General features: G+C 61.0%; 43 protein-coding genes, 1 tRNA gene and 1 pseudogene. 14 read left to right on the top strand and 31 right to left on the bottom strand.

Annotation, left to right across the window (positions count from 1 at the left end):
* The 3 genes from APH42_RS17875 to APH42_RS17885 form a co-directional block, all read left to right on the top strand.
* Positions 1–529 (top strand): HlyD family efflux transporter periplasmic adaptor subunit (locus APH42_RS17875; protein WP_156352819.1); only part of this gene is annotated, 529 nt, incomplete at its 5' end.
* 1 nt (position 530) lies between these two features.
* Positions 531–1,859, top strand: a complete 1,329-nt coding sequence (locus APH42_RS17880) for a TolC family outer membrane protein (RefSeq protein WP_012272977.1) — start codon at positions 531–533, stop codon at positions 1,857–1,859.
* Between the two features lie 73 nt (positions 1,860–1,932).
* On the top strand, positions 1,933–2,796 hold the full coding sequence (locus APH42_RS17885; protein WP_012272978.1) for a sensor domain-containing diguanylate cyclase: 864 nt from the start codon (positions 1,933–1,935) through the stop codon (positions 2,794–2,796).
* A gap of 33 nt (positions 2,797–2,829) precedes the next feature.
* Here the strand turns inward: APH42_RS17885 and APH42_RS17890 are convergent, their stop codons facing one another.
* The 3 genes from APH42_RS17890 to APH42_RS17900 all read right to left on the bottom strand — a co-directional run bounded on the left by APH42_RS17890 (position 2,830) and on the right by APH42_RS17900 (position 6,860).
* Positions 2,830–5,256 (bottom strand): TonB-dependent receptor, encoded by a 2,427-nt coding sequence (locus tag APH42_RS17890; protein ID WP_082421420.1) that lies wholly within the window; start codon positions 5,254–5,256, stop codon positions 2,830–2,832.
* A 107-nt stretch (positions 5,257–5,363) separates the two neighbouring features.
* Positions 5,364–6,347: a FecR domain-containing protein gene (locus tag APH42_RS17895; RefSeq protein WP_060493910.1), complete on the bottom strand. Its 984-nt coding sequence runs from the start codon at positions 6,345–6,347 to the stop codon at positions 5,364–5,366.
* Positions 6,348–6,860, bottom strand: coding sequence for a sigma-70 family RNA polymerase sigma factor (locus tag APH42_RS17900; protein ID WP_012272981.1), 513 nt, complete (start codon positions 6,858–6,860; stop codon positions 6,348–6,350). It abuts the gene before it with no gap.
* Between the two features lie 90 nt (positions 6,861–6,950).
* Between APH42_RS17900 and APH42_RS17905 the strand changes: the two genes are divergently transcribed.
* Complete coding sequence (locus tag APH42_RS17905; protein WP_060493911.1) at positions 6,951–7,619, top strand: bifunctional 2-polyprenyl-6-hydroxyphenol methylase/3-demethylubiquinol 3-O-methyltransferase UbiG; 669 nt, start codon at positions 6,951–6,953, stop codon at positions 7,617–7,619.
* Positions 7,620–7,755: 136 nt separating this feature from the next.
* Here APH42_RS17905 and quiC read toward each other — a convergent pair whose 3' ends face one another.
* The gene (quiC, locus tag APH42_RS17910; protein WP_012272983.1) at positions 7,756–9,663 is read right to left on the bottom strand and encodes a 3-dehydroshikimate dehydratase QuiC; all 1,908 of its coding nucleotides are present in this window, start codon (positions 9,661–9,663) and stop codon (positions 7,756–7,758) included.
* A 288-nt stretch (positions 9,664–9,951) separates the two neighbouring features.
* On the opposite strand from quiC, the gene APH42_RS17915 reads away from it, so the two are divergent.
* Positions 9,952–11,325, top strand: coding sequence for an MFS transporter (locus APH42_RS17915; RefSeq protein ID WP_012272984.1), 1,374 nt, complete (start codon positions 9,952–9,954; stop codon positions 11,323–11,325).
* A gap of 35 nt (positions 11,326–11,360) precedes the next feature.
* Here APH42_RS17915 and APH42_RS17920 read toward each other — a convergent pair whose 3' ends face one another.
* From APH42_RS17920 to APH42_RS17940, 5 genes are all read right to left on the bottom strand, one after another.
* Entirely contained in the window at positions 11,361–12,773 is a 1,413-nt protein-coding gene (locus tag APH42_RS17920) for a DOPA decarboxylase (protein WP_060493912.1), read from the bottom strand.
* 82 nt (positions 12,774–12,855) lie between these two features.
* Entirely contained in the window at positions 12,856–13,800 is a 945-nt protein-coding gene (locus APH42_RS17925) for a LysR family transcriptional regulator (protein ID WP_060493913.1), read from the bottom strand.
* Positions 13,801–13,938: 138 nt separating this feature from the next.
* The gene (locus APH42_RS17930) at positions 13,939–14,652 is read right to left on the bottom strand and encodes a YebC/PmpR family DNA-binding transcriptional regulator (RefSeq protein ID WP_012272987.1); all 714 of its coding nucleotides are present in this window, start codon (positions 14,650–14,652) and stop codon (positions 13,939–13,941) included.
* 97 nt (positions 14,653–14,749) lie between these two features.
* Entirely contained in the window at positions 14,750–16,141 is a 1,392-nt protein-coding gene (locus APH42_RS17935; protein WP_012272988.1) for an FAD-dependent oxidoreductase, read from the bottom strand.
* Positions 16,142–16,155: 14 nt separating this feature from the next.
* Positions 16,156–17,472 (bottom strand): MFS transporter, encoded by a 1,317-nt coding sequence (locus tag APH42_RS17940; RefSeq protein WP_060493914.1) that lies wholly within the window; start codon positions 17,470–17,472, stop codon positions 16,156–16,158.
* Between the two features lie 243 nt (positions 17,473–17,715).
* Between APH42_RS17940 and APH42_RS17945 the strand changes: the two genes are divergently transcribed.
* The gene (locus tag APH42_RS17945) at positions 17,716–18,612 is read left to right on the top strand and encodes a LysR substrate-binding domain-containing protein (RefSeq protein WP_012272990.1); all 897 of its coding nucleotides are present in this window, start codon (positions 17,716–17,718) and stop codon (positions 18,610–18,612) included.
* A gap of 23 nt (positions 18,613–18,635) precedes the next feature.
* The gene (locus tag APH42_RS17950; protein ID WP_060493915.1) at positions 18,636–19,007 is read left to right on the top strand and encodes a DUF2784 domain-containing protein; all 372 of its coding nucleotides are present in this window, start codon (positions 18,636–18,638) and stop codon (positions 19,005–19,007) included.
* On the opposite strand, the gene tam is transcribed toward APH42_RS17950, so the two are convergent.
* The 3 genes from tam to APH42_RS17965 form a co-directional block, all read right to left on the bottom strand.
* Entirely contained in the window at positions 18,997–19,773 is a 777-nt protein-coding gene (gene tam, locus APH42_RS17955; RefSeq protein WP_012272992.1) for a trans-aconitate 2-methyltransferase, read from the bottom strand. The two genes, APH42_RS17950 and tam, sit on opposite strands and share 11 nt — an antisense overlap.
* 136 nt (positions 19,774–19,909) lie before the next feature.
* Positions 19,910–21,301, bottom strand: coding sequence for an amino acid permease (locus APH42_RS17960; protein ID WP_012272993.1), 1,392 nt, complete (start codon positions 21,299–21,301; stop codon positions 19,910–19,912).
* A gap of 80 nt (positions 21,302–21,381) precedes the next feature.
* Positions 21,382–22,206 (bottom strand): phytanoyl-CoA dioxygenase family protein, encoded by an 825-nt coding sequence (locus APH42_RS17965; RefSeq protein ID WP_012272994.1) that lies wholly within the window; start codon positions 22,204–22,206, stop codon positions 21,382–21,384.
* Between the two features lie 135 nt (positions 22,207–22,341).
* Here APH42_RS17965 and APH42_RS17970 point away from each other — a divergent pair, with 135 nt between their 5' ends.
* Entirely contained in the window at positions 22,342–23,268 is a 927-nt protein-coding gene (locus APH42_RS17970; RefSeq protein WP_060493916.1) for a LysR family transcriptional regulator, read from the top strand.
* Between the two features lie 25 nt (positions 23,269–23,293).
* Here APH42_RS17970 and APH42_RS29290 read toward each other — a convergent pair whose 3' ends face one another.
* Positions 23,294–23,752 carry a GNAT family N-acetyltransferase gene (locus APH42_RS29290; RefSeq protein WP_082421421.1) on the bottom strand — a complete coding sequence of 153 codons (459 nt, stop codon included), beginning with the start codon at positions 23,750–23,752 and terminating at the stop codon, positions 23,294–23,296.
* Positions 23,753–23,890: 138 nt separating this feature from the next.
* Positions 23,891–24,295 (bottom strand): DUF3224 domain-containing protein, encoded by a 405-nt coding sequence (locus APH42_RS17975; RefSeq protein WP_041166743.1) that lies wholly within the window; start codon positions 24,293–24,295, stop codon positions 23,891–23,893.
* A gap of 480 nt (positions 24,296–24,775) precedes the next feature.
* Between APH42_RS17975 and APH42_RS17980 the strand changes: the two genes are divergently transcribed.
* Positions 24,776–25,606: a hypothetical protein gene (locus tag APH42_RS17980; RefSeq protein ID WP_060493917.1), complete on the top strand. Its 831-nt coding sequence runs from the start codon at positions 24,776–24,778 to the stop codon at positions 25,604–25,606.
* Between the two features lie 111 nt (positions 25,607–25,717).
* Here the strand turns inward: APH42_RS17980 and APH42_RS17985 are convergent, their stop codons facing one another.
* Positions 25,718–26,326, bottom strand: coding sequence for a hypothetical protein (locus APH42_RS17985; RefSeq protein ID WP_060493918.1), 609 nt, complete (start codon positions 26,324–26,326; stop codon positions 25,718–25,720).
* Positions 26,327–26,504: 178 nt separating this feature from the next.
* On the opposite strand from APH42_RS17985, the gene APH42_RS17990 reads away from it, so the two are divergent.
* Both APH42_RS17990 and APH42_RS30505 read left to right on the top strand, forming a co-directional pair.
* A complete protein-coding gene (locus APH42_RS17990; protein WP_060493919.1) occupies positions 26,505–27,044 on the top strand; it encodes a hypothetical protein in 540 nt (179 codons plus the stop codon).
* A 258-nt stretch (positions 27,045–27,302) separates the two neighbouring features.
* Positions 27,303–27,530 (top strand): annotated as a pseudogene (locus APH42_RS30505) (integrase); the annotation flags it as partial.
* Between the two features lie 79 nt (positions 27,531–27,609).
* Here the strand turns inward: APH42_RS30505 and APH42_RS17995 are convergent.
* The 9 genes from APH42_RS17995 to thrS form a co-directional block, all read right to left on the bottom strand.
* Positions 27,610–27,686 (bottom strand) — tRNA-Pro (locus APH42_RS17995).
* A 101-nt stretch (positions 27,687–27,787) separates the two neighbouring features.
* Positions 27,788–28,144 (bottom strand): MerR family transcriptional regulator, encoded by a 357-nt coding sequence (locus tag APH42_RS18000; RefSeq protein WP_003250681.1) that lies wholly within the window; start codon positions 28,142–28,144, stop codon positions 27,788–27,790.
* On the bottom strand, positions 28,125–28,427 hold the full coding sequence (gene ihfA, locus APH42_RS18005; protein WP_003250679.1) for an integration host factor subunit alpha: 303 nt from the start codon (positions 28,425–28,427) through the stop codon (positions 28,125–28,127). Before ihfA ends, APH42_RS18000 begins: the two co-directional genes overlap by 20 nt.
* Positions 28,428–28,431: 4 nt before the next feature.
* The gene (pheT, locus tag APH42_RS18010; protein ID WP_012273092.1) at positions 28,432–30,813 is read right to left on the bottom strand and encodes a phenylalanine--tRNA ligase subunit beta; all 2,382 of its coding nucleotides are present in this window, start codon (positions 30,811–30,813) and stop codon (positions 28,432–28,434) included.
* A 33-nt stretch (positions 30,814–30,846) separates the two neighbouring features.
* The gene (pheS, locus tag APH42_RS18015) at positions 30,847–31,863 is read right to left on the bottom strand and encodes a phenylalanine--tRNA ligase subunit alpha (protein ID WP_003250674.1); all 1,017 of its coding nucleotides are present in this window, start codon (positions 31,861–31,863) and stop codon (positions 30,847–30,849) included.
* A gap of 109 nt (positions 31,864–31,972) precedes the next feature.
* Entirely contained in the window at positions 31,973–32,329 is a 357-nt protein-coding gene (rplT, locus tag APH42_RS18020; protein ID WP_003250671.1) for a 50S ribosomal protein L20, read from the bottom strand.
* 27 nt (positions 32,330–32,356) lie between these two features.
* Entirely contained in the window at positions 32,357–32,551 is a 195-nt protein-coding gene (rpmI, locus tag APH42_RS18025) for a 50S ribosomal protein L35 (RefSeq protein WP_003250667.1), read from the bottom strand.
* A 60-nt stretch (positions 32,552–32,611) separates the two neighbouring features.
* A complete protein-coding gene (gene infC, locus APH42_RS18030) occupies positions 32,612–33,163 on the bottom strand; it encodes a translation initiation factor IF-3 (protein WP_012052879.1) in 552 nt (183 codons plus the stop codon).
* Entirely contained in the window at positions 33,163–35,085 is a 1,923-nt protein-coding gene (thrS, locus tag APH42_RS18035) for a threonine--tRNA ligase (RefSeq protein ID WP_012273093.1), read from the bottom strand. The genes infC and thrS overlap by 1 nt, the downstream gene beginning before the upstream one ends.
* A 337-nt stretch (positions 35,086–35,422) precedes the next feature.
* Here thrS and APH42_RS18040 point away from each other — a divergent pair, with 337 nt between their 5' ends.
* Complete coding sequence (locus APH42_RS18040) at positions 35,423–35,728, top strand: hypothetical protein (RefSeq protein ID WP_012273094.1); 306 nt, start codon at positions 35,423–35,425, stop codon at positions 35,726–35,728.
* A 163-nt stretch (positions 35,729–35,891) separates the two neighbouring features.
* Positions 35,892–36,104, top strand: coding sequence for a cold-shock protein (locus APH42_RS18045; protein ID WP_012273095.1), 213 nt, complete (start codon positions 35,892–35,894; stop codon positions 36,102–36,104).
* 124 nt (positions 36,105–36,228) lie between these two features.
* On the opposite strand, the gene APH42_RS18050 is transcribed toward APH42_RS18045, so the two are convergent.
* The gene (locus APH42_RS18050; RefSeq protein ID WP_060493920.1) at positions 36,229–36,549 is read right to left on the bottom strand and encodes an I78 family peptidase inhibitor; all 321 of its coding nucleotides are present in this window, start codon (positions 36,547–36,549) and stop codon (positions 36,229–36,231) included.
* 273 nt (positions 36,550–36,822) lie between these two features.
* Between APH42_RS18050 and APH42_RS18055 the strand changes: the two genes are divergently transcribed.
* The gene (locus APH42_RS18055) at positions 36,823–37,035 is read left to right on the top strand and encodes a hypothetical protein (protein ID WP_060493921.1); all 213 of its coding nucleotides are present in this window, start codon (positions 36,823–36,825) and stop codon (positions 37,033–37,035) included.
* On the opposite strand, the gene APH42_RS18060 is transcribed toward APH42_RS18055, so the two are convergent.
* From APH42_RS18060 to APH42_RS18085, 6 genes are all read right to left on the bottom strand, one after another.
* Positions 37,007–38,008, bottom strand: coding sequence for a nucleoside hydrolase (locus APH42_RS18060; RefSeq protein WP_060493922.1), 1,002 nt, complete (start codon positions 38,006–38,008; stop codon positions 37,007–37,009). The two genes, APH42_RS18055 and APH42_RS18060, sit on opposite strands and share 29 nt — an antisense overlap.
* Positions 38,009–38,064: 56 nt before the next feature.
* Complete coding sequence (rbsD, locus tag APH42_RS18065; protein ID WP_012273099.1) at positions 38,065–38,463, bottom strand: D-ribose pyranase; 399 nt, start codon at positions 38,461–38,463, stop codon at positions 38,065–38,067.
* A complete protein-coding gene (gene rbsK / locus APH42_RS18070; RefSeq protein ID WP_012273100.1) occupies positions 38,460–39,368 on the bottom strand; it encodes a ribokinase in 909 nt (302 codons plus the stop codon). Before rbsK ends, rbsD begins: the two co-directional genes overlap by 4 nt.
* A gap of 15 nt (positions 39,369–39,383) precedes the next feature.
* The gene (locus tag APH42_RS18075; RefSeq protein ID WP_060493923.1) at positions 39,384–40,406 is read right to left on the bottom strand and encodes a LacI family DNA-binding transcriptional regulator; all 1,023 of its coding nucleotides are present in this window, start codon (positions 40,404–40,406) and stop codon (positions 39,384–39,386) included.
* A gap of 4 nt (positions 40,407–40,410) precedes the next feature.
* Positions 40,411–41,406 carry an ABC transporter permease gene (locus tag APH42_RS18080; protein WP_060493924.1) on the bottom strand — a complete coding sequence of 332 codons (996 nt, stop codon included), beginning with the start codon at positions 41,404–41,406 and terminating at the stop codon, positions 40,411–40,413.
* Positions 41,403–41,970 (bottom strand): ATP-binding cassette domain-containing protein (locus APH42_RS18085; protein WP_156352822.1); only part of this gene is annotated, 568 nt, incomplete at its 5' end. The genes APH42_RS18080 and APH42_RS18085, both read right to left, overlap by 4 nt.

Below are 41,970 nucleotides of genomic sequence, written 5' to 3' on the forward strand. Positions count from 1 at the left end.
ACTGACCGACACCGCCAAGGAAAACACCACCCTGGCCGACCGGTTGCGCGCGCTGGACTATGAAGTGACCCACACGGTGATCCGCTCGCCCATCGACGGCATGGTCCAGGGCCTGAGCATCGCCACGGTCGGCGGCATTATCCAGCCAGGTGCCAAGATCATGGAAGTGGTGCCGCTCGACCAGCCGCTGCAGGTCGATGCGATGATCCCGGTACAGGCCATCGACAAGATGGTGCCAGGCCTGGCCGTAGACATCGCCTTCCCGGCCTTCAACCATGCTCAGACGCCGAACATTCCGGGGCGGGTGAAGACCATTTCCGCCGACCGCCTGCTCGACGAAGAAAGCAAGCAGCCGTTCTACCTGGCCCAGGTGGAAGTGACGCCAACCGGCATGGGGCTGCTGGGCAGCAACCATATTCGCCCCGGCATGCCCGCCACCGTCACCATCAAGACCGGCGAACGCAACCTGCTCAGCTACCTGCTCAAACCCATGCTCGAACGCGTAGACGCCGCGTTCAAGGAGCAATGACATGAAACGCCCATGCCTGCTGTTGTGCCTGTTGGGGGTGGCCGTTCAGGCCAGTGCCATGGACCTGAAGGAAGCCTGGGACCTGTTGCAATACCAGGGCCCGATCTACCGCGCCGCGGTGCATGAGAAACAAGCCGGCGGCGAGAACCGCGCCATCGGTGAGGCGGGCCTGCTGCCGCAGATCAACGCAGCGGCCTACTTCAACAGGGTCAATGGCAGCCAGCGCCAGAATGGCCAGGACAACGACCTGGACTACGACTCCAAAGGCGCCAACGTGCGCCTGCGCCAGCCGCTGTTCAACAAGCAGAAGATGGCCGAGTACCGCCAGGGTCAGCAACGGGCCGACTATAGCGTGGCGGTGTTCGATGCCAAGAGCCAGGACGCCGCCGTGCGCCTGGCCGACGCCTACTTCGATGTGCTGCTGGCCAGCGAAACCATCACCCTGGCCAAGGCCAAGTTGAACGCCTTCGAAGAGCAACTGGCCTCGGCAAAGCGGCGCAAGGAGCTGGGGGCCGGCACCATCACCGATGTCGACGAATCGGTGGCCCGCCGTGACCTCGCCGAAGCCGACCTGATCGAGGCCCAGGACAACCTGATCAACGCCCGGCGCAAGCTGGAGGAATACATTGGCGAAACCCCGCAGTCGCTGACCACTTTGCAGCCAGGCTTCGCCACGCCGCCGCTGATGCCGGGCAACCTGCAGGACTGGCTGGTGAAAGCCCAGGCCGACAGCCCGCTGATTCATGCGCGCCGGCACAACTACGAGCTGGCCGAAGAAGAAGTCAACCGCGCCCGCGCCGGGCACTACCCCACCCTGGATTTCGTGGCGGGCTATACCGCTGGCAGCAGCCAGTCGATATCCGAGTTGAACCAGCGCAACCACTACAGCTCGATCGGGCTGGAGCTGAACATTCCGCTGTACAGCGGCGGCAGTACGAGCGCCCTGACCCGTCAGGCCAGCGCCAACAGTTCCAAAGCCCTGGACGAACTCGACGCAACGCGCCAGGAGGTGATTTCCGACACCACCCGCGAGTACCGTGGCGTGCAGAGTGGCGCCTTGCGCGTTCATGCGCTGGAAAAGGCCGTGGCCTCCAACGAACGCTCGCTGACTTCGACCCGCAAGGGCTTCAAGGAAGGCGGCACCAGCACCAATTCGGACGTGCTCAACGCCGAGGAACTGCTGTATGACGCCCGCCATGATCTGTTCGAGGCCAAGTTGAACTACCTGATGTCACGGTTGCGCCTGGCCTCCTCGGTGGGCAGCCTCGGGGATGACGATATCGAACAGGTCAACAGCTACCTGGGGCCGGAACTCATGGTGAGCAACTGACGCTGACTTCCCATAGCTGCGACGCATTTCTTCGCGCTATGATCGGTCACCCTTGCCGCGGACGTCCTGAACCATGCCCGTAGACCTGCAAGCCTTGTACCCCAGGCTGATCCACCTGATGCTGGATACGGTGTTCGTGGTCGACAGGGACAACCAGATCGTCTTCGTCAGCGATGCCTGCGAAGTGTTGCTGGGCTACAAAGCCTGCGAACTGGTTGGCACACCGATCACCGACTACATGCACCCTGACGACCTTGCAGCCACGCGCGCCTCTATTGTGCGGGTGATGAACGGCCAGGCGCACTACGACTTCCGCAACCGCTATGTACGCAAGGACGGCGGCGTCGTGCACATCCTGTGGGCAGCCAGCTGGTCCGAAGAGGCTCAAGCGCGTATCGGTGTGGCGCGGGACGTGACCGCCTTGCGCCAGGCCGAAGATGAACTGCGCTTCCTCGCCCATCACGACCCGCTGACCCGGCTGGCCAACCGGGCCATGTTCAATGAACGCCTGGACACCGCCCTTGCCACGGCACGGCGACACGATCACACGCTGGCGTTGCTGTTTCTGGACATCAACGACTTCAAGGAAATCAACGATGTGCACGGGCATGCCGTGGGTGACCGGGTGCTGTGCACGCTTGCACGGCGGCTGGAAGGTTGCGTAAGTGAAACCGATACGGTGGCGCGCATGGGCGGTGACGAGTTCACCGTGCTGTTGACCGACTGCCCATCGCCAGAGGCCATCGCCGAGCAGGTAGCCCGTATTCTCGCAGCCATGGCCGAGCCACTCGGCATGGAGTTGTCCGGCATCGACGCGCCCTCCTGCAGCATCGGCGTGGCGTGCTTCCCTGAAGATGGCCACGATGCCGACATGCTGCTGCGCCATGCCGACGGGGATATGTACCGGGTCAAGCGAAAACACACAGCGACCGGGTAACGATACCCCCTGCGCTTTGGCACCGGGCCTGCATCAGAGGTCTACCGTGGCCGACAACTGCAACGCCCTCGGGTAACCCGGCGATATCGCGCCGTACGAAGCTACGCCCGACCAATACTCGCGGTCGAACACGTTCTGCACCGTTGCCCGGAATGTTGTAGGGCGGCCATCGATCCGGGTGGCATAGCGCGCCCCAACGTCGAACCGTGTCCAGGCATCGAGTGCCTGGGTATTGGCCTGGTCGATGTACTGGCTGTCGGTATAGATAGCACCACCGGTCAGCGTGACGCCCTCAGCCCAAGGTGTATCCCACTCCGCCCACAGGTTGGCCTGCACGTCCGGCACGCCGACCGCTTCGTTACCCTTGTTGGCGGGGGTTGCCGAATCCGTCAGCTTGCCGTCCAACACCGTCACGCCGCCCAGCAACCGGGTGCCCGGTGCAACCTCACCGAACATGCTCAGCTCGATACCGCGGTTACGTTGCTGGGCCTGGACCGAGAAGCGGCGGTCGGCGCCAAGCTCACCGCTAGGTTTTTCTATCTGGAACACCGAAACTGTGGTCATGAACGTGTTGTGTTCGTACTTCACACCCAGCTCGTGCTGTTTGGTCTTGTAGGGTGCAAAGGCATCACCGCCATTGGTTGCCGTGTCCGGTGCGATATCGCCTTTGCTCAAGCCTTCGACATAGTTGTAGTACAGCGCGACGTTTTCCCACGGCTTGACCACCACGCCTACGACGGGGGTAATTGCACTGTCGTTGTAGCGCGTGGTGAACACCCCCGCTGTGTAGTTGCGCGACTCGATTTCCTGCCGGCGCACCCCCAGCGTCAATTGCACGCGGTCGTCGAGTACCGACAAGGTGTCTGTCAGGGCAACGCCGGTCAGCTCGGACTCAGACACCCGGCTCACCTTCGGCGCAGCGATGTATTGCTTGGGCACATCCACCGGGTGATAGATGTTCGAAACGATCTCCTTGCCGAAGTTGATGCCGCGTGACAGCTCATCCTGGTAGCGGGTAGCCATCGCCGTTACCGTATGATTGACCGCTCCGGTTTCAAACAGCGCACGCAGCCCCACATCGGCGGTGGAACGATCGACGTTGAACTTGTAGTAACCGGGGGTGTTGCTGGTGTCGCCCGCCGCATTGAGAATTTTCGGTACTTGGTCGGACATCCGCGCCACATCTGCCCTGCCGCCACCGGCATGTGCAAACACCGTCAGTGAGTCACTGATGTCATATTCTCCACCCAGCAACGCTGATTGTTCGCGGGTATTCGACCAGCCCCAGTCCTGCGGCAGGTTGGTTCGACCACTGGCGGCAGAGGGCACACCGAAGCCAGGCGCTACGGTGAAGGGCCGCGAGGCGGCATCCCAACGCTCTTTCTGGCTGATGAAGTCCAGGTTCAGGCGCAAGCGCTCACCTTGATAGTCCAGGGCGATGGCGCCAATGTCCAAGGCACGCTGCTGGTCATCGATAGCCGTGTCGCCCTGGGCGAGGCTGCCGTTGAAACGCACGCCCCATTGCCGCTGGTCCCCGAAACGGCGGCTGATGTCGAGGTGGCCACCCACCTGGGTGTCAGAGCTGTAGCTGGCGGTGACACGCGTCAAATCCTCGGCGAGCGCGCGTTTGGGCACGATGTTGATCACGCCGCCAACGCCGCTGTTCGGGGAAATACCGTACATCAAAGCCCCCGGCCCCTTGAGCACTTCTACCCGCTCGGCATATTCGGTGAACACGCGGTAATTGGGTGCAACCCCGTACACACCATCGAACGCCAGTTCGCCCAGGTTGCCTTCACCCACCGGGAACCCGCGAATGAAGAACGAATCGACGATGCCACCCGTTTGCCCGGTAGAACGCACAGAAGGGTCACGCTCCAGGGCATCGGCCACGGTAACCGTCTGCAGGTCGGCGAGGGTTTTTGCGGTGTAGCTGGTAACGCTGAAAGGCGTATCCATCACGTCCTTGTTGCCAAGCATGCCTAGCCGCCCACCCCGCGCAACCTGCCCCCCGGCGTAGGCTTCAGGCAAGGTTTCGTGGCGTATGCCATTGGCTTCGATGGTGGTAGCGGCCAGCGTGAGGCTATCACCACTGCTTGGCTGGCGGATCAATTGATAGCTGCCGTTACTCAGCTCCACCAGCTCAAGGCCGCTGCCGGCAAGCAACTGGGCGATACCATCCCGCGCCGAATAGGCGCCGCTAAGCCCGGGGCTGTGCAGGCCATCGGTCAATGCCGGTTCAAACGAAAGCGCAACGCCGCAAGCCAGCGCGAAACTGGACAAGACCCGCCCTAGCGGGCCCGGGGCAATCTGGTAAGTGCGGATGGCCACCGCGTCCAGGGGCTGCGCGACAGCTGGCAGCAACTGGCCAACCCCTGCCACCAGAACTGCGCCAAAAAGGGAGCCGCGCACAGCAACAGCTAAAGCACGCTTACGGAATGGACGACTTGCAACAGGCATGAAAGGCGGGTCCTTCTGGCTGGGAATGGAAGTGTTCATTCCTGTTGCCAGCCGAGATTGAAAAAAGTATCACCCGGGTAGCCGTTTTTTTTGCTGTACCTTGCATTTCAGGGCTGCGCGGGAGAAAGCAGGGTCCAGTAGCCATTCATGTGCGCGGAGACCTGCAAGGCATAGGTCGACTCCAGCATGCTCAGGCTGCGCCTGGTATCGCTGACCGGAAAGGCCCCCGAAATGCGCAGGCCGGCAATACGAGGGTCGCAGCGAATGAAGCCCCGTTGGTAGCGCGCCAGCTCGGCCACAAATTCGTCCAGCCGCATGCTGTCTGCCAGCAGCATGCCTTGGGTCCAGGCCGTTGCAGTGAGGTCGACCGGCATGGGCCGGCCGACCTTGTGCGCATTGAAATCGACCCGCTCGCCGGCCTGGACAACGGCGCCTGCATTGGCGCCTCCACCGGCGGGTTCGATACGAACGGCCCCTTCGACAACGGCCAGCCAGGTGCGCCCATCCCGCTCTCGCACACTGAAGCGAGTACCCAAGGCTTGCATGCGCCCTTCCCGTGTTCCCACCCGTAGGGGCCGCGCCGGGACCACGATGTCGGGCGCAGTCTGCACCAGGATTTCACCGCGGCGCAGTTGAATGAAACGCTCGTTGCCATCGAAGCGGATGTCGATTGCAGAGTCGGTATTGAGGTAGACCTGCGTACCATCGGCCAGGGTGAGCTGGCGGCATTCGCCTACGCTCGAGCGATAGTCGGCGGCCCAACCATGTTGGTCGGTCAGCCTCCAGCTGGCCCAACCTGCCGGAAGCACGGCCAGCAGCAACGCCACCCGGCTGATCATCGCCCGACGGCCGGGGTCGGCCGGGCGGTCGAGTGCCGACATCGACAGCGCCGGCGGTAGACCTTCCAGCCTGCCCATCAGCCGCTCGGCACGCTGCCAGGCCTGCGCACGCGCCGGGCTGCTGCTGCGCCAGGCCAACCAGTCGGCCCGTTGCGCCTCGGTGACATCACCGGCACTCAGGGTCATCAACCACTCGGCCGCTTCTTCAAGCACTTCGGTATCCGCCGGGCCGGCACGCTGGACATCGACCATCTAGTCGACCAGCCTCAAGCACTGGAGAAACGCCTGTTTCATGTAACGCTTGATGGTGATGAGCGATACCCCCAGCTGCTCGGCAATGGCTGCGTACTTCATGCCGCCCAGCTGGGATAGCAGAAACGCGCGCCTGACCAACGGCGGCAAGGTGTCGAGCATGGCATCTATCTCGTGCAGGGTTTCCAGAATCAGCAAGCGGGCCTCGGGCGAAGGCACCTCGGGTTCCGGCAAGTGTTCAAGGGCCTTGAGGTAGGCACGCTCCAGCGATTTGCGCTGGCACCAGTTGGCTAGGATGCCGCCTGCGACACAGCTCAAGTAGGCGCGTGGCTCGTCAAACACCACGGTCTTCGAGGCCAGAATGCGCGCGAAGGTATCCTGCACCAGGTCGGCTGCATCCACCGCGTTGCCCAGGCGCCTGCGCAATCTGGCATGCAGCCAGCCTTGGTGGCCGTTGTAGAGTGCCTCTACATTGCGCAGGTGATTGTCGGAGCCAGGTAGCACGTCGCTCATGGGGGCGATTCTGTTTGCGCAAGTGAGAATTGTTTTCAATATTAAGGTAGCGTTTCAACACAACGCAAGTTCAACTACCGGGACACCACCATGTCTGACCCTGAAAGCACCCTGCTCGACAGTTGGCAGCACAACGCCCAGGCCTGGATCGATGCCGTGCGCAGCGGCGCCATCGAGAGCCGCCGGCAAGTCACTGACCAGGCCATTCTGCTGGCCATCCTCGGCCGTCAGCCCGAACGGGTACTTGACCTGGGCTGTGGCGAGGGCTGGCTGCTGCGCGCGCTGGACGACCGTGGAATCGAGGCTGTGGGCGTCGATGGTGACAGGGCTCTGGTGGATGCCGCACGTGCTGTGGGCGCCGCCGAGGTGCACCTGGCCAGCTACGCACAATTGGCCGAGGGCCAGGTTTACGTGGGCAAGGGCTATGACCTCGTTTGTGCCAACTTTGCGCTGCTGCACCAGGACATCATCCCGCTGCTGGCGGCAATGAATGACCTGCTGGTGCCGGGCGGCGCACTGGTGATCCAGACGTTGCACCCATGGAGCGTGGCCGGTGGGGATTATCAGGATGGCTGGCGGGAAGAATCATTTGCCGGTTTTGCAGGGGATTGGCAACCGATGCCGTGGTACTTCCGTACCCTGGCCAGCTGGCTGAATGCGCTGGACATGGCAGGGTTGAGGCTGGTCAGCCTGCAGGAGCCACAGCACCCGCAGAGTGCGGTTCCGCAGTCGTTGTTGCTGGTGGCTGAGCGCCGCTGATGCATACACGGTCGGTGTAGGAGCGGCCTTGTGTCGCGATGGGCCGCTAAGCGGCCCCAGGTTCTGTGTCGCGGCATCAATTTTTGGGGCCGCTTTGCGGCCCATCGCGACACAAGGCCGCTCCTACACGTTGGGGTCAGAGGACCGGCTTGCGCGCCGCGCCGCTACGGGCCTTGGCCATGGCCGCCAGGCGCACCGCGACGTTGGCCGCGCCGTAACCGGCATAGCCCCCCTTGCGCTGGATGATTTCGAAGAAGAAGCGCTCTTCGAACGGTTCGGTGTACACGTGGAACAGCTCGCCGCCCTGGGCGTCGCGGTCATACAGCACGTTGTAGTACGCCAGCTCGCTGAGGAACTCGTCGTCGAAATCGAAGCGCGCCGCGAGGTCATCGTAGTAGTTGAGCGGGATTTCCAGCAGCGGAACCCCGGCCAGCTTGGCCCGTGCCACCTCACGGAAGATGTCATCACAATCGAAGGCGATGTGGTGTACACCCGACCCCCGGTAGCTGGACAGCGCATGGGCAATAGCCGTGTTGCGGTTTTCCGAGATGTTCAGCGGCAGGCGCAGGGTGCCGCACTGGCTGCGCAGGGCGCGGCTCTTGACCAGGCCATACGGGTCGGGCAGCACCACTTCATCGTCGGCGGCAAAGTCGAACAGGCTCTTGTAGAACAGCACCCAGCTGTCCAGCGACTCGGCCGGCAGGGCCAGCGCCATATGGTCGATGCGGCGCAGGCCGCCAGTGGCAGTGGCGCTCTTGTCCAGGCTGAAATCGGTGTCGTACAAGGTGTGGCCAGCAGTGCCCTGCTCCACCAGGTACAGCAGGCTGCCGTCCGGTGCACGTACCGCGGGTACTTCGCACTCGTTGGGGCCGACCAGGCCACGGAACGGCTGGCCACGGAAGGCGGTGGCGCGTTTCAAGGCGGCTTGCGGATCCTTGACCCGCAACGCGGTGGCGCACAGCGACGGGCCGTGGGCCTCGAAGAAGTTGTGGCCGAAGGAATACGGTTCGGCGTTCAGGACAATGTTGATATCGCCCTGGCGCAACAGTTGAACGTCCTTGCTGCGGTGCTTGCCGGCTTCGGCAAAGCCCAGGCGCTTTAGCCAGTTGCTCAGGCGCGCGCCGACGGCTTCGTCGACCGCGAACTCGAGGAACTCCACCCCATCATAGGCGCTGGCCGCCGGCGGGGTGAACAGCACGCCAGGTTCGATCGGCGTGTGTTCCTGCTCCAAGCGCAAGCGGGTCTGTTCTTCGAGGTACAGCAGCGAACGCAAACCGTCGGCGGCATTCTGCCGGGTCGGCGCGGCGCGGAAGCCGTCGTTGAAAATTTCCAGCGACAGCGGCCCACGGTACCCCGTGGCAAGGATCGGCGCGAGGAAGCCGGCCATATCCATTTCGCCCTGCCCTGGGAAGCAGCGGAAATGGCGGCTCCACTCCAGCACATCCATGGCCAGGATCGGCGCGTCGGCCATTTGCACGAAGAAGATCTTGTCGCCTGGGATGTCGCGGATCGCGCTTGGGTCGCCCTTCAGCGACAAGGTGTGGAAGCTGTCAAGGATCACCCCGAGGGCCGGGTGGTCAGCCTGGCGCACCAGGTTCCAGACTTGCTGATAGGTGTTGACGTGGCGGCCCCACGCCAGGGCTTCGTAACCAATGCGCAGGCCGCGCTTGCCGGCATGCTCGGCCAACAGACGCAAGTCGTCGACCAGCAGTTGCTCATCACCCAGGGCATCGGCCTGGACGTTGCTGCACACCAGCACCAAGTCGGTACCCAGCTCCTGCATCAGGTCGAACTTGCGCTCGGCGCGGTCGAGGTTTTTCTGCAGGCGGTCGCGGCGGCAACCTTCAAAATCACGAAACGGCTGGAACAAGGTGATGGCAATGCCCAGGTCGGCACACATCTGACGCACCTGGCGCGGGCTGCCAGCGTAATAGAGCAAGTCGTTTTCGAAGATCTCGACGCCGTCAAAACCGGCGGCGGCGATGGCTTCGAGCTTTTCCGGCAGGGTGCCGCTCAAGGACACGGTAGCGATCGAACGCTGCATGGCGGGAGTTCCTTGTTGTTAGAAAATTACGGTGCCGGTCAGGTAGAAACCACGGGCACAGTTTATGGCACGATCGATTATTCGCAGGTAAAGTCCTCGCTTCAATTCATTTGTACGGAATGGTTAGTTTTGCGTTCGATTATCGCACAAAACCCGTTTTGGCGAATTGCTAGACCGCTGGCCCGTGGTCAACATGAACCACAGATGCAGGTACACCGACCGTTGCCTCCTGCCTTGGCATAACCTCTGGCGGAACCTGCGCAAACAACAATAACAACGGAGACAACGATGGCTCACTCCAGCTCGCAAGCAAAGAAAGCGACCGCCAGTGGATGGATAGGCTCGGCACTCGAGTACTACGACTTCTTCATCTATGCCCAGGCCGCTGCGTTGATTTTCCCGCAGATCTTCTTCCCCAATACCGACCCGAAAATGGCCATCATCGCCTCGTTGGCCACGTACGGCGTGGGCTACCTGGCGCGCCCGGTCGGCGCCTTCGTGTTGGGCCACTGGGGTGATACCCGCGGCCGCAAGAACGTCCTGCTGCTGTGCATGTTCCTGATGGGCCTGTCGACCATGGCCGTAGGCCTGCTGCCCACCTACCACGACATCGGTTACCTCGCACCGGCCTTGCTGGTGGTACTGCGCCTGATCCAGGGCTTTGCCGTGGCCGGGGAAATCTCCGGGGCCAGTTCCATGATCATGGAGCACGCGCCATTCGGCCGAAGAGGTTATTACGCCAGCTTCACCCTGCAGGGCGTGCAAGCGGGCCAAGTACTGGCGGCGGCGGTGTTCCTGCCACTGGCTTACTTCATGCCTAGCGAAGCCTTCACCGAATGGGGCTGGCGCATTCCGTTCCTGATGAGCGCCATCGTGCTGATTGCCGGCTTCATCATCCGTAAGGAAGTGCACGAAACCCCGGCGTTCGTGAAAGAAGAGAAACAGGACAAGGTTGCCAAGTCGCCAATCAGCGAAGCTTTCCGCCACAGCTGGAAGCACATGGTGCTGGTGATGTTCATGGCGCTGATGAACGTGATCCCGGTCGTGGCCACCATCTTCGGTGCCGCCTACGCGGTGCAGCCGGCGTATGGCATCGGTTTCGACAAGAGCGTGTACCTGTGGATCCCGGTAGTGGGCAACATCGTCGCGGTGCTGGTGATCCCGTTCGTGGGTAACTTGTCGGACAAGATCGGCCGTCGCCCGACCATGATCGCCGGCTGCCTGGGCTCTGGTCTGCTGGCCTTCGTCTACCTGTATGCAATCAGCATCCAGAACGTGCCAATGGCGTTCGCCGCCTCGATCGTGATGTGGGGCATGGTGTATCAGGGTTACAACGCGGTGTTCCCAAGCTTCTACCCAGAACTGTTCCACACCCGCTACCGCGTTTCGGCCATGGCCATCGCGCAGAACATCGGCACCATGCTGACTGCCATGCTGCCGGCGCTGTTCGCACTGGTTGCCCCGCCTGGCTCGGACAATATCCCGCTGGTAGTCGGTAGCCTGGCGTTCTTCATCACCTGCGTGTGCGCCTTGGCGGCCTACATTGCCCCGGAAACCCACCGCCTGGCGATGGAAGACCTGGGTAACCCAGCGGCCAAGCCGATGGAGAAGGAAGCGTATGAAGCTAGCCGTAAAGGCAGCTTTCAGGCAGTGAGCCACTGATAGACCGCCGGGGCCGCATTGCGGCCCCGGCATTGTCAGCCTTCAACCACTTCCTGCAAGCGCGCCCAGAGCCGCTCGACATCCCCCCGCTCAGTCGGCAACGCACCAACCGACACCCGCACCATCCACCGCCCATCCAGCGTCGCCGGCGTCACATACGCATCCCCAGACGCATTCAACCGCTCGGCCCAACCCTTGGTATGCGCATCCAGCGCTTCCCCTTCCAGCCCCGCCGGCCGATGGCGAATGCACAAGGTCTGCAATTGCACCGGCGCCAGCACTTCCCACTCTGCTTTAGCCCCCACCTGCCCTGCCAACCACTGGGCATTGTCCAGGTCACGCCGCAGCCGCGCCTGCAACGCGTCAACGCCCTCGCTGCGCAGCATGAACCACAGCTTCAGGGCGCGGAACCGACGGCCCAACGGGATCCCCCAGTCACGCAGGTTCTTCACCTCGCCGTCGACCGACGACTGCAGGTAGCTGGGGTTGGTGCTCATGACCCGGATCAGGTGCTGCGGGTCACGGACGTAATAGATCGAGCAATCGAAGGCCACACCCAGCCACTTGTGGGCATTGACCACCACCGAGTCGGCCAACTCGATGCCGTCCCACATCCAGCGGCACTCGGGCAGAATCATCGCCGAACCTGCCATGGCCGAGTCAACATGCAGCCACAGGCCATGGGCCTGGGCAATTTCGCCGATCGGGCGCAACGGGTCGAGGGCAGTGGTCGTCGTGGTGCCGGTGGTGGCAACTACGGCGCATGGCTGGTTACCGGCGGCCAGGTCTTGCTCGATCGCCGCCTGCAACGCCTCGGGGCGCAGCGCGTAACGCTCGTCAGTGGGGATAAGCCGGATGTTGTCGCGGCCAAAACCGGCCAGCAGCGCGGCCTTGTCCACCGAGCTGTGGGCATGGGCGCTGACATACACGATCAAAGGCTTGGCTTCAGCCTGCAGGCCACCGCGTACCAAGGCGTAATCGGTGGCGCGTTCACGGGCGCTGATAAGCGCTACCAGCGTGCTGGTCGAAGCGGTGTCCTGGATGACCCCGCTCCATTGTCCAGACAAGCCAAGCAGTTGGCGCAGCCAGTCGAGGGTGGTTTCTTCCAGTTCGCTCAGGGCCGGGCTGGATTGCCATGACAGGCCCAGCACACCCAGGCCGGTGCTGAGGAAGTCCCCCAGTACCGAGGACAGGGTGCCGTTGGAGGGAAAGTAACCGTAGAAATCCGGGTGCTGCCAATGAGACAGGCCAGGCATCACCAGCTGGTTGACGTCGTCGAGGATGGCCTCGAAGGGTTCGCCTTGCTGGGGCGCGGCTGCGGGCAAAGCGGCCTTGAGGTAGCCAGGTTCGACCTGGGCCATGACCGGGCGTTCGCCGACGGTTTGGCGATAGTCGGCGATCAGGTCGATCAGTTGGTGGCCGTATTGGCGGAATTGTTCGGGGGTCACGTGGGGGCTCCTTTGGGTGATCCACTGCCACCCAGTCTAGGCACCCGTGCCCAACCGAATAACCCCACGTTGTGCATACCTGCTATGGCGAACCCGCATGCCCGCCTTGCACGCCGAACTGCGACTGGCGCCACAGCTCGAACACGCGGTTGCGGAACCAGCGGTGCTCGGCCGAAGCCTGCAGCCTTTGGTGCCACACCACCCAGTAGCGCTGGCTGTGGTCGATGAAGCCAAGCGGCCGCCAGGCCAGGTCATGCAAACGGCATAACTGCCGGGCGATGTGCTCGGGAACCGTGGCCACGGCCTGGCTGTTGGCAATGACTTTAACGGTGGCGGAAAAGAACGGCACTTCCAGGCTGACCCGTCGCTGCACCCCCTGTGCACGCAGGTGGCGGTCGATGAAGCTGTCCTTGTCGCCACCGCCGGAAATGCGCACATGCTTGTGCGCCAGGTAGTCGGCCTGGCTGAGTGCAGCATGCGCTGCCAGCGGGTGGTCGTGGCGCATCAGGCACACGGCGCGGTCTTCACCCAGCAAGCGCCCATGCAGGTTGGGTGGCGACTCGTCGAACAAGGTGGTAGCCAGGTCGATTTCGCCACTGGCCAGCAAGGCATACTGGCCAGCCTGCCAAGTGCGGTACTCCAGCGATACGCCTGGTGCTTCACGCTCCAGCGCCGCCACCAGCAACGGCAGCATGTGTTCGGCTACATAGTCAGAGGCCGCCAGGCAGAAGCGCCGCTCGCAGCGTGCCGGGTCGAACACTGCGGGCTGGCGCAGAGCGTGAAGTTCTTCGAGGACCTGGCGCAGCGGTTCAACCAGCGCTTCGGCGTGTTCGCTGAGTACGTAGCCGCGGCCTTGGCGCACCAGTAACGGGTCGTCGAAGGCTTCGCGCAGGTGGGCTAGCTGCCGGCTCAGGGCCGACTGGCTGACACCCAGGCGCTCGGCAGCGTGGCTGAGGTTTTTCAGCTGCAGCAGGTGGTCGAGGGTACGCAGGTGGGCGAGGCTTAGGGAGGCGAAGGTGGGGTTCATCGAGGGTTCGGCTCCAGACCGCAGGCGAGGGCTTTGCCCTCGTTTCGCGACACAAGGCCGCCCCCACAGGGGAATGCATAACCTGTGTGGGAGCGGCCTTGTGTCGCGATGGGCCGTAAAGCGGCCCCGTTACGCAGATCAGTCAGTCAGACCAACGTACACGTTCTGCACGTCATCGTTCTCGTCGATCGCCTCGAGGAACGCTTCAACCTCAGCCAGTGCTTCAGCACTCAGGCTGGCTGCGCTTACCGGGTTTTTCGGGGTGTAGCCGATTTTTGCCGAGGTGACGGTGAAGCCCTGTTCCGGCAGCGCCTTCTGCACTGCGTCCAGGTCGGTGGTGTCGGTGATGAACAGGGTCGAGCCCTCTTCTTCACCTTCCTCGAAGTCCTGGGCACCGGCTTCGATGGCGGCCATTTCCGGATCAGCGTCAGCGCTTGCAGGGGTGGCTTCGATCAGGCCTACATGGTTGAAGTCCCACGCTACCGAACCGCTGGCGCCCAGTTGGCCCTTGCGGAACAGCACACGGATTTGCGCGACGGTACGGTTGATGTTGTCGGTCAGGCACTCGACGATCAGCGGTACCTGATGCGGTGCGAAGCCTTCATAGCTCACCGCATGGTACTGCACGGCATCGCCGTCCAGGCCAGCACCCTTGCGAATTGCCCGGTCCAGGGTCTCGCGGGTCATCGAAGCCTTCTTGGCTTGCACGATGGCCAGGCGCAGGCGCGGGTTCATGTCGGGATCGGCACCCGACTTGGCAGCGATCTGGATTTCCTTGGACAGCTTGCCCATGATCTTGCCTTTGGCATTGGCTGCTGTTTCTCTATGTTTGGCTTTCCACTGTGCGCCCATGTCGACTCTCTTGTTTCAGCGACCGGTTCAGGAAGCGACCGGCCAAAAGTGGGTGCATTTTATACGCCCTCAGGCATGGGATCGACAAGAAATCTCATCAGCCTTTATCGGCCTTGCCCGCCGCCGCCGCAAACCGCGCCAACCGCACATCCAACCGGCGCGGGCGCAAACCGCGATCTTCGGCGTGCTCCTTGCGGCGAATGGCATTGCGCACCAGCAGTGAGCCCAGGTAGCGGATCGGCTCGGGCGGGAACAGGCCCAGCGGCCCTTTGACCAGTGGCGAGCGGGTCCACGGGTTGTCCAGCCCCAGCGCCAGCGACGAAAGAATCTGCCCGCCCATATGGCACGGGCCAACGCCGCTGCCGGAGTAACCAAAGCCGTAGAACACGTTGCCCTGCCCGTCCAAGCGACCAAAGAACGGCAAACCGGTCACCGAGCGGTCCGACGGCCCGTTCCAGCTGGCCGCCAGTGGCACCTCGGCCAAGGCCGGGAAAAACCCGCCAAGGCTTTCGCGCAGCAAGGGGCGGTACGGCGACGGCTGGTCGAACACCGGCAACATGCGCCCGCCGTAGGCGAACGTGTTGCCGCCCTTGCCGAGCATCAGCCGGCCATCGGCGGTGTTGTGGTAGTAGTGCACGAAAATACGCGAGTCGAGCACGCTGATACCGCTGTCCAGGCCGATCTGGCTCAACAGCTCGGGGCACGGTTCGGTAATCACCATGTCGCTGGAGACAATCGCCACGCTGCGCTCGAACTGCGGGAAGGCCCGCGCCATCCAGGCATTGAGGCCCAACACCACGCGGTCGGCGCGCAGCGTGCCATGGGCCGTGCGCACCTGCACCGGGGCGCCATGCTCCAGGCCAGTCATGGCGGTACCCTCAAAGATACGCACGCCACGCTGCAAGGCCACCCGGCGCAAGCCACGCACCAGCTTGCCCGGCTGCACGGTGGCGGCGGCCGGCGAGAACCAGCCTTCCAGATGCCGCGCAGAACCTGCCAGGCGCTGCACCTGCTCCAGCGGCAGGCGGCGGAACGAGTTGATACCCTTTTGTTCCAGCGCGGCGATGACGGCATCGGTGGCACCCACCTGGGCTGCATTGGTGGCCGTGTACAGCGTGCCGTCCAGGCGGTAGTCGCAGTCGATGCCATTGGCTGCGCAGAACGCGCCAATGTCGCCGATGCTGCGCTCCGACTCACGCACCAGGCGTACCGCCTCGGCCACCCCGAACAAGCGTTCGAGGGTGAAGTACTTGGCCGACCAGGACAAGGCGCAACCACCATTGCGGCCACTGGCACCGGCGCCGCAGATGTCGGCCTCGATCAACACGATATCCAGGGCCGGCACCGCCTCCTTGAGCATCAGTGCCGTCCATAGGCCGGTGTAGCCGCCGCCCACGATGCACACATCGCAACGGGCATCGCCTTGCAGTGGCGGGCACACCGCCTCCTGCGTCGATTCCAGGGCCTGTTGCAGCCAGAAGGGTCTCATTCGCTCGCTTTCCTTTAGGTACGCAGTGGCTTGATTGCCATGCTGGTGTTCGGTGCCACGTCATTGCTTTGCGCGCTGGTGGCTGGGCGGCTGTTCCAATGCGGCAGCAACACCAGCGCGGAGAACAGTGCACAGCCGGCGAACACGATGAACACCGTGACGCCGTCGAAGTAACCCGGCAGCAGCCCGCCCAACACCGCCCCCACCGAACCGCAGCCATTGACGAAGCCGGCCGCGGTGGCGCCGGCCTTGGCGGTGCCGAAGTCGATGGCCGCCGCGCCGCTGATCATCGAGTCCGGCCCGTACAGGGTCAGGCCCATGACAAACAGCAAAGCCACCACCAGGATCACACTGCCGGTGTGCATGGCCGCCATGAACGCCGCCAGGGTCACGGTCAGCAGCACCAGGCTGATCACGCAGGCCGGCATGCGCCGGGCGCCGAACAGTTTGTCGGAGGCCAGGCCGATCATGATCGGGCCAAGCAGCCCGGCCAGCTCGAAGGCGGTCGGGATGATTGCCGCGCCCACCTTGCCCACCGAGGGCATCTGCTCGAAGACGATCACCGGGCCCCACAGCAGGATGGCGTAGCGCGCAGGCTTGAGCAGGAAGTACGCCAGGCCCAGGGTCAACACCGTGCGGTTGCGCATGATCTCCCTCAGTGGCGCCCACACACTGCACAGGTTGTCGGCGGGGGCCATGCTCTGCGGCTCGGGCTCCACCGCCGGCAGGCCGACGTCTTCAGGTTTGTTGCGCTGCAAGAAGAAGAACAGCACCGCCACCAGCGCCACCACGGCTGCGCTGGAGAAGAACGCCGCATGCCAGGTGCCGACCAGGGTATAGGCCCACCAGCCGGCGAATGGCGAGGCCACCAGGCCGCCGAAGGCATAGCAGGAACTCCACAGCCCCAGCACCCGCCCGCGCTGCGAGGCCGGGAAGAAGCTGCCGATGTTCTTGCATAACCCTGCCCAACCGGTGGACTGCGCCAGGCCCTGCACCAGCATGCAGGTGGCGAAGATCGGGAAGGTGGCGTAACTGCCCATCACCACCGCCGCCGCCGCAGAAATCAGCAACCCACCGAGTACCACCACGCGTGGGCCGAAGCGGTCGGCAAGCATGCCCCAGGTGAACTGGCCTACGGCATAGGCGGCCAGGTAGATGGCGTCGAGGTTGGCCATGGCGGCCTTGTCGAGCATGAAGCTTGGGTCTTCGGCGATGCCCAGCTTGGCCACCGAGAAGGCTTTGCGGGTGAAGTAGAAGGCGGCGTAGGCCAGCCAGGTGATAGCGAAAATCTGGATGCGCCAGCGTTTGAACGCGGCTAGGGATTGATTCATGTGAGTCTGACCTCTTGCTCAAGTGTGCCGGCAGAATGTGAAGAAACGCCTGTCTTGTTCTTGTGTTACGCACAGCGATGACAAAGCTGTCATCGGGTCAGATGGCACCGTGTGGGCACCATGGCCCTGGCGGCATTCGTGGTGCCAGCGTCGGGCTGACATGCATGGAAACAGTTGCGCTAAGATAAATAAAATCGATTTATCGTATTACACACATAAGCCCAGCTTGTTACTGAGGTCGTCATGTCGGTTTCCCACGCACAACTCAAGGCTTTCCACGCGGTGGCCGTACACGGCAGCTTTACCCGTGCAGCGGAAAAGCTGTTTCTTACCCAGCCTGCGGTATCGGACCAGGTGCGCAAACTGGAGGAGCGCTTCGGCGTTTTGCTGTTCCACCGCAACAAGCGCTCGGTACAGCTCACCGACCTGGGCGAGCGCCTGCTGGGCATCAGCCAGCGCCTGTTCGCCTGCGAGGCCGAAGCCCATGACCTGCTGCAGGACTCGCGCGCGCTGCACACCGGCAGCCTGGTGCTGGCGGTGGATGCGCCGGTGCACGTGCTGCCGCAGATCGCCCGGTTCTGCCAGCGTTACCCAGGTATTCAGGTGAAAATCGAGACCGGCAATACTGACGAATCGCTGGCCCGGTTGTTCAGCTACCAGGCCGACCTGGCCTTGCTGGGCCGGGATGTCGACGATGAGCGCCTGCATTGCCTACCGCTGCGCCGCGACCCGATGGTGGCGTTTGTTTCGCACAACCACCCATGGGCCAGCCGTGGGTCGATCAGCCTGGCTGACCTCGATGACATGCCACTTGTGCTGCGTGAGCCTGGTTCAGTGACGCGCCAGACACTGGAGGAAGAGATGCAACGGGCGGGGCTGCGGATTCGTCCGGCGATCCAGGTGGAGGGCCGGGAAGCGGCGCGTGAGGCGGTGGTGGTGGGGATTGGCGTGGGGGTGGTGTCGGCGGCGGAATTTGGCGCTGATGCGCGAGTGTGTGCGTTGCCGATTGTGGATTGTCAGCGGCATTTGACCGAGACGTTGGTGTGCTTGAGCGAGCAGCGCACACGACGCGTGGTGGCGACCTTCTTGCAGATGGTTGAAGAAGAGGCCAGTGCAGGCAACCCGACTATGCTGGGATAACCTCAGCCCACAAACCCACGCCCATGCTCTACCGCCTGGCCGCCGACACCCTGGTGCTGCTACACCTGGTCTTCATCCTGCTGGTGCTGTTCGGCGGTTTGCTGGTGCTCAGGTGGCGCCCTGCCCTGCTCATCCACCTGCCGGCCCTGGCCTGGGGCCTGGCGGTGGAATGCCTGCACCTGGGCTGCCCGCTCACCGGCTGGGAAAACCGCATGCGCAGTGCCGCCGGTGACGCAGGCTACCAAGGCGGTTTCGTCGAGCACTACATCTGGCCGCTGATCTACCCCACCGGGCTGACCCCGCACGTGCAACTGCTGTTGGGCAGCATCGTGCTGCTGCTCAACCTGTGCATCTACAGCTACGTGGCCTGGCGCTGGCGCCACCCTAGCGGGTAGCGATCACGAACAACCGCGGGAACGGCAACAGCACCTTGCCATCGGTGGCCGGCGGGTAGTCGCGCTGCAGGGCCTGCAGGTACATCTGCAGGAAGTCGACCTGCTCCTGCTCATCAAGCCTGGCCAGGTAAGGCCGCAATGCCGATCCCTTGAACCATTCCACCACCGCCTCGGCGCCGCCGGCCAACGGATGGTGATAGGTGGTACGCCACACGTCCACCCGCGCGCACAGCGGGCTCAGCAGGTCGTAGTAGAACGCCGCGCTGTGCCGTGGCGGCAGTTGGAAGTCAGCGAACTTGGCCGCCCAGGGGCCTTGGCTGGCGATTTCGCGCAACTGCCGGTGGGCCGGTTCGTCGAGATTATCTGGCGTCTGCACGGCCAGGCTGGCGCCTTCGCTCAACTGGCGCACCAGGTGCGGATACAGCGAGGCGTGGTCGGGCAGCCATTGCAGCGAGGCATTGGCCAGGATCAGGTCCTGCGGCTCGGGGGCCGTCCAGCCGGCAATGTCGGCGATGACCGTGCGTACCCGCGGGATGCACAGCCGCTTGCGCTCGCGAGCCTTGTCGATCATGTCTGGGTCGCTGTCCAGCGCTGTCACCTGAGCGTCGGGGTAACGCTGCAGCAGCACTTCGGTGGAGTTGCCAGGGCCGCAGCCCAGGTCGGTGGCGTGGCGCACCGGGCGTGACGGGATGGCGGCAAGCAGGTCGCGTACGGCGCGGGTGCGTTCGTCTTCGAACAGGGAATACTGGGTGGCGGACCAGGCCATGTGAAGCTCCTTGGGGCGGACAATGTGTTCAGCATATGCCATCTGTCGCCTGTGGCCACCCTCTAACGGTCCACACACTGCACCATCGCTCGCGGCATCTCGGCATTCCATTGCCGGGACGCAAGCGGTTCAACACCTAAGCGCTGGCAGACACCGGGCGTGGTGTACGCACGCCCCAAAGCCAATAGCCCAGGGATAGCAGGATCAACCAGCCTACCCCGACGTACATGGCCGTGCGGCTGGCTGGGAACCAACCAAGAACGCCAAAAATGAAGACCATGAAAGCAATCGCGCAAGCGGGCCCTACTGGCCACAGTGGCACTCGATAATCCAGTGCAGCAACCTCCTCCTTGCTCATGCCACGCCGCATGGCCACTTGCGACAGCAGAATCATCAACCAGACCCAGACAATGGAGAAGGTGACGACTGCGGCAAGCACCAGGAACAAGCCTTCTGGCACCAAGTAGTTCAATACCACGCCCAGTAGCAGTGCGACACCCATGACAGCAACCGTCATCCACGGCACGCCGAAACGCGACAGTGAGGCGAAGCCGGCAGGCGCCTGGCCGTTTTGCGCCATGCCGTACATCATGCGCCCGGCACTGAAAATGTCGCTATTGATCGCTGAAACAGCAGCGGAAATGACCACGATGTTCAACACGGTGGCCGCGGAACTGATGCCCAGGCCACTGAAGATCTGTACGAACGGGCTGCCGTGGCTGCCAATACCGGTCCAAGGGTAAATGGACATAAGTACCAACAGGGTGAGGATATAGAACAAGAGGATGCGCAACGGCACTGAATTGATCGCCTTTGGCAGCACGCGCTTTGGGTCCCTTGCTTCGCCTGCCGTGATGCCGATCATTTCGACCCCGCCAAAGGCGAACATGACGACAGTGAAGGAAGCAATCATCCCACCGATGCCATTGGGGAAGAACCCGCCGTGGCTCCACAGGTTCGAGATACCGGCAACCGTGCCCGCATCGTCATTCAACTGGATGCCCAGCAGCAGTACAGCCCCGCCTGCCACAATCATGGCAACGATAGCGGTCACCTTCAGCAACGACAGCCAAAACTCCATTTCGCCGAACACTTTCACGCTACACAGGTTCAGCGCCCCGATAAAGAAGACGATCCCGAGCACCCAGATCCAGGCGGGTGTTTCAGGGAACCACAGCCCCATGTAGACACCAAACGCGGTCACATCCGCCAGGCACACCACCAACATCGAGAACGCGTAGCTCCAACCCGTCAGAAAACCAAAGTAACGACCTAGATACTGGCTGGCATAGTGTCCGAACGAGCCAGATACCGGGTTATGAACCGCCATTTCGCCGAGGGCGCGCATCATCATGTAAATGGCTGCACCGCCTATGAGGTAGGCAAGTAAAACAGAAGGGCCTGCCAGTTTTATTGCCGATGCCGAACCGTAGAACAGCCCGGTGCCAATAGCGGAGCCTAACGCCATGAAACGAATATGTCGGGTAGACAGACCCCGCTTCAGCTGGTGTGAAGATTGAGCGTTCATAGATACCTTCTTGATTTTATTATCAGGTCCGCACAACGCACAGGTTGCGCGGTTTTATCAGGCACGCAGTATTTCAATCATCAAGCCCGTGGCCACAGCACCGGGAACAGTTCATGGTTCATCTTGGCGCCGCTGGCCAGTTGCGTTTCCAGCCCGGGAAACTGTGGCGACGTTTTCCACTGGCGCGGTGCATGAGTAATGTCGTCACCCAGGAAACGCACCGAGAAGGCACGACGCCGACGATTGCCCCCGACACCTCCAGAGGCATGCAAGGTCAGCATGTGGAAGAACACGGCATCGCCTGGGGAGAGTTCCCAGCCGAGAATGTTCCAGGCACTGCGATCGGCCTCGATGTCCGGCAAGTCAGCCAGGCTGCCTTCCGGGAACCATTGCGCCTGGCTGTCGAGAAAGCTGCGCGGCATCAGCCACGGCCCCAGGTGCGAGCCCCCCACGAATTCGAGGGTGGACTCCCTCGCAACAGGGTCGATTGGCATCCACATGCTGCAGTTCTGGCGCCCATCGATGTTGTAATAGGGCTGGTCCTGATGCCAGGGCGTCCGCTGGCGCGTATTAGGCTCCTTGACCAGCAGGTGATCGTGATAAAGCCGGGCTGTCTCGCTGTTCATGAGTTGAGCTGCAACACCCCCTACCCGGCTCTCGAAGATGAACTGACGATAGGCAGTGATATCGCCCCAATTACAGAAGTCTTCAAAGAACCAACCGGGGTCATCAGGACGACTCGCCACCTTGGCGCGCTCGCTTGGGGTTTTCAAGTTCTGTTCAATGCCGGATTCGAGCAGTGCAACTTCTTCCGGCGTAAACAAGTTACGCACGCAAACAGCACCGTCACGCTGAAAAGCCTCGATGGTTTCATCGCTCAGTTGGAATTCTGCGTATTGATTCATAAAGCACCCTTTAGTCTTTTTATTGGGGCAGGCGCACGCAAGTTTTCAAGAGAAATAAGCAAGGTGCACAGCGAGTATTGCTTTTTGGCACCAATAGGAAAAGAATATATTTCCTAATTTTGAGTATAGGAAAAAATGATAGGGTTCTCTTTAAGGCAGCTCGAGTACTTCGTGGCCGTGGCCGAACATGGCAGCATCAGCGCTGCAGCGAGAGCCCGGCACGTTTCACAGCCCTCGGTGTCGGTTGCCATTGCTCAGCTTGAAGAGGCGCTGAATGAGCGGCTGTTCCGGCGCCAGGTCAGCCGTGGGCTGGAGCTGACCTCAGCGGGCACGCGCTTGCTCGCCCAGGCACGCGATATCATTGGCATGGCCATCGCCATGAATCAAAAAGCGGATACGGTGCAAGGCTCACTTCGCGGCAACTTGTCGCTTATCTGCTTTCAAGACTTGGGCCCTTATTACGCGCCCAGGCTGCTGTCGAGCTTTCGCAAGCAGTATCCCGAAGTCGAGGTAACACTGTTCGAGACCGACCTGGCAGGCGTGCACCGCCATCTGAGCGCCGGTAAAGCCGAGCTTGCGCTTACCTATGACATAGGCCTCGATCCCTCGCTGCCGCGTCAGGTGTTGGCCGAATTGAAACCCTACGCGCTCATCGCCACTGACCATCGGCTCGCCCACCTGGCCGCGATACCGCTGCATGAACTGGCGCAAGAGTGTTTGATTCTTGAGGATATCGCGCAAACCCGCGAGTATTTCCTTTCACTGTTTTGGGCGCATAACCTGCAACCGCGTACACAGCAATATACCCAGACCTTCGAGATGCAACGTGGCCTGGTCGCCCATGGCTATGGGGTTGCGCTTTCATGCACCCGGCCTGCTGGGGATCACTGTTATGACGGCACACCGCTGTTGTGCCGGCCATTGCTGGAAGCCGTATCACCGCAAAAAGTGGTGCTGGCTCAATCAGGCATGATGCACCCCTCGCCGGTAGCGGAGGCGTTCAAAAGTTGGGTCGCTCGGGAAATAGCAGTCGGGGCCCCTGCGGGACCGAGCTCACCCTAAAGTTAGTTAAGCTATTGGGGCCGACTTAAATACGTGATCCTAGATTCAGGTCCATCGCCTGGGACATCAACATAGAACCTTCTCGCAAAGGCTCTGGTAAGCCGCTGTCACAAAATCCGCTTTTTCTGTACAAGCTCATCGCCGGGGAGTCTGCGATCGTCACACCTAACCTGACAGTTTGCGCCCCGCGACTTTCAGCCCAAGCAATAGCTTCTGCTAGCAGAGACCGGCCGACTCCGACCCCTCGCACGGCAGGTTCCACCCACATCTGGAAAATCTCGACGACTCCTGACGCCGCTTCTGAAGATTTACACCACACCAAACCACAAGGCTCTGCGTGCTGAAAAGCCAAAAACGCCTGTGCGTATTTCGAAGCTGCGACAGCCGAGATACGGGCCGCCCAATCGTCATCACTTCTGGTCACTTCAGAAGCGTAGGTACTTGCGAAGGCAGCGGGTGAGTCTTGCAGAGCCCTCAAGCGCATATCCCGATATAACGGCCAATCACGTGCAGCTATAGGGCGAACGAACACATTGCTAATTCCCACGTCTCTGCTCCTTTACCGGTCACGGCAAGCCGTGAAGCCAAAACTGCTTCATCGCAGAACGACTGCAAATGCAAATCAGCTTTGATCGGGTAGCATGTACTCAAACTTGTATGAGTGATGCCCGTCGGTGATCGTGATCACCATGCTACCTGTTAGCCCAGAAAGCGCGTCAGTGCCTGAGTCAGGTACGACGGTGATGGACTGAACGGGCGCCCCACGGCTCATGGTCGAACTGTGTTGAAGTACGAAACTACCGCTGCGACCGTGCAAGGTTCCCTGCACAGTTTCCATGGCAACGTAACCTGCAGAACCTGGAACGCTGCTGCGAAAGGACAACATCTCACCTTGACTGGTGGCGTCCAGGTCACCCTTGAACTGCTTGTCCAAAGACAATCGACCGAGGCCAGATTTCTCAGTAGCACGGCTCAAGGGTTGCGGATTCAGCGTGATGTCGAATGGCCCTACGGCGGTCTGTTGCATTGCAAATTCCTTTTTGACCCGGCTCCGTGCCGGTGCCTTGTAATACTCCATCCAAGCTCCAATTGCCATCATTCAGCCCTGTGTACGGCTGGATCTCATTATCCAAGCAACCATCAATTACCGTGGACAGGTCCAACGATGCGTGGCCGAAACGACACTCGCCCAGCTGGGCGAGCGGGATGCGCTGCTCGGTGAAGTTCTCGAGGCATTCCAAATTGGGGTATTCGGATTTCTGTGTGTAATCGGAGCCTATCCCTAAAGTAGTATTTCGAGTGGGAAGGCGCAGCAAGGCAAATCCACCCTATTGCGCAGGTGCTACGGAAACATTTGATTGGCATTTCGGGGTGGCGGCGGGGTTAGATGAATTCGCCCCTGAACAAAACGCTGAAGCCCAAAGCTGAAACGGCAAAAGTGTTATAAACCAATTTGCGGCGCTGCATCAGGCTCTTGTCAACCTGAGCTCACTCTCAAGGATGTGCTATGAACTACAACGAATTCACCAGTTACCTCGCAGACCGAATTGTGGCGATTCGCACCCGCGAGCTCGTACCTGGTACTCAAAGGCGGCGCGGGCGGTACTACGATGCAGCCTATGCCTCGGTGTTGGAGTGCCGGGCATTTTTCGACCGACTTTCTCTTGATGAAGGCCCTCATAACGACTACAACCCCACAAGCAAGGCCTCGGTCGAGGCCTATCGTGTGGCGTTGTACGCAGAATTGGCCGAAGAACTGGGTAATCGGGTGGCGGATGCTTGCGTGCAGGGCGACGTATCTTTCCTGGATTCTGTGCTCAGGTACCCGGTGCCTTACGGGGAGGGGGTGTCAGACCAGAGGTTTGCCCGAGTGGCTGCGGAGTATTTTTCCAATATTGTTTTTGAGCGCACCTGTGTCGGGTGTCGTGCAAAGTACAAGGTAGCGCTGAAGGCCCAGACCTACCGGATGGTTTCAAATCATCACCCGGAAACCTGCGCTGCCGTGCGAGTCGCTCCCGTACAAGCAGCTGAGCCAGAGGTCAAGGTGGCGGAAAAGAAGGGAACAGACCCTATCAAACGCTTGTTCGTCGATCTGAATCGACCTGTGATACCAGAAGAGATGCTCAAGCCAACACAAAAGCCCGCTTATAATTCCCCTGCGTATCGGGCCAATGCCAAAGCTGCCTTGCGGTTGTACGCAGAGTTTCTCAAGTTCTATGAGAACAACCCGTTCACGGAGAGTGATCCAGAGGAAAACCAGCGCCAAATGGAGCGCATGTATAACGTCGCTGTGCGCACGATATTCAACTTCGATCCAAACGCAAACAAGCAACAATGATCACGACATGAAAATAGTCACCGCGTCGGTGCGCAGTAATCGCGAGTTCGGCCAACCAGGCCGGTGGCAGTTCTTTTTGCCTGGGCATCTGATGGGCAGGCGTGGCAGAAACTACTGAACAGCAGGTGCCTGCCGCTTCCAATCCTTGGCCGCAGCGGCTACGTAACCCATCATCGATAGGGGCACTTTGAATACCGGATAGGCAAGCGTCTGCATCCTGATCATAGTGTCCAGCATCAGCGTGCCGCTGCCCTGCTCGCCAGCAGTGCCAGTCCAGGCCTGGTAAGTGGGGTGAGACGTCAGGCTGGTACTGATGAAAGTCCTGCCCAGCGCCAGTACCAACAGCACCACGGCTACAATGGCACATGCCTTGAACAAAGGGCTCCTGAAGCGCCAACCACTCTTCAACTGCACACCCAGCAACGCGCTCTTGGCGATATGCACCAGCGCCCCTAGCAACGACAAGGTCAGGGCGAACACCGGGGCAATCATGGCCTCGTAAGCCTCTTTTCCGTCGTCTGCCTGCGAACCTCCATCACGGTAGTCGTCGAGTTGATGGGTGTAATTGCGCAGGCCATCGTGTGTACGCCCGGCAAGCGCTCGATGGTAGAAACGCTGCTCGAACTGTTCGCGGGTAATTTCCGCCATCGGCAAATTGCCAATGTTGTCAGGGAACTCAAGCCCCTCGCGCCACAGCGCAAACCCCAGAAAGGAGCACATCCGTACTCCTACGCTGTAACCCCTCTCCCCTCTATCCACTGCCACGATATGGCGACCAAGTATGCTAAGCCCTGCCTACATGGGCGGGGTGGTCAAGCATTGAAAAAGGCCCCTCAGCAAGCAAAAATGGTAATAAGCCATCGCATTGATGCAGCCGCAAATAACAGGGGAAAATGGAATGACGTTGAAAGTTGCCATCGCGCTCAGCTGCCTCCTTGGCGTCTCGAGCACTGCTTTCGCCCGGCTGGATTTTCAGTATCAGGAGCTACCGCAGGATAGATCTAGCAGGGAATATGGCGCTCAAATTAAAGCCCTTGAGAAAGTGATGGAGGGTTACAAGTGGGCCGCTGACAATGGGGCTGGCTTCATTATTACTTCAATCCCGAACCCCATACCGAATGTCACCAGTGATCGAGCCGTCAACGGCTTGTACTTCGGAATGCAGCGATTTATTTATGACAAAGAGCAAGTTCGAGCTGCTCCATATGAGCTTTACGCGCGACAAAGCGGGCGCGTCGGGTACGTGGAGCTCTGGGACGATGAAAGCGCCGGGTCAATGCACGTGAAAATCATTGACGACAATACTCTTGAAGTTTTCAACGACGCAAAGGAGAGCGACGAAAAGGATCGCCTTATATACAAAAAAGTAGCGCGCTTTGAAAAGAACCCTCGAGAAGACAGGCTCGAAAGCGCAGAAGAGTCCGGCGTATTCCGCTAACGTCCCACTTTATTCGAGGCTACGCCTGTAGCCTCATCATTTCGAGCTCGGCGCAAACTATGTGCTGGCAGAACCTTCCTTTCATTTAAACATCTCCTCCTCCTTCAAAGTCAGCCGCTTTAGCGGCAAGGACGAAGTCATACTGAAGAAAAGTATCCGCTAGAGGTTCAGAGCGCTACCAGCGACACCTTCATCGCTATGAGCAAAGGCATCACGACCTTGCGGCGTTCATGGTCGAAGCCGGAAAGAAATACCCGGTTCGCTTCCATCAAGGTTCACGACCTGAAGCATACATTCGGACGTAGACTGAAAGCAGCAGCTGTGAGTTTGGAAGATCGGAAGTCGCTACTTGGCCACAAGAGCGGAAGCGTGACCCGTCATTACTCCGGAGCGGAGATTGGTCAGAAGATTGATGCAGCAAACAAGGTATTGGCCACCGACTCGCGCGGGCCGGTACTCACGATGCTGACCAGGAGGAAGGCATGAAAAACGGAGAAGTCACGCAAAAGTCACGCAAATGAAAAAGGCCAATGCTCGGAACATTGGCCTTTCCCATTGGGATTATTGGTCGGGACGGAGTGATTCGAACACTCGACCCCTTGCACCCCATGCAAGTGCGCTACCGGGCTGCGCTACGCCCCGACTCTATTCTCGATACTGCTGAGAACGATGAAGAATCTACCCTAACCTCCTGATAAATGAAAGCTTTTTCTCAAAGAATTTTCACTTACCAGCAAACAAGCTCATTTCTTCAACACTACCAACACATCCTCCAACTCAACAATCATCTGACGAATCAGTTGCTTGTATTGGCTGGATTCATCCTTAGCCTCATCACTGGAGAGCCTCAACCGGGCCCCGCCAATGGTGAACCCCTGGTCATAAAGCAGCGCACGAATCTGGCGGATCATCAGCACATCCTGGCGCTGGTAATACCGCCGGTTGCCCCGCCGCTTCACAGGGTTAAGCTGGTCGAACTCCTGCTCCCAATACCGCAGCACGTGCGGCTTAACCGCACAAAGCTCACTCACTTCACCAATGGTGAAGTAGCGCTTGCCCGGTATGGGGGGCAGTTCGTCGTTATGGCTTGGTTCCAGCATAGGCCTCAACCCGGGCCTTCAACTTCTGCCCTGGACGAAAGGTGACGACGCGCCGTGCAGTGATCGGGATCTCTTCCCCTGTCTTGGGGTTGCGGCCCGGCCGCTGGCGTTTGTCGCGAAGGTCGAAGTTGCCGAAACCGGACAGCTTCACCTGCTCGTTCTCTTCAAGTGCGTGCCGAATTTCTTCGAAAAACAGCTCGACCAATTCCTTGGCCTCACGCTTGTTAAGCCCCAGCTCCTCGTACAGCCTTTCGGCCATCTCAGCTTTCGTCAGAGCACCCATGCCGTTATTTCCTTAACGTGGTGTTCAACCTTTGTTCGAGCGAGGTGAGGATGTTTTGCAGGGTAGTGTTCACCTCATCGTCGTTAAGAGTGCGCGATGGATGCTGCCAGGTCAAGCCGACGGCAAGGCTTTTTCTATCAGGATCAATGCCTTTACCTTGGTAGACATCAAACAGCCTGAGGTCTGTGAGCCATTCGCCTGCATTGTCACGAATTAATTCAAGCACCGCGCTAGAAGCTACATCACGCCCTGCGATCAAGGCCAGGTCGCGACGGGTTTCCGGGAACTTGGACAGCTCGCTGAACTTCGGCAGGCGGCCTTCGACCACGTCGCCCAGCACCAGCTCGAACAGGAATACCGGGCGGTCCAGGTCCAGGGCCTTGGCCAGCTCTGGGTGGATGGCGCCGAGGTAGCCGACCAGTTTGCCGTCACGCTCGATGGCGGCGGTCTGGCCTGGGTGCAGGGCTGGGTGCTTGCCGGCGCTGAAGGTGAAGTCGCTCAGGGCACCGGAGTAGCCCAGCAGGGCTTCCACGTCGGCTTTGACGTCGAAGAAGTCGACGCCGTCGCGGCCGTTGGCCCAGCCTTCTGGCAGGCGGCTGCCAGTGATTACGCCGGCAATCATCGGCTGCTGCTGCAGGTCACCGAGCTGGCCGACAAAGCGCAGGCCGCTTTCGAACAGGCGCACGCGGTCTTGCTGGCGGTTCAGGTTGTGTTGCAGCGCCTTGACCAGGCCCGGCCACAGGGACGCGCGCATGGCGGCCATGTCGCTGGAGATGGGGTTGGCCAACAGCAGCGGCTCTACGCCCGGGCTGAACAGTTCGAACAGTTTCGGGTCGATGAAGCTGTAGGTGATGGCTTCCTGGTAGCCGCGGGCAACCAGCAGACGACGCAGGGTCGGCAGGTCACCGCGAGTCTCTGGCTTGCCCTGGGGGGCCAGGCGGGCTTGCGGGTAGCGAACCGGCAGGTTGTTGTAGCCGTACAGGCGGGCCAGTTCTTCGATCAGGTCGACTTCCAGGCTGATGTCGAAGCGATGGCTCGGGACGTTGACGGTCCACTGCCCTTCCCCGTTGCGAGTGGTGGTCAGTTCCAGGGCGTTGAGCAGTTGCTCGACCTGGGCTGGGTCCATTTCCATGCCGAGCATCTGGGTGATGCGTTCGGCGCGCAGGGTGACAGGGGCCACTTGCGGCAGGTGCTGTTCGCTGACGGCTTCGACGATCGGGCCGGCTTCGCCACCAACGATGTCCAGCAGCAGCTGAGTGGCGCGCTCCATGGCTTCGCGGGCCAGCTGCGAGTCGACGCCGCGTTCATAGCGGTGCGAGGCATCGGTGTGCAGGCCGTAGGAGCGGGCTTTACCGGCGACGGAAATCGGCTCGAAGAACGCGCTTTCCAGGAACAGGTCGCGGGTTTTTTCGGTATTCACACCGCTGTGCTCGCCACCCATGACGCCGGCGATGGCCAGGGCGCGGGTGTGGTCGGCGATCACCAGGGTATCGGCACGCAGGGCCACTTCCTGGCCGTCGAGCAGGACGAGCTTTTCGCCCTCTTCAGCCATGCGCACGCGGATGCCGCCGTTGATTTCCGCCAGGTCGAAGGCGTGCATCGGCTGGCCAAGTTCAAGCATCACGTAGTTGGTGATGTCGACGGCGGCGTCGATGCTGCGCACGTCGCTGCGGCGCAGGCGCTCGACCATCCACAGTGGGGTTGGCTTGCTGAGGTCGACGTTACGGATAACGCGGCCCAGGTAGCGTGGGCAGGCAGCCGGGGCACTGACTTCGACCGGGCGCACTTCGTCGTGGGCCGCCGCTACGGCTGGCACGACCGGACGAGTGACCGGGGTGTCGTACAGGGCGCTGACGTCGCGGGCCAAGCCCGCGATGGACAGGCAGTCGCCACGGTTGGGGGTCAGGCCGATTTCGATGCTGGCATCGTCCAGGCTCAGGTACTTGCGAATGTCTTCGCCAACCGGGGCGTCAGCCGCCAATTCCAGCAGGCCATCGTTCTCTTCGCTGATTTCCAGCTCGGCAGCCGAGCACAGCATGCCGAAAGACTCGACGCCGCGCAGCTTGGCCTTTTTGATCTTGAAGTCGCCAGACAGCTCGGCGCCGATCATGGCGAACGGGATTTTGATGCCTGGGCGGGCGTTAGGCGCGCCGCACACGACCTGGAAAGTTTCCTGGCCGTTGGTCACCTGACACACGCGCAGCTTGTCGGCGTCCGGGTGTTGTTCGGTGGCGAGGATTTCGCCCACGACGATGCCGCTGAACTGGCCGGCAGCGGGGGTAACGCTGTCGACTTCGAGGCCGGCCATGGACAGGCGGGCGACCAGTTCGTCACGGGAGACTTGCGGGTTTACCCAACCGCGCAGCCACTGTTCACTGAATTTCATGCTGTTCTCCTGAAAGTTGCGTCGGGCATTGACCTAGCGGAATTGCGCGAGGAAGCGCAGGTCGTTGTCGAAGAACAGACGCAAATCGTTGACGCCATAGCGCAGCATGGCCAGGCGCTCGGCGCCCATGCCGAAGGCGAAGCCCTGGAACTCTTCAGGGTCGATGCCGGACATGCGCAGCACGTTCGGGTGCACCATGCCGCAGCCCATCACTTCGAGCCAGCCGGTTTGCTTGCACACGCGGCAACCATTGCCGGAACACATCACGCACTGGATGTCGACTTCAGCGGACGGCTCGGTGAAGGGGAAGAACGATGGGCGGAAACGTACCGCCAGTTCTTTTTCGAAGAACACGCGCAGGAATTCTTCGATGGTGCCCTTGAGGTCGGCGAAGTTGATGTCGCGATCGATCAGCAGGCCTTCGACCTGGTGGAACATCGGCGAGTGGGTGATATCCGAGTCGCAGCGGTATACGCGGCCAGGGCAAACAATGCGGATTGGCGGCTGAGTGGACTCCATGGTCCGCACCTGCACCGGCGAAGTGTGGGTACGCAGCAGCATGTTGGCATTGAAGTAGAAGGTGTCGTGCATCGCCCGGGCCGGGTGGTGGCCAGGGATGTTGAGCGCTTCGAAGTTATGGTAGTCGTCTTCGACCTCTGGGCCTTCAGCGATGCCGTAGCCGATGTGGGTGAAGAACTGCTCGATGCGCTCGAGTGTACGGGTGATCGGGTGCAGGCCACCGGTGGCCTGGCCGCGGCCTGGCAGGGTAACGTCAATGCACTCGGCAGCCAGGCGAGCGCTGAGCTCGGCTTCTTCAAAGGCGGCCTTGCGGGCATTGAGCACAACGGTAACGCGCTCTTTGGCGTCGTTGATCAGCGCGCCAACTTTCGGCCGCTCTTCGGCTGGCAGGTTGCCCAGGGTCTTCATCACCTGGGTCAGCTCGCCCTTCTTGCCGAGATAATTAACCCGGATCTGTTCCAGGGCGTTGATGTCTTCAGCGCGTTCCACGGCCTCTAGGGCTTGGGAGACCAGCGCATCCAGGTTTTCCATGTACAGACTCCAGATACGAAAATAGGGGAAGAGCTTTGAAGGCTCTTCCCCTATCGATGACGTTCAATGCCCGACAGCGCTAGCGCCGCCGGGTGATTGTCGCGGGTACTTAAGCCAGAACGGCTTTAGCTTTCTCGACAATCGCAGCAAACGCCGCTTTTTCGTTCACTGCCAGATCAGCCAGAACCTTACGGTCGATTTCGATCGAAGCCTTTTTCAGGCCAGCAATCAGACGGCTGTAGGACAGACCGTTGGTGCGGGCACCGGCGTTGATACGAGCGATCCACAGTGCGCGGAACTGACGCTTCTTCTGGCGACGGTCGCGGTAGGCGTATTGGCCTGCCTTGATGACCGCTTGCTTGGCTACACGGAATACGCGCGAACGTGCACCGTAGTAACCTTTAGCCAGTTTCAGAATTTTTTTGTGACGCTTACGAGCGATAACGCCGCGCTTAACACGAGCCATGAGTAACTTCCTCTATCTTAACCAGAATTAACGAACGCGCAGCATGCGCTCGACTTTTGCTACGTCGGACGGGTGCAGCAAGCTGGCACCGCGCAGTTGACGCTTACGCTTGGTCGACATTTTGGTCAGGATGTGGCTCTTGAAAGCGTGCTTGTGCTTGAAGCCCGAAGCTGTCTTCAGGAAGCGCTTCGCAGCACCGCTTTTGGTTTTCATTTTTGGCATGTTGGAACTCCGCATTCGATAAAATTACACATAATCATCAGGCCTGCCGTGCCCGGGAGATTACTTCTTTTTCTTGGGGGCGATGACCATCATAAGCTGGCGTCCTTCCATCTTAGGATGCTGCTCAACGGTGCCGTATTCGGCGAGGTCGGCTTCGACCCGCTTCAACAGCTCCATGCCCAGCTCCTGGTGGGCCATCTCACGACCACGGAATCTCAGAGAGATCTTGGCCTTGTCCCCATCGGTAAGGAAACGTACCAGGTTGCGTAGTTTTACCTGGTAATCCCCATCCTCCGTCCCTGGACGAAACTTGATTTCTTTGATCTGGATCTGCTTCTGGTTTTTCTTGGCTTCGTTAGCCTGCTTCTTCTTCTCGAAGAGGTGCTTGCCGTAGTCCATGACCTTGCAGACCGGTGGTACCGCGTCTGCAGAAATTTCTACCAGATCCAGCTTCGCTTCATCAGCGATACGCAGCGCTTCATCAATCGAGACGATGCCAACCTGCTCGCCGTCTGCGCCAATTAACCGAACCTCGCGGGCCGAGATATTCTCGTTGATCGGGGCCTTCGGTACAGCACGCTTATCGTTTCTCATTTCACGCTTAATAGTCATTACTCCGATTCTTGGCGACCACGCCGGGAAACCGCTTGTGTCAGCAACTCAGCGAATTGGGCGACGGGCATGGAGCCCAGGTCTGCGCCTTCGCGAGTACGCACAGCGACGGTTTGCGTTTCGACTTCGCGGTCCCCTATAACCAAAAGGTACGGGACCTTGAGCAAAGTATGCTCGCGGATTTTAAAGCCGATCTTCTCATTTCTCAAGTCCGACTTGGCACGGAAACCGCTACCGTTCAGAGATTTCTCTACCTCGAGGGCGAAATCGGCCTGCTTGTCGGTGATATTCATGATCACCGCCTGGGTCGGGGCCAGCCACGCCGGGAATACGCCAGCGTAGTGTTCGATCAGCATGCCGATGAAGCGTTCGAACGAACCGAGAATGGCGCGGTGCAGCATGACCGGGCGAACACGGCTGTTATCTTCGGCGATATAGCTGGCATCCAGGCGTTCTGGCAGGTTCGGGTCGTACTGCAGGGTACCGCACTGCCAGTTACGGCCGAGGCAGTCGCGCAGGGTGAACTCGATTTTCGGGCCGTAGAAGGCGCCCTCGCCTGGCTGGTATTCCCACTCAAGGCCCGATTCGTTCAGGGCGTCGGCCAGCGCCGTTTCGGCACGGTCCCACAACTCTTCAGAACCTACACGCTTGGCCGGACGGGTGGACAGCTTCATGGCGATGTCGCTGAAGCCGAAGTCCTTGTACACGTCCAGGGTCAGCTTGATGAAGTCGGCAGCTTCTTTCTTCACCTGCTCTTCGGTGCAGAAGATGTGCGCGTCGTCCTGTACGAAGCCACGCACGCGCATGATGCCGTGCAGGGCGCCAGACGGCTCGTTACGGTGGCAGGCACCGAACTCGGCCAGGCGCAGCGGCAGGTCACGGTAGCTTTTCAGGCCCTGGTTGAACACCTGCACGTGGCACGGGCAGTTCATCGGTTTTACCGCGTAGTCACGGCTTTCCGACGACGTGGTGAACATGTTCTCGGCGTAGTTGGACCAGTGGCCGGAGCGCTCCCAGAGGATACGGTCGACAACTTGCGGGGTCTTGATTTCCTGGTAGCCGTTTTCACGCTGCACGCCACGCATGTACTGCTCGAGTACCTGGTAGACGGTCCAGCCGTTGGCGTGCCAGAACACCATGCCTGGGGCCTCTTCCTGCAGGTGGAACAGGTCGAGCTGCTTGCCGATCTTGCGGTGGTCGCGCTTTTCGGCTTCTTCGATGCGCTGGATGTAAGCGGCCAACTGCTTCTTGTCAGCCCAGGCGGTGCCATACACGCGCTGCAGCTGCTCGTTCTTGGCATCGCCGCGCCAGTACGCGCCGGACAGCTTGGTCAGCTTGAATGCCTTGAGGAAGCGAGTGTTCGGCACGTGCGGGCCACGGCACATGTCGACGTATTCTTCGTGGTAGTACAGGCCCATGGCCTGCTCATCCGGCATGTCTTCGACCAGGCGCAGCTTGTAGTCTTCGCCACGGGCCTTGAACACATCGATCACTTCGGCACGCGGGGTCATCTTCTTGACCACGTCGTAGTCTTTCTCGATCAGCTCCATCATGCGCTTTTCGATAGCGGCCATGTCTTCAGGGGTGAAGGGGCGCTCGTAGGCGATGTCGTAATAGAAGCCTTCGTCGATCACCGGGCCGATCACCATCTTGGCGGTCGGGTACAGCTGCTTCACGGCGTGGCCAACCAAGTGGGCGCACGAGTGACGGATGATCTCCAGTCCCTCTTCATCTTTAGGGGTAATGATCTGCAGGGTGGCGTCGTTGCTGATCAGGTCGCAAGCATCGACCAGTTTGCCGTCGACCTTGCCGGCCACGGTAGCCTTGGCAAGGCCCGCGCCGATGGAAGCGGCTACGTCGGCTACGGATACGGCGTGATCAAACGAACGTTGACTGCCATCGGGAAGAGTAATAACGGGCATGGCGCCTCCTCTCCTAGTGGTGACCCCTACCAAAGGTCACGTGGGTTGGGATGAGCCAGTACAAGATCCGACCTGCCTTTCTTTAAAGAAAGCCTGCCTCACAGTGGCAGAAGCCTTTCGACTTGTCAGGGACGAACCAGAGTGACTGGAAAGAAAAAAGATAGCTGTAGCCGGCAACAACGCGACCACAAGCCGAGCATGCTAGCACGCGGGTTGCACCCCAGGCAGAAATATTTGGAAATTGCACCGCAGCGGTGAACTATCAGGAAAAAATGCCTATCAGACCTTGGGAAGCAACCTACTCTTGATGAGACCTTAACCCAAGGAGTAACTGGTTATGCGAGTTCCGTCTCTTCTGGCCCTGGCGGCCGCTGGCGCCCTGCTGCTGCCCGTGGCTGCGAACGCCGGCAACTTCCCACCTGGGAAGGAGGCCGGCTACATGACCCAGTGCACGCAGGTGGCCAGCGGCCAGGGTGTTGACGCTGCCACTGCGAAAAAGCACTGCGACTGTGGCGCGCAAGCCATCAAAAAGAATTTTACCGATGCCGAGATTGCCGACCTGGACAGCCAGGATGGCGTGGACGCCAAGCTGATGCAGAAGGCCCAGACGGTCGTTCAGCAGGCTTGTAAACCGAAAAGCTGAAACCTTAAAGCCAAGGTTGGCGAGCGATTCTTTGCCTTGAATCAACATCCGATGAAGGTAAAAGGCGCTACATCCGCAGAATTAGACTATGATGTCATCTGTGCCAGACAGCTCAGGCGTCTATGGCACTTCGAAAAATTTCAAGTTTCTGGAGATTCATCCCATGTCCAATCGCCAAACCGGCACCGTCAAATGGTTCAATGATGAGAAAGGCTTCGGCTTCATCACCCCACAAGGCGGCGGCGACGACCTGTTCGTTCACTTCAAGGCCATCGAATCTGACGGCTTCAAGAGCCTGAAAGAAGGCCAAACTGTTTCCTTCGTCGCCGAGCGCGGTCAGAAGGGCATGCAGGCTGCACAGGTTCGTCCGGAGTAATTCGGAAGCTGTAAAAAAACCCGCCCTTATGGCGGGTTTTTTTATGGGCGTTTGCATGGGCTGAGTGAAATGGCCTATGCGGGCACGCCATGTTTCGGGGGCCTGATGGCCCCTCAGCCCTGCATCAACCGCAGTTGACGCGGGTCACGTTGCCCTGCTCGTCCACATTCAGGTTCAAGCGCTCGGAGCGGTACTCCAGGGTAACCACGTCGTGCGGTTTGAGAATACGCGCCATTTGCGAGCCGCTGGCCTTGCGCGCCTGCTCCAACAATTCGGCGCTGGCTGGCTTGCCAATGGCAAAGTCAGCGCCGCTGGCTTCGCAACGGCCGTCGTTGCCTGCTGGCGTGGCCGGCGCAGCACCACCACCAGCGTTGTCACCAGTGCTGCAACCAGCCAGGACAGCAGCCACCGCCAGGGTTGCCAGGTAAGCACGGGTACGGAACATGAAGCCTCCTAAATCGGTCTGGGAACTGCCTGATCCGACAGCTCCACTCATCATTTGTTGCAAAACCGGCCAAGTCTGCCTGAACTGCAGCAGCGAGGCGAAAAGCAATCGTGACCGGATTTTGCACAACCCACTGCGTTTGCCATATGCTTAGCTCGCACGATCACTGGCGCAAAGCCATGATTTGCTGCAAGAAGTGGAGCGCATCCCGCCTCCATCGAACACCAGGGTCAGGTGTTCCCCTTCGTTCCGGGCCCCAAGCGAGAGCTTTTCATGAGCACCCACAGCATCGATGCCGATATCAAGGTCAAATGGGCCGAGGGCCAGAGCGCGTACAGCCCCGGCACACCAGAGGAGCTGCTGTTGATTGGCATCGACCTGCTGGTGCGCGATCGCGGCGCTGAAGCCGCGCGCGGCTTCATCGAGCAAGTGCTTGAGCGTTACGCGCCGCACCCGGTTATTCCAATCGTACCAACCGGGCGCTGAGCAGATCGAACAGCCCCTGGGCATCGCCCTGCTCCACCCACAGCACATTCGCCGGCTGCTTGAGCACGCCGTACCAGTCGGCAATCGTCTGGCCAAACGTTGGGCCTTCGCGGCTGTCGACGCTCATGTGAATGCGCCGGCCACTGAAAAGCTCGGGCTTTAACAGGTAGGCGATGACGCTGGCGTCGTGCACCGGGCCGCCGGGCATGCCGTACAGGTCCATGTCGTGCGTGATGTAGGCATTGAGGATATCTACCACGCGTTTGCTGGCCTGGTTATTCACGGCGGCCAGTTGCTTCAGGCGGGCGTCGCTGGTCAGCAGCTTGTGGGTGACATCCAGCGGCAAGTAGGTCAGTTGCACGCCGCTGGCCAACACCACTTCGGCGGCGTGTGGGTCGGCGTAAAGGTTGAACTCCGCCGCCGGGGTGATGTTGCCGCCGTTGAAATGGGCACCGCCCATGACGACCACCTCTTTGATGCCCTTGACGATGTCTGGGCGCTGAATCAACGCCAGGGCCAGGTTGGTCTGCGGGCCGAGCATGGCCACGGTGATGCTGTGGGGTGTGGCCGCGCCGAGGGTGTCGATCAGGTACTGCACGGCATTGCCCTGGGCCTGGGGCTTTTTCGGCTCGTGCACCGGTACGCCAGTGAGGCCTTCTTCGCCGTGTACGTCGGCAGCATAGATAGGTGTGCGCACCAACGGGCGACCGGCACCGGCGTAGACGGGGATATCTTCGCGCCCCGCCCATTCGCGAGCCAGGCGCGCGTTGCGCGAGGTTTTTTCCAGACGCACGTTGCCAGCCACTGTAGTGATGGCGCGGATGTTGAGTTCGTCGGGTGAGGCCATGGCCAGAAACAGCGCGACCACATCATCGGCGCCAGGGTCAGTGTCGATGATCAGGTCGATAGGGGCGGCCTGAAGGGTGGAAGCAGTGGCCATGAAGGCGATTCCTTGTAGCAGGGGTTTGAGCATGGGTGGCACTCCTGTTGCCTGGGTGGCGGTTTCCGGGGCCGCTTTGCCCCCCGCCCTTAGAAGGTGACGCCGGATATGAGGGCGATGTTGCTGTAGGGCTGGCATTCACCTGTGCGCACCACTGCACGGGCACTGCGCGAAAGCACTTTGAAATTCTCATGGCTCAGCCATTCGCGCTTGCCCAGCTTGCCCTTCAGTCGCTCGATTTCGACCAGCGCTGGTGGCACGACTTTCTGCATTTCTTCAGCCAGCACGTGCCGCTCTACCTGCAATTCGCTCAGCACTGCCCGCAACACGCTGGCGAAATCCGGCAACCCTGGGGTAACGGCCAGGTCGATCATCTCCACGCCCGGCGGCACCGGCAGCCCGGCATCACCAATCACTAGAATGTCACCATGCCCCATGCCGGCAATAACCCGCGACAGGGCAACGTTCAGCAATGGGGTTTTCTTCATGGTGTCAGCTCCGCCAGGTAAGGAATCGACGGCTGGGCACCGGCACGGGTGACCGACAATGCGGCGGCACGCTGGCCAAACACAATAGCCTCGCCCTCCTCCAGCCCCCGCACCAGCCCGGCCGCAAAGCCACCGACAAAGGTATCGCCGGCAGCGGTGGTATCCAACGGTTGCACCACCGACGCCGGATAGTGCTGGTGGCCTTGAGCAGTAATCCGCAAGGCCCCTTGCGCACCCAGGGTGATGATCACTTTCCCCGCCCCCAGTTGCAGCAGCCGCTCGCCAGCGCGCCGGGCGCTTTCCTGGTCGGTCACCGCCATGCCGGTCAACGCTTCGGCCTCGCTTTCGTTAGGGGTGAGGTAATCGATATGCGCAAACCAGTCCGCCGGCAAGGGACCGGTAGCAGGTGCTGGGTTCAGGATTACCTGCTTACCCAGCTCATGCCCTCTGGCCAGGGTCCAGGCCACGGTTTCGGCCGGCACTTCCAGTTGGCAAATGATCACTTCAGCCGCCTGCAACAGCGCATCGAAACGCTGCACCGACCGTGGCGTAAGCAGGCCGTTGGCGCCGGGAATGATAACGATACAGTTCTGGCTGGCGGCATCCACGGTGATCAGTGCGACACCACTGGAAACCCCTGGGCACGTGCTTACGCCCTGGCAGTCGATACCCTCGACGTACAATGCCCGGTGCAGTTGCCGACCATAATCGTCGTCCCCCACATTGCCGATCATCGCCACGCTACCGCCCAACCGTGCCACTGCCACGGCCTGATTAGCGCCCTTGCCGCCCGGCACGGTGAAAAAGCTTTCGCCGGGGAGTGTTTCGCCGGCCCTGGGCAGGCGCTGCGCGCGGGCCACCAGGTCCATATTGAGGCTGCCGACCACCACAACCTTGGCATTCATGACATTTCCTTAGCGTTAGCGGTAATCATTGAACAGGTCCGGGCGTGGCCCGGTGGACTCACGCAAGACGATGCGCGGGGCAATGATGCGTTGCTCTGCCGCGCCTTGCCGGGGTGTACCGATACGCGTCAGCAACAGTGAAGCGGCACTTTCGCCCAGCTCGCGAATCGACTGGCCCACCGTGGTCAACGGCGGGTAGACGTAGCGGCTGAGCTCGATGTCGTCGAAGCCGATCACCGACAGTTCGCCGGGTACGCTGATATTGCGTTCGGCTGCAGCGCGCAGCACGCCGAAACCAATCATGTCATTGCCGGCAAAAATTGCCGTGGGCCGCTTGCCCTCCAGCACCTGCGTTGCCGCCGCATGGCCACCTGGGCTGGTGAAGTCGCAGTGCAGCACACGGTTGCCCAGCAGGGGCGCACCGGCTTCGATCATGGCGCGGCGAAAGCCGCACAGGCGCAGCTGAGTAACCCCGGTTTCGGCAGGGCCGCCGATGTAGGCGATGTCGCGATGGCCAAGCTCCAGCAGGTGCTGGGTGGCCAGGTACGCGCCATGCTCGTGGTCGATACGCACCAGGTCGGCATCGACGCCCTCCAGCTCACGGTCGACGATGACCATGGGCGTGCGTACACAGGCCAGGCTTTGCAGCAGGTCGCTGTCCTGGCCCACCGAGGCTACCACCAGGCCGTCGATGCGTTTTTCCAGCAGCACGCGCAGGTAACTGCGCTGCTTCTGCGGGTTGTCGTCGGAGTTGCACAGGATCACACAATAGCCGTTGCGTTCGCAGGCGTCTTCGATACCCCGCGCCAGCTCGGCGAAGTACGGGTTGACGCTGTTGGGCACCAGCAGGCCGATGGTGGCCGTGCTACGCGCCCTGAGTGAGCGGGCCACCGCACTGGGCACATAATCCAGTTCGATAATGGCGGCTTCCACTTTCAACCGCACCTGTTCGCTGACGGGTCGGGTCTTGTTCAGTACATGGGACACGGTGGTGTAAGAAATACCCGCCAGCGCCGCGACATCTTTGATGGTTGCCATGTTGTCAGTTCCGCCGGGCTGCACGCCGGCTACGGTAAGTGTCGAGCACCACGGCGATGACGATCACCGCCCCGGTGATGATGCGTTTGGTTGGTTCGCTGGCGCCGATCTGCGCCAGCCCGGCGGCCAGTACGGAAATGATCAGTACGCCAAAGAAGGTGCTGATAACCGAGCCACGCCCGCCCATCAGGCTGGTGCCGCCGATCACTACAGCGGCAATCACCTGCAGTTCCAGGCCGGAGCCAGCATTGGGGTCGGCGGCTTCCAGCCGCGAGATCTGGAACAGCGCGGCCAGGCCGGCGAGCAGGCCCATCAAGGCGAACACCAACACTTTGTAGGGGCGCGGGTCGATACCGGCGAGGCGTACGGCTTCTTCGTTGGTGCCAATGCCAATCAGGTAGCGGCCGAATACCGTACGGGTCAGCACCAGCTGGGCCAACACGATTACCAGCAAGGCAATGATGAACGCTGGCGAAATACCAAAGGCGACCGGGTTGGAGAACCAGGCATAGGCATCGCCAATATAGGCGGTGCGCGAGTCGGTGAACTGGTAGGCCAGACCACGGGCCATTTCCAGCACGCCGAGCGAGACAATGAATGACGGGATACGCCAGGCCACGGTGACGCACCCGGTAATGCTACCGGCCAGCGCGGCCACGGCCATGCCCAGCATCGCCGAGGGCAGCACGCCCCAGCCCCAGCCGAGAATCGCCACGCTCACCGTGGAGGCAGCCAGCGCCAGCACCGAGCCCACCGACAGGTCGATACCGCCGATGATCAGCACGAAGGTCATGCCCACCGCCAGTACCATCAGGTCCGGGATCTGGTTGGCCAGGGTGCTGAAGGTGCTGTAAGACCAAAAGTGGCTGCTGAGGAATGAGAACAACACGATCATCGCCAGCAAGGCGCCAGCCAAGCCCAAGTAAGTGGCCAAGCCAAAGTACGTGCCACTGCGGCGCACGGGAGCGGCGCCTTGGCTGTCTAGCGGGGTGGTTTTCATGCATTCTTCCTGGGTGCTGCATCGTGCAGCAGTGCGTCACGTTTCTGATATCCGGCAAAGGCGGCGGCCAACAGCTGATCCTGAGTCCAATGCTCACGCTCGAAGGTGTCGATCAGGCGGCCGGCGGACAGCACAGCGATGCGGTCGCAAATCAGCATCAGCTCGCGCAGGTCGCTGGACACCACCACCAGGGCCTTGCCCTGGCGCGCCAGTTCGGCCAGCAGGCCATAGATGTCGAACTTGGCGCCCACATCGATGCCACGGGTAGGTTCGTCGAACAGCAGCACCTGGCAATCGCGCTCCAGCCAGCGGCCGATCACCACCTTCTGCTGGTTGCCGCCAGACAGCTCGCCCACTACCTGCTGCGCGCCGGCACTGCGAATGCGCATGGCCTGGATCTGGCGTTCGGCCAGGGCTTGCTCTGCCTGGCCATCGAGCACGCCGGCCCGCGATACCGCGCCCAGGTTACCCAGGGCGATGTTGGCGCTGATCGACTGCGTCAGCAGCAGGCCCTCGCCTTTGCGGTCTTCGGTAATCAGCGCGATACCCGCCCGCACGGCGGCC

Origin of the sequence: Pseudomonas sp. NBRC 111140 (assembly GCF_001320885.1) — a bacterium.
Taxonomy (GTDB): Bacteria; Pseudomonadota; Gammaproteobacteria; order Pseudomonadales; family Pseudomonadaceae; genus Aquipseudomonas; species Aquipseudomonas putida_P.

What these genes read in the sequence shown, in the direction of transcription:
- APH42_RS17880 (WP_012272977.1), top strand. Translation starts at nt 531, where the DNA reads ATGAAACGCCCATGCCTGCTGTTGTGCCTGTTGGGGGTGGCCGTTCAG.
- APH42_RS17885 (WP_012272978.1), top strand. Translation starts at nt 1,933, where the DNA reads ATGCCCGTAGACCTGCAAGCCTTGTACCCCAGGCTGATCCACCTGATG.
- APH42_RS17890 (WP_082421420.1), bottom strand. Translation starts at nt 5,256, where the DNA reads ATGCCTGTTGCAAGTCGTCCATTCCGTAAGCGTGCTTTAGCTGTTGCT.
- APH42_RS17895 (WP_060493910.1), bottom strand. Translation starts at nt 6,347, where the DNA reads ATGGTCGATGTCCAGCGTGCCGGCCCGGCGGATACCGAAGTGCTTGAA.
- APH42_RS17900 (WP_012272981.1), bottom strand. Translation starts at nt 6,860, where the DNA reads ATGAGCGACGTGCTACCTGGCTCCGACAATCACCTGCGCAATGTAGAG.
- APH42_RS17905 (WP_060493911.1), top strand. Translation starts at nt 6,951, where the DNA reads ATGTCTGACCCTGAAAGCACCCTGCTCGACAGTTGGCAGCACAACGCC.
- quiC (WP_012272983.1), bottom strand. Translation starts at nt 9,663, where the DNA reads ATGCAGCGTTCGATCGCTACCGTGTCCTTGAGCGGCACCCTGCCGGAA.
- APH42_RS17915 (WP_012272984.1), top strand. Translation starts at nt 9,952, where the DNA reads ATGGCTCACTCCAGCTCGCAAGCAAAGAAAGCGACCGCCAGTGGATGG.
- APH42_RS17925 (WP_060493913.1), bottom strand. Translation starts at nt 13,800, where the DNA reads ATGAACCCCACCTTCGCCTCCCTAAGCCTCGCCCACCTGCGTACCCTC.
- APH42_RS17930 (WP_012272987.1), bottom strand. Translation starts at nt 14,652, where the DNA reads ATGGGCGCACAGTGGAAAGCCAAACATAGAGAAACAGCAGCCAATGCC.
- APH42_RS17935 (WP_012272988.1), bottom strand. Translation starts at nt 16,141, where the DNA reads ATGAGACCCTTCTGGCTGCAACAGGCCCTGGAATCGACGCAGGAGGCG.
- APH42_RS17940 (WP_060493914.1), bottom strand. Translation starts at nt 17,472, where the DNA reads ATGAATCAATCCCTAGCCGCGTTCAAACGCTGGCGCATCCAGATTTTC.
- APH42_RS17945 (WP_012272990.1), top strand. Translation starts at nt 17,716, where the DNA reads ATGTCGGTTTCCCACGCACAACTCAAGGCTTTCCACGCGGTGGCCGTA.
- APH42_RS17950 (WP_060493915.1), top strand. Translation starts at nt 18,636, where the DNA reads ATGCTCTACCGCCTGGCCGCCGACACCCTGGTGCTGCTACACCTGGTC.
- tam (WP_012272992.1), bottom strand. Translation starts at nt 19,773, where the DNA reads ATGGCCTGGTCCGCCACCCAGTATTCCCTGTTCGAAGACGAACGCACC.
- APH42_RS17960 (WP_012272993.1), bottom strand. Translation starts at nt 21,301, where the DNA reads ATGAACGCTCAATCTTCACACCAGCTGAAGCGGGGTCTGTCTACCCGA.
- APH42_RS17965 (WP_012272994.1), bottom strand. Translation starts at nt 22,206, where the DNA reads ATGAATCAATACGCAGAATTCCAACTGAGCGATGAAACCATCGAGGCT.
- APH42_RS17970 (WP_060493916.1), top strand. Translation starts at nt 22,342, where the DNA reads ATGATAGGGTTCTCTTTAAGGCAGCTCGAGTACTTCGTGGCCGTGGCC.
- APH42_RS29290 (WP_082421421.1), bottom strand. Translation starts at nt 23,752, where the DNA reads ATGCGCTTGAGGGCTCTGCAAGACTCACCCGCTGCCTTCGCAAGTACC.
- APH42_RS17975 (WP_041166743.1), bottom strand. Translation starts at nt 24,295, where the DNA reads ATGCAACAGACCGCCGTAGGGCCATTCGACATCACGCTGAATCCGCAA.
- APH42_RS17980 (WP_060493917.1), top strand. Translation starts at nt 24,776, where the DNA reads ATGAACTACAACGAATTCACCAGTTACCTCGCAGACCGAATTGTGGCG.
- APH42_RS17985 (WP_060493918.1), bottom strand. Translation starts at nt 26,326, where the DNA reads ATGTGCTCCTTTCTGGGGTTTGCGCTGTGGCGCGAGGGGCTTGAGTTC.
- APH42_RS17990 (WP_060493919.1), top strand. Translation starts at nt 26,505, where the DNA reads ATGACGTTGAAAGTTGCCATCGCGCTCAGCTGCCTCCTTGGCGTCTCG.
- APH42_RS18000 (WP_003250681.1), bottom strand. Translation starts at nt 28,144, where the DNA reads ATGCTGGAACCAAGCCATAACGACGAACTGCCCCCCATACCGGGCAAG.
- ihfA (WP_003250679.1), bottom strand. Translation starts at nt 28,427, where the DNA reads ATGGGTGCTCTGACGAAAGCTGAGATGGCCGAAAGGCTGTACGAGGAG.
- pheT (WP_012273092.1), bottom strand. Translation starts at nt 30,813, where the DNA reads ATGAAATTCAGTGAACAGTGGCTGCGCGGTTGGGTAAACCCGCAAGTC.
- pheS (WP_003250674.1), bottom strand. Translation starts at nt 31,863, where the DNA reads ATGGAAAACCTGGATGCGCTGGTCTCCCAAGCCCTAGAGGCCGTGGAA.
- rplT (WP_003250671.1), bottom strand. Translation starts at nt 32,329, where the DNA reads ATGGCTCGTGTTAAGCGCGGCGTTATCGCTCGTAAGCGTCACAAAAAA.
- rpmI (WP_003250667.1), bottom strand. Translation starts at nt 32,551, where the DNA reads ATGCCAAAAATGAAAACCAAAAGCGGTGCTGCGAAGCGCTTCCTGAAG.
- infC (WP_012052879.1), bottom strand. Translation starts at nt 33,163, where the DNA reads ATGACTATTAAGCGTGAAATGAGAAACGATAAGCGTGCTGTACCGAAG.
- thrS (WP_012273093.1), bottom strand. Translation starts at nt 35,085, where the DNA reads ATGCCCGTTATTACTCTTCCCGATGGCAGTCAACGTTCGTTTGATCAC.
- APH42_RS18040 (WP_012273094.1), top strand. Translation starts at nt 35,423, where the DNA reads ATGCGAGTTCCGTCTCTTCTGGCCCTGGCGGCCGCTGGCGCCCTGCTG.
- APH42_RS18045 (WP_012273095.1), top strand. Translation starts at nt 35,892, where the DNA reads ATGTCCAATCGCCAAACCGGCACCGTCAAATGGTTCAATGATGAGAAA.
- APH42_RS18050 (WP_060493920.1), bottom strand. Translation starts at nt 36,549, where the DNA reads ATGTTCCGTACCCGTGCTTACCTGGCAACCCTGGCGGTGGCTGCTGTC.
- APH42_RS18055 (WP_060493921.1), top strand. Translation starts at nt 36,823, where the DNA reads ATGAGCACCCACAGCATCGATGCCGATATCAAGGTCAAATGGGCCGAG.
- APH42_RS18060 (WP_060493922.1), bottom strand. Translation starts at nt 38,008, where the DNA reads ATGCTCAAACCCCTGCTACAAGGAATCGCCTTCATGGCCACTGCTTCC.
- rbsD (WP_012273099.1), bottom strand. Translation starts at nt 38,463, where the DNA reads ATGAAGAAAACCCCATTGCTGAACGTTGCCCTGTCGCGGGTTATTGCC.
- rbsK (WP_012273100.1), bottom strand. Translation starts at nt 39,368, where the DNA reads ATGAATGCCAAGGTTGTGGTGGTCGGCAGCCTCAATATGGACCTGGTG.
- APH42_RS18075 (WP_060493923.1), bottom strand. Translation starts at nt 40,406, where the DNA reads ATGGCAACCATCAAAGATGTCGCGGCGCTGGCGGGTATTTCTTACACC.
- APH42_RS18080 (WP_060493924.1), bottom strand. Translation starts at nt 41,406, where the DNA reads ATGAAAACCACCCCGCTAGACAGCCAAGGCGCCGCTCCCGTGCGCCGC.